The sequence below is a fragment of the Vreelandella piezotolerans genome, from assembly GCF_012427705.1.
Lineage (GTDB): Bacteria > Pseudomonadota > Gammaproteobacteria > Pseudomonadales > Halomonadaceae > Vreelandella > Vreelandella piezotolerans.
In genome coordinates, this window is record NZ_CP048602.1 from 3,216,586 (window position 1) to 3,274,256 (window position 57,671).

Genomic DNA, 57,671 nt, shown 5'->3' on the forward strand with positions numbered 1-57,671 from the left:
CGACGGTAACCTTCCGCCTCGGCGAGCCTAGGCAGGCGACGAAAATCGATCTCGGCCATCACGCCACTGGCACTACACATTTCACTGAGATGACCCGCCAAACCAAACCCGGTCACGTCCGTCATGGCATTGACGCCCTTCACTTGAGCGAGCGCGACCCCGATGGCGTTGGGTTTGAGCATGGTTTCCCGAGCGAGACCATGGTGCCCAGCTTCCAGCAGTCCGCGCTTTTCGGCCGTGGTGAGCATGCCGACACCGAGCGGTTTGGTCAGAAACAGCAGATCGCCGGGTTTGGCTTGGCTGTTGAGTTTCAAATGGTCGAGATCGACCAGGCCGTTTACCGCTAAACCAAACATTGGCTCTGGGGCATCGATGGAGTGTCCACCGGCCAGGGCAATGCCCAGCTCGCGGCAGACCGCTTGGGCACCTGCGACCACATCGCCGGCAATGTCTGGGCCCAGCTTATCCAGCGGCCAACCCAAAATGCCCAGCGCCATGACGGGAGTACCTCCCATGGCGTATACATCGCTAATGGCGTTGGTTGCGGCGATACGACCAAAATCGAACGGGTCATCGACGATGGGCATGAAAAAGTCGGTGGTCGCAATCATGCCGCGACCATCGCCCAGATCATAGACGGCGGCATCTTCACGACCTTGATTGCCTACGATCAGCCGCTGGTGCCCCGCCGCAGGCCCGGCTTTGGCGAGAATGCCATCGAGTACGTCCGGAGCGATCTTGCAGCCGCAGCCCGCTCCGTGGCTATATTGGGTCAAGCGAATCGAACTCATCATCCCTCTCCTTTTTGGTTAAGCATAGCCGAAGTTACAGCGCTTCCAGGGCATCGCTCAATTTATCCACGGGAATCACTTCCATGCCTTTGGGGGCCTGCTTGGGTGCATTGGCGCGCGGGACGATGGCGCGAAGAAAACCGTGCTTGGCCGCTTCTGCAATACGCTCCTGGCCGCTGGGGACCGGGCGTATCTCACCGGAAAGTCCTACCTCACCAAACACCACCAGCTCCTTGGGAAGCGCGCGGTTCTGCAGGCTGGACACCACGGCCAGCAGTACGGCAAGATCCGCACTGGTTTCCAGCACCTTGACACCACCTACCACATTCAGGAAAACGTCCTGATCCCCGGTAAACAGCCCACCATGGCGATTCAATACAGCCAGCAGCATGGCCAGGCGATTCTGATCGACCCCGACGGCCACACGACGCGGGTTGCCCAGAGCAGACTCATCGACGAGGGCTTGCACTTCGACCAGGATCGGCCGGGTTCCTTCCCACACCACCATGACGAGGCTGCCCGGCGCCTGCTGTTCCTGACGCGAGAGGAAGATGGCACTGGGGTTCTTGACCTCCTTGAGGCCTTGTTCAAGCATGGCGAAAACGCCCAGCTCGTTGACGGCACCAAAACGGTTCTTCTGGCCGCGTAGGGTGCGAAAGCGGGAGTCGGCGCCGCCTTCCAGCAGTAGCGAGGCGTCGATCATATGTTCGAGCACTTTGGGACCCGCCAGCGTGCCATCCTTGGTGACGTGCCCCACCAGCAGCAGCACGGTATGGGTCTGCTTGGCAAAGCGAGTCAGTGCAGCGGCGGACTCGCGCACCTGGGCAACGCCGCCAGGGGCCGAGCTAATATCCTCCAAATGCATGGTTTGAATGGAGTCGATGACCAATATTTCCGGCTTCTCTCGCTCTGCCACCGCTAGAATGGTCTCGACACTGGTCTCTGCCAACATCTTCAAGCCATTGGTGGGTAACTGCAGGCGGTGGGCGCGCATGGCCACCTGGGACAGCGACTCTTCTCCCGTGACATAGAGAATACGCCGCTGCTGGGCAAGCTTGCAGGCGGTTTGTAGCAACAGCGTCGATTTACCGGCTCCCGGGTTACCGCCCAGCAGCACGGCAGACCCTGGCACTAAACCACCGCCGAGTACGCGGTCGAACTCGGCGAAGGTCGAGGTCAGCCTGGGAACTTCGCTTAAATCGACATTGCTGAGATCCACCACGTCGCGCGACAGATCGCCTGCGTAACCAGCTCGCCCGCTGGATGCGGTGCCGCTACCGGGACGAGCGCTTGCCAGTTTGACCTCTGTGAGCGTGTTCCACTCTTGGCAGCTGGTACATTGACCTTGCCATTTACGATACTCTGCACCGCATTCAGTGCAGACAAAGGCACTTTTCGCTTTTGCCACCGCCTGTTCGCTCCTTTTCTTGTGTCACGTAAAGGGCTAAAAGAGTGCTCAGAAATGCAAAAGGCGGCCAGTGGCCGCCTTCGAGCGTCGTATAGGGCTTATTGACGCTGTAACTGCAACATCTCGCCATTTTCGAAACGGCGGCGCTCAGGGTCGATCAGCTCCAGAGTACGCTCATCGATGCGCTGGAAGTAGTAGATCTGACCGTCGCCGTTCGGCGTAAGCTCGTAGACCGTTGCGTCGGGGTCAGAGGGCGTGCCGGTCAACACTTCCCAGTTACCGGCGTAGTTCTCGTCTGGCGGTGTCTGGGGATGGTTACGGTAGGTAGCATCCAGAGTGAACGTACGCTCTTCCGGAGCACTCATCTCTTCACCAACCAGCGTAACATCCAGGTCAATGCCGTCACAGTTACGGCAAGGCAGGGTGCCTTGATAGTTAGCCTGCGATGCTGTCATCCCTGCATCGTCGCGCTGATCCGTTGGGCCAGCTGCACAGCCCGCCAACAGTGCCAACATAGCCGAACCGGCTAGCAAACTCCTGAATTGCATTGGGTGTCTCCTTATGGTGTTGGACATACATTTCTTTCGCGCGCTTATGACAGCATAACCGCTACAAGGTGCGACGCCCACCCCCACGCAGACAGTTATCGCATGCCACAGGGAAGGCTTGCGCTCTTGCGGCCATCAGGCGACCATGGTGCGATTACCGCTAGGATAATCAGGTTACGCTCATGAGCCAATATTGGAGCCCTGCCATTAGGGATCTGACGCCTTACGTGCCGGGTGAACAACCCCGCGAACGTGTCATCAAACTCAATACCAACGAAAATCCTTACCCGCCCGCGCCTGGCGTGAGCGAGGCGCTGCGCCAGTATGCGATCGATCATTTGCGTCTTTACCCTGATCCAACCTCGCTGTCGTTGCGGGAAACCTTGGCAAAGACCTATGGCGTTAGCGTAGCAGAAACCTTCGTAGGGAACGGCTCCGACGAGGTGTTGGCCTTCGCTTTTCAGGCGTTTTTTTGCCAAGGCGCTCCGTTGGATGTTCCCTCGATCACCTACAGCTTCTATCCCGTCTATGCCAATTTGTATGGCGTCGAGTTACGTAAGCACTCACTCAACGACCAGTGGGAAGTCGACTTGGACGCTTTGGCGAGCGCCTCTGAGCGTGCTGGGGTAATTTTTGCCAACCCTAATGCGCCAACCGGACATGCCCACCCGCTCGCCAGTATCGAAGCCCTGCTGAAGCGCGTGACGGATCGGGTGGTGTTGGTCGACGAAGCTTACGTCGATTTTGGCGCTGAGAGCGCGGTGGCTCTTATCGAGCGTTATCCCAACCTGCTAGTCACCGGTACGTTTTCGAAGTCGCGCAGCTTGGCCGGGCTTCGCCTCGGCTACGCGATTGGTTCTCCCGAGCTGATCGAAGGCTTACAACGAGTGAAGGACTCGTTCAACTCCTATCCGGTCGACAGCCTAGCCAGCGTCGTAGGTATCGAGGCACTAAAGGATACCCAACACTTCGACGCCTGCCGAAACAACGTGATCACCACCCGGGAGCGCACACGTCAGCGTTTGGAAGCCCTTGGTTTCGAAGTGCTTCCCTCTAAAGCCAACTTCCTGCTGGCCCAGCACCCGGACGTTGCCGGAGCGCAGCTGTTTGCAGGGCTTCGTGAGCGAGGTATTTTGGTACGCCACTTCAATACCGATCTGCTCAACAACTTCCTGCGCATCTCCATCGGCACCGATGACGAGATGGATAGCTTTATCGAAGCGCTAGAGTCCCTATGCGGTCAATAGCTCTACTTAGCTTCCCGCAATGCTGAAGCACCTGATGCTTGAACACCAAAACCCAGCCACTTGGCTGGGTTTTTAGTAAGCAGTGTACATTCTCTGTTGGGTACTGCGTCCACACGGCAGAAAGCCCCGCACACGGTGTGTACGGGGCTTATCGAGCGCGCAACAAAGAACCCAGCCGGTTGGCTGGGTTCTTTGCGGTATAAGTGCCTGATTATGTTCGGGCCGGCCACCCGGCGGGCGGCGCTCCGCGACTTTACTCGTCTCATCCTGAGACTCGCCCTTCGGGCCCGCTGAAGCGGTTCCCGTTCGTTCCCGACAAACGGGTCCAGGGAGAGACCCCTTAACGACAAAACCCCGACCAGATGGCCGGGGTTTCGTAATAAGTGCCTGACGATGACCTACTCTCGCATGGGGAGACCCCACACTACCATCGGCGCTAAGCGGTTTCACTTCTGAGTTCGGCATGGGATCAGGTGGTTCACGCGTGCTATGGTCGTCAGGCGTAACGGGTCATGCATATCATGCTGAGTGCGTCGTTGACGCGGTAAGTGATCGTCTCTTGTCCGCCAGCGTCTTGGCGGGCGGATGCGTATCCGGTTTTTCGAGTGGCTGTCCACTCGGTCGTTATCACGGCGACCAGACCCCTTGGGTGTTATAGGGTCAAGCCTCACGGGCCATTAGTACACGTTAGCTCAACGCCTTGCAGCGCTTCCACACCGTGCCTATCCACCAGCTGGTCTCGCTGGGCCCTTTAGGAGGCTCTAGGCCTCGGGGATGTCTCATCTTGAAGGGGGCTTCCCGCTTAGATGCTTTCAGCGGTTATCCCGTCCGACCATAGCTACCCGGCAATGCCACTGGCGTGACAACCGGAACACCAGAGGGTCGTCCACTCCGGTCCTCTCGTACTAGGAGCAGCTCTTCTCAAACATCCAACGCCCACGGCAGATAGGGACCGAACTGTCTCACGACGTTCTAAACCCAGCTCGCGTACCACTTTAAATGGCGAACAGCCATACCCTTGGGACCGACTTCAGCCCCAGGATGTGATGAGCCGACATCGAGGTGCCAAACACCGCCGTCGATGTGAACTCTTGGGCGGTATCAGCCTGTTATCCCCGGAGTACCTTTTATCCGTTGAGCGATGGCCCTTCCATACAGAACCACCGGATCACTAGAACCTGCTTTCGCACCTGCTCGACGTGTCTGTCTCGCAGTCAAGCACCCTTATGCTCTTGCACTCATTGCACGATGTCCGACCGTGCTGAGGGTACCTTCGTGCTCCTCCGTTACGCTTTGGGAGGAGACCGCCCCAGTCAAACTACCCACCACACACTGTCCTCGATCCGGATCACGGACCTGAGTGAGAACGCCAATGATGCCAGGCTGGTATTTCAAGGTTGGCTCCACCCGAACTGGCGTCCGGGTTTCAAAGCCTCCCAGCTATCCTACACAGGCAACATCAGCGTCCAGTGTGAAGCTATAGTAAAGGTTCACGGGGTCTTTCCGTCTAGCCGCGGGTACACCGCATCTTCACGGCGATTTCAATTTCACTGAGTCTCGGGTGGAGACAGCGTGGCCATCATTACGCCATTCGTGCAGGTCGGAACTTACCCGACAAGGAATTTCGCTACCTTAGGACCGTTATAGTTACGGCCGCCGTTTACCGGGGCTTCGATCAAGAGCGTCGGCCGAGGCCTAACACCATCACTTAACCTTCCGGCACCGGGCAGGCGTCACACCCTATACGTCCGCTTGCGCGTTAGCAGAGTGCTGTGTTTTTACTAAACAGTTGCAGCCACCTGGTATCTTCGACCGGTTCGGGCTGAAGGAGCAAGTCCTCTCACCCTACGCCGGCGTGCCTTCTCCCGAAGTTACGGCACCATTTTGCCTAGTTCCTTCACCCGAGTTCTCTCAAGCGCCTTGGGATTCTCACCCTGACCACCTGTGTCGGTTTGGGGTACGGTCGCACATGATCTGAAGCTTAGAGGCTTTTCCTGGAAGCGTGGCATCAATGACTTCGACACCGTAGTGTCTTCGTTTCGTGTCTCGGCCTTGAGCGCCCGGATTTACCTAAGCGCTCAGCCTACTCACTTTCACCAGGACAACCAACGCCTGGCTCACCTAGCCTTCTCCGTCCCCCCATCGCAATCATGTCCGGTACGGGAATATTGACCCGTTTCCCATCGACTACGCCTTTCGGCCTCGCCTTAGGGGCCGACTCACTCTGCTCCGATTAGCGTCGAACAGAAACCCTTGGTCTTCCGGCGAGGGAGTTTTTCACTCCCTTTATCGTTACTCATGTCAGCATTCGCACTCGTGATACCTCCAGCATGCTTCTCAACACACCTTCATCGGCTTACACGACGCTCCTCTACCGCTCACACATCGTGTGAACCCGTAGCTTCGGTACCTGGTTTAGCCCCGTTACATCTTCCGCGCAGGCCGACTCGACTAGTGAGCTATTACGCTTTCTTTAAAGGATGGCTGCTTCTAAGCCAACCTCCTAGCTGTCTGAGCCTTCCCACATCGTTTCCCACTTAACCAGGATTTGGGGACCTTAGCTGACGGTCTGGGTTGTTTCCCTTTTCACGACGGACGTTAGCACCCGCCGTGTGTCTCCCACGCTGGCACTCACCGGTATTCGGAGTTTGCCTCGGGTTGGTAAGTCGGGATGACCCCCTAGCCGAAACAGTGCTCTACCCCCGGCGGTGATACGTGAGGCGCTACCTAAATAGCTTTCGAGGAGAACCAGCTATCTCCGAGCTTGATTAGCCTTTCACTCCGATCCACAAGTCATCCAAATCTTTTTCAACAGATCCTGGTTCGGGCCTCCAGTTGATGTTACTCAACCTTCACCCTGCTCATGGATAGATCGCTCGGTTTCGGGTCTATATCCAGCGACTGTGTCGCCCAGTTAAGACTCGGTTTCCCTACGGCTCCCCTATACGGTTAACCTCGCCACTGAATATAAGTCGCTGACCCATTATACAAAAGGTACGCAGTCACGGAACAAGTCCGCTCCTACTGCTTGTACGCACACGGTTTCAGGATCTATTTCACTCCCCTCTCCGGGGTTCTTTTCGCCTTTCCCTCACGGTACTGGTTCACTATCGGTCAGCCAGGAGTATTTAGCCTTGGAGGATGGTCCCCCCGTCTTCAGTCAAGGTTTCTCGTGCCCCGACCTACTCGATTTCACGTGATCAGATTTTCGACTACGGGGCTATCACCCGCTATGGCCAGACTTCCCAGTCTGTTCGCCTAATCATTCACACGCTTAAGGGCTGGTCCCCGTTCGCTCGCCGCTACTAGGGGAATCTCGGTTGATTTCTTTTCCTCAGGGTACTTAGATGTTTCAGTTCCCCTGGTTCGCCTCTTACGCCTATGGATTCAGCGCAAGATACTCATCTTGTGATGAGTGGGTTTCCCCATTCAGAGATGTCCGGGTCACAGGTCGTTTGCCACCTCACCGAACCTTATCGCAGGCTACCACGTCTTTCATCGCCTCTGGCTGCCTAGGCATCCACCGTGTGCGCTTCATTGCTTGACCCTATAACCCGAAGGAGTCTGGTGTCTCGCAATGACAACGATTGCCGGATACGCTTGAGACGTATCACTTAACAATTACGTATGAACGTTATAAAACGTTCATGTCAGCATGATATACATTGTTAAAGAGCGACTGTTCAGTGAACAGTGATAAAGCGACATGAATAATGTCAGACTTATCAGTGGTCACGAAACAACAAACGGTGTCGAGGATGGTGGAGCCAAGCGGGATCGAACCGCTGACCTCCTGCGTGCAAGGCAGGCGCTCTCCCAGCTGAGCTATGGCCCCATCTTGTAGCACTTTACTTCCACAAATTTCTGTAAGACAAGGCAAAATGCGACGACGTATAGCCTGCTATACGAGGAACATTTTAACGCCGTATTACAGGAATTTGGTGGGTCTGGGCAGACTTGAACTGCCGACCTCACCCTTATCAGGGGTGCGCTCTAACCAACTGAGCTACAGACCCGTGCTTCTAACGACCTCTCGTTACTGCATCGGCTGGCCGACCTCACCCTCCTTTCCATTTAAGGTCAGGGGGTGCGCTCTAACCAACCGAGCTACAGACCCGGTCATTTCGCTGTATGCTTGAACTCGTTGCCCAAACAAAGCGGAAATAGCTACCGTTTGCTCTACTATCTGATCAGGTAATTCATTGTGAGCGCTTACCGCGAGGGTGAGTCATCGGTTAAGGAGGTGATCCAGCCGCAGGTTCCCCTACGGCTACCTTGTTACGACTTCACCCCAGTCATGAACCACACCGTGGTGATCGCCCTCTTGCGTTAGGCTAACCACTTCTGGTGCAGTCCACTCCCATGGTGTGACGGGCGGTGTGTACAAGGCCCGGGAACGTATTCACCGTAGCATTCTGATCTACGATTACTAGCGATTCCGACTTCACGGAGTCGAGTTGCAGACTCCGATCCGGACTGAGATCGGCTTTTCGGGATTGGCTCACTCTCGCGAGTTGGCAACCCTTTGTACCGACCATTGTAGCACGTGTGTAGCCCTACTCGTAAGGGCCATGATGACTTGACGTCGTCCCCACCTTCCTCCGGTTTGTCACCGGCAGTCTCCTTAGAGTTCCCGCCATTACGCGCTGGCAAATAAGGACAAGGGTTGCGCTCGTTACGGGACTTAACCCAACATTTCACAACACGAGCTGACGACAGCCATGCAGCACCTGTCTCTGCGTTCCCGAAGGCACTAAGGTATCTCTACCGAATTCGCAGGATGTCAAGAGTAGGTAAGGTTCTTCGCGTTGCATCGAATTAAACCACATGCTCCACCGCTTGTGCGGGCCCCCGTCAATTCATTTGAGTTTTAACCTTGCGGCCGTACTCCCCAGGCGGTCGACTTATCGCGTTAACTTCGCCACAAAGTGCGCTAGGCACCCAACGGCTGGTCGACATCGTTTACGGCGTGGACTACCAGGGTATCTAATCCTGTTTGCTACCCACGCTTTCGCACCTCAGTGTCAGTGTCAGTCCAGAAGGCCGCCTTCGCCACTGGTATTCCTCCCGATCTCTACGCATTTCACCGCTACACCGGGAATTCTACCTTCCTCTCCTGCACTCTAGCTTGACAGTTCCGGATGCCGTTCCCAGGTTGAGCCCGGGGCTTTCACAACCGGCTTATCAAGCCACCTACGCGCGCTTTACGCCCAGTAATTCCGATTAACGCTTGCACCCTCCGTATTACCGCGGCTGCTGGCACGGAGTTAGCCGGTGCTTCTTCTGCGAGTGATGTCTTTCCTAGCGGGTATTAACCGCTAGGCGTTCTTCCTCGCTGAAAGTGCTTTACAACCCGAGGGCCTTCTTCACACACGCGGCATGGCTGGATCAGGGTTCCCCCCATTGTCCAATATTCCCCACTGCTGCCTCCCGTAGGAGTTCGGGCCGTGTCTCAGTCCCGATGTGGCTGATCATCCTCTCAGACCAGCTACGGATCGTGGCCTTGGTGAGCCGTTACCTCACCAACTAGCTAATCCGACATAGGCTCATCCGATAGCGGGAGCCGAAGCCCCCTTTCTCCCGTAGGACGTATGCGGTATTAGCCTGGGTTTCCCCAGGTTATCCCCCACTATCGGGCAGATTCCTATGCATTACTCACCCGTCCGCCGCTCGTCAGCATCCAGCAAGCTGGATCTGTTACCGCTCGACTTGCATGTGTTAGGCCTGCCGCCAGCGTTCAATCTGAGCCATGATCAAACTCTTCAGTTTAAGATCGATGCGGTTCTTGCCTGTCGCCGAAGCAACAGAAGCGAACCAAACTTGGCTCAAGGGTCAAACGAATTCATTCATTAGGCCGAAGCCTGTTTGACGAGTCGCTTGCCTTGATAATGGGTGATTTGTCACCCTCATCGGCAAGCGCCCACATGAATTACCTGATCAAATTGTTAAAGAGCAACTTTCGTAATGTCGCTGCGGCGGGCTCGATGACCTGACCCGTGCTGCCTCAGCGAGGAAGGCGTATTCTACGCATTCCGTGGCGTTTGTCAACCGCTGTTTTCAGCGGGCGAAGCGAGCGATCTGACCAACCTACCACAGAACTCTAACTTCCTGACAAACAAGAGGTTTTTCAACCTCATCACCGCTGGTAACGCTGAGCGTCCCCGGCAGCGGATGCGTACTTTACGGATTCGATGCCGGGTTGGCAAGGGCTAATGTGAAAAAGTTTTCAAAATGTTCAGCGTTTGGGTTTTGCCTTACGCATGACGGCCAAGATGGGGCCCGAACACACGTAAGCCGCAAACAGCAGCAGCAGCATGACCGACGGCTCGACGGAGATCATTACGAACCCCAGTACGACCGCCAACAGTACCACGAAAGGCACGGGCTTCTTGAAGTCCAAGTCCTTGAAGCTGTAGTAACGGATGTTACTCACCATCAAGATCCCTGCAGCTCCAACGACAACGAGCATCAGCAGCTTGAAGCCAAAGGCATCGGCATCGAAGCTGTGAAACGTCCATACGCTAGCGGCCACTAACGCCGCCGCCGATGGGCTAGGCAAGCCGATGAACCATTTTTTATCGACACTGCCGATTTGCACGTTGAAACGCGCCAAGCGCAGCGCAGCGCAGGCGACATAAAGAAAAGCGACCACCCAACCTGTTTTTCCAATATCTTGGAGAATCCAGGTGAAGGCGACCAATGCCGGCGCCATACCGAACGAGATCATATCGGCCAAACTGTCGTACTCTGCCCCGAACTCACTCTGGGTATTGGTCATACGCGCCACGCGACCATCCAGACCGTCCAGCACCATAGCAATGAAAATGGCGACGGCTGCCGAGGTGAACTCACCGTTGATACCGGCCACGACGGCAAAAAAACCGGAAAAGAGCGCAGAAGTCGTGAACAGGTTGGGCAGTAGATAGATCCCTTTACGGCGAATCTTTTTACCATCTTCGACGGCTTCTTCCACGACCTCGGTTTCTCGCAAAAACGCGGCGGCAAGATCTTCATTGCCGACGTCTTCGTCTTTGGCAGACGAAGACGGAAGGGTGTCATCGGCAGCCGACGTCTCGGAAGGCTGCGTGCTGCCGTGCTTTTGGTCGCGAGCATCCTGGGTCATAAGCATCATCCATTTGAAGTGAATTCACACGAAAAGGGTTCTCTTCTCATTCTACACGGTGACGCCCAGGCGACCAGCCAATTGCCCTAGACAACGAAAAACGCCCCGAAGCAGCGCTTCGGGGCGTGGATAACGCTATGCGTCGTTTAATTCTTGGACTTATCGACGAGCTGGTTAGCAGCAATCCACGGCATCATGCCGCGCAGCTTGGCACCGACCTGCTCGATCTCGTGTTCCGCATTCAGGCGACGACGAGCCGTCATGGACGGATAGTTGGTGTTGCCTTCCTGAATGAACATTTTGGCGTATTCACCGGTTTGGATACGCTTAAGAGCATTACGCATCGCCGCGCGAGACTCATCGTTGATGACCTCAGGCCCCGTCACGTACTCACCATACTCGGCATTGTTGGAGATGGAGTAATTCATGTTGGCGATGCCGCCTTCGTACATCAGGTCGACGATGAGCTTGAGCTCATGCAGACATTCGAAGTAAGCCATTTCCGGGGCATAACCGGCTTCGGTCAGCGTCTCGAAGCCCGCTTTTACCAGTTCGACCGCACCGCCACACAGGACCGCTTGTTCACCGAACAGGTCGGTTTCGGTCTCGTCTTTGAAGGTCGTTTCGATGATACCGCTACGGCCACCGCCGACACCGGCCGCATAGGAGAGTGCCAGTTCTTTGGCGCTGCCTGACGCGTCTTGGTGAATAGCGATCAGATCCGGAATACCACCGCCCTTGACGAACTCAGAGCGAACGGTGTGGCCCGGCGCTTTCGGCGCGATCATGATCACGTCGAGGTCTTTGCGCGGCTCGATCTGGTTGTAGTGAATGTTGAAGCCGTGGGCGAACGCCAGGGTTGCGCCTTCTTTCAGGTTCGGCTCGACTTCCTGCTCGTAAATCGCCTTTTGGTTTTCGTCCGGCGCCAGAATCATGACGAGGTCAGCGGTTTTACACGCTTCCGGTACGCTGGCGACTTTCAAGCCAGCCGCTTCGGCTTTTGCTGCAGACGAGGAGCCTTTGCGCAGGGCAACGGTGACGTCGACGCCCGACTCTTTCAGGTTGTTAGCATGCGCATGACCTTGCGAGCCATAACCCACGATGGTGACTTTCTTAGCCTGAATGAGAGAAAGGTCACAATCTTTATCGTAATAAACGTGCATGGCGAAACTCCAGAAGTCGATGAAACCAAAAGTTTTTATTGCGTAAGTGTCAGCGTTGATGGCCACCCGTGCCGTCTTTTGCAGCACTAGGATTTGGCGTTGAGGCCACTCTACGCCAGCGCAGCTATTGCGTAAAACGCTATGTTTGCAACATACTATTTCATATTATGAAATATCGTTCAGTCCAAAGGCTCTCATGGATTTCCGCTTACTCAGGCATGTCACCATCCTGGCCGATACGCTGCATTTTGGCCGCGCTAGCGAGCTTTGCCATATCAGCCCCTCGACGCTGAGCCGCTCCATCCAACAGGTGGAGAGCGAGCTCGGTACGCGCCTGTTTGAACGGGACAACCGCCATGTAACGCTCACTCCTCAAGGCATCACCTTCCAACGCTATGCCAAGGAGACGCTCGAGCAGTGGGAAACGCAAAAGCGCACACTGGCGGCGACGACGGAGCAGCTCAGCGGCGAGATCAGCATTTACTGCTCCGTCACCGCAAGCTATAGCTTCCTCTATGAACTGCTCAGCGATGTGCGCACCCGCCACCCCGGCATAGAGCTCAAGCTGCATACCGGCGACCCCGCCGATGCGATGTCCCGGGTACTGGAAGGCGCTGATGACATGGCGATCACGCCGCGACCGCGCATCCCGCCCAGCGCACTGGCCTTCAAGTCGCTGACCCGCTCACCGCTGCTATTCATTGCGCCTACCGACGCGCATGCGTGGCTGCCACCGCAGCCGGACAGCTCCACCGCCGAGCAGTGGCAGCACGTGCCGATGATCTTGTCAGAAGCCGGTCTCTCTAGGGAGTACGCCAACACGTGGTTCAAGGCCATGGGCATTACCCCACGGATTTATGCCCAGGTCGCGGGGCACGAAGCCATCGTCAGCATGGTCGGGCTTGGGTTTGGTGTGGGCGTGGTGCCCAAGATCGTTTTGGACAATAGCCCACTGGCAGAGCGCGTGCAGATACTCAATGTCAAACCCGAGCTCCCCCACTACGACGTTGGCCTCTGCGTACTGAACCGGCGGCTCAAAAATCCGATGATCGACGCGTTTTGGGCGGCGGTGATCCCACGCTGATGCGCCCCTTACGCACGAAAAAGCCGCCCGGCGAAGGGCGGCTTTGAACGTTGCAGCGTTGAGTCGCGATTTAAAGCGACAGGACTTTATCGCCCCGTGCAATACCCGACACCCCGGTACGTGCTACTTCGAGAATGCCCACGGGTGCCATAGCCTGCAGGAAAGCGTCCAGTTTCGACGCGTCGCCAGTGATCTGTACGGTGTACAGGCTGGGCGTGACGTCGACGATCTGCGCGCGAAAGATATCCACCGTGCGCTTGACTTCATCGCGGGCGGCACCGAGTGCTTTCACCTTCACCAGCATCAGCTCGCGCTCGATGTGGTTGCCTTCGGTGAGGTCCACCAGCTTCACCACATCGATCAACTTGTTGAGGTGCTTGGTGATCTGCTCGATCACTCGGTCGTCGCCCACCGTGGTGACCGTCAGGCGTGACAGTGACGGATCTTCCGTCGGCGCTACGTTCAACGTTTCGATGTTGAAGTTACGCTGGGAGAAAAGCCCGACCACACGCGACAGCGCACCCGGTTCGTTTTCCATCAGAATCGAGATGATATGACGCATCAGGTACGCTCCGTTTTGGACAGCAGCATGTCACGCATAGCACCCAACGGTACCTGCATCGGATAGACGTGCTCATGGGGATCGACCTTGACGTCCAGGAAGACCAGCTCATGCTTGTCGGCAAAGGCACGTTCCAGCGCCGGTTCCAACTCGTCTAGCGTCGTAACGGTGATCGCGGTGAACCCGTACGCCTCTATCAGCATATGAAAGTCGGGTAGCGACTCCATGTAGGAGTGCGCATGGCGGGACTTGTAGTTCAAATCTTGCCACTGGCGCACCATGCCGAGCGATGCGTTATTCAGGTTGACGATCTTGACGCCCACGCCGTACTGCTTACAGGTGGAGAGTTCCTGCATCATCATCTGGAAACTGCCTTCGCCGGTAACGCACACCACATCGTCGTCCGGGAAGTTTTGCTTGATCCCCATGGCCGCCGGGAAGCCAAAGCCCATGGTTCCCAAGCCACCGGAGGTAATCAGGCGGTTGGGCTTATCAAACTTGTAATACTGCGCGGCAAACATCTGATGCTGACCTACGTCGGTGGTGACGTAGGCTTCGCCACGGGTGACGCGGCACAGCGCCTCGATAACTTCTTGCGGCTTCAGCGCCTCGCCAGCCTTGGAAGGCTCGTAGAGCTTACCTTCACGCTCGGCCCGCCAGCCGTCAATCTTCTGCCACCAGTCGGTCAACGCGTCAGGATGCGCAATGGCATTGCCCTGCACTAGGCTAATCATTTCGTTGATGACGCTGGAGGCCGGGCCGACGATCGGCACGTCAGCACGCACGGTCTTGGAGACCGAACTGGGATCGACGTCGACGTGAATGATTTTCGCCGTCGGGCAGAACTTCGACGTATTGTTGGTTACCCGGTCATCAAAACGCGCGCCAATGGCAATGATCAAATCGGCGTGGTGCATGGCCATGTTGGACTCGTAGGAGCCGTGCATCCCCAGCCACCCCAAACACTGGCGGTCACTTTGCGGATACGCGCCGATGCCCATCAGCGTGGTGGTAATGGGGAAACCCAGCTGCTTCACCAAATCGGTCAAGCCTTCGCTGGCCTTGCCGGTCACCACGCCACCGCCGGTGTAGAATACGGGGCGCTTGGCCTTCAGCATCATTTCGACGGCTTTTTTGATCTGTCCCGTATGGCCACGGGTCACCGGGTTATACGAGCGCAGCTTGACCTTTTTCGGGTACACGTACTCGTAGCGCTCGGTAGGAGCGGTCATGTCCTTAGGAATGTCGACGACCACCGGGCCAGGACGGCCGGTCGATGCCAAATAGAAGGCTTTTTTCAGCACTTCCGGGATCTCGGACGGATGACGAATCGAGAAGCTGTGCTTCACGATGGGGCGCGTGACGCCGACGATATCGGTTTCCTGGAAGGCGTCGTCACCGATCAGGTGGCTCATGACCTGCCCACACAGCACCACCATGGGAATGGAGTCCATGTAGGCGGTCGCAATGCCCGTCACCGCGTTGGTCGCGCCGGGGCCCGAGGTCACCAGCACCACGCCGGGCTTGCCGGAGGCACGGGCATAGCCATCGGCCGCGTGGGTGGCCGCCTGTTCGTGACGTACGAGAATGTGCTTCACTTTGTCTTGGCGGAACAGCGCGTCATAAATATGCAGCGCCGCACCACCGGGATAACCATAAATGTACTCGACGCCCTCATCTTGCAAGAAGCGGGCGATCATATCTGCGCCGGAAAGCAGTTCCACTGTGTTTCTCCCCTGGAGGTCTCGAGTGCGATCCGCAGGGCATCCTGCGGGGTCGAGTGCGGCGGTATGCCGCTGCCGGCCCATGCCGGCACCTGATGCCAAACCCTGGCAATATGGCCCGGTTAGGGCCTGCACTCTCATCGGGAACGCTCATTGATGGCAACCATAAAGAGCGTCTCCCTTACACGGCGGTTTACCGTGTCGGGGCGTTGGCCAGGTCAGGCGGTTAGCCCAAGCCCGGAAGTCCTTCGGCGGGTAAAGGCGTGAGCCTACCCTTCGCGCGGGGATGAGGGGTTGCCCGTTGGTTCCGCGCCCGCAAATCAGGAACCCACAAGATTCCATTAGCACCCTTAGCCTGTCAACCTCAGAACCGACCAAACGCAACAAAGGTCGCAGTCAGCGCAAAAAAATGCCCCGTCCGCGACGCTGACGGGGCATTTGCCCTATTTAATTGCGCAATATCCGCACGACATTGCGCTAAATCCGACTCTTCGAGAAGGTAAGATTAGTTAAACACCAACTTTCCTTCTTCTGCACTGATGTGAATGGTTGTGCCGGGAAGATACTTGCCTGCGAGCAGATCCTGCGCCAGCGGATTTTCGATACGGCTCTGAATAGCACGCTTGAGTGGCCGTGCCCCAAACACAGGGTCGAAGCCCACCACCGCGAGTTGCGCCATGGCATCGTCGCTCAATTCCAGACGCAGATCGTGCTCCGCAAGCCGTGCCTTCAAGCGCTCCAATTGAATGCCAGCGATGGCCTGAATCTGCTCCTGACCAAGGGCGTGGAACACCACCACCTCATCGATCCGGTTGATCAGCTCAGGGCGAAAATGGTTACCCACGACCTCCATCACCGCATTTTTCATCAGCTCATAGTCGTTATCATCCCCGCCCATGCGCTGGATGATGTCCGAGCCCATGTTGGAGGTCATGACGATCACCGTGTTGCGGAAGTCCACCGTGCGCCCCTGGCCATCGGTCAAACGTCCATCTTCCAGCACTTGCAGCAGAATGTTGAACACATCCGGGTGTGCTTTTTCCACCTCGTCCAGTAGCAGCACCGAGTAAGGCTTGCGGCGAACGGCCTCGGTCAAGTAGCCGCCCTCTTCGTACCCCACGTAGCCGGGAGGCGCACCGATCAGGCGGGCCACGGAATGCTTCTCCATGAATTCCGACATGTCGATGCGCACCATGGCTTCTTCGGTGTCGAACAAGAAGTTGGCCAACGACTTGCACAGCTCGGTCTTGCCCACACCGGTTGGACCGAGAAACAGGAATGAGCCGTTGGGGCGGTTGGGGTCGGCAAGACCCGCCCGGGAACGGCGCACTGCGTTGGCGACGGCCTCGACCGCCTCGTTCTGGCCGATGACGCGCTCGTGGAGGGCCTCTTCCATGCGCAGCAGTTTATCCCGCTCGCCTTCCAGCATTTTGGATACGGGAATGCCCGTCCAGCGCGAGACCACCTCTGCGATTTCCTCTTCCGTGACGTTGGAGCGCAACAGCTGATGGCTGGCAGTATCGGCTTCGCCTTCTCCTGCTTCGCTGATCTTTTTCTCCAGCTCGGGAATCTTGCCGTACTGGATTTCCGACATGCGGCCCAAATCACCCTGACGACGCGCCTGCTCAAGATCGATACGCGCTTGCTCGAGCTCCGCTTTGAACTGCGCGGCGCCTTGAATGCTGGCTTTTTCCGCCTTCCAGATCTCATCCAGGTCAGCGTAGTCACGCTCTAACTCGTGGATCTGCTGATTGAGCGCCTCCAAGCGTTTTTTGGTCGCTTCGTCGGTCTCTTTCTTGAGCGCCTCCCGCTCCATTTTGAGCTGAATGAGACGACGGTCTAGACGGTCCATCTCTTCAGGCTTGGAGTCCAGCTCCATACGAATCCGCGAGGCGGCTTCATCGATCAGGTCGATGGCCTTGTCCGGCAACTGGCGGTCGGTGATATAGCGCGTCGAGAGCTTGGCCGCCGCGATGATCGCAGAGTCGGTAATATCAACGCCATGGTGCACCTCGTAGCGCTCTTTAAGGCCCCGCAAAATAGCAATGGTATCGGCCTCGGTAGGCTCGTCCACCAGCACTTTTTGGAAACGGCGTTCCAGGGCGGCGTCTTTCTCGATGTACTTGCGATACTCATCCAGCGTCGTCGCCCCCACGCAATGCAATTCGCCCCGTGCCAGCGCTGGTTTGAGCATATTGCCCGCGTCCATGGCGCCATCGGCCTTTCCAGCGCCCACCATGGTATGCAACTCATCGATGAACAGGATCACTCGTCCCTCTTCTTGGGAGAGCTCTTTCAACACGGCTTTCAGGCGCTCTTCGAACTCACCGCGAAACTTGGCTCCGGCGAGCAGCGCGCCCATATCCAACGACAGCACGCGCTTCTCTTTCAAACCTTCGGGTACTTCACCGTTGACGATGCGCTGGGCCAAGCCCTCGACGATGGCGGTTTTACCTACACCAGGTTCGCCAATCAGCACCGGGTTGTTTTTGGTGCGACGCTGCAACACCTGAATCGTACGGCGGATTTCGTCGTCGCGACCGATCACAGGGTCGAGCTTGCCGTCCAGCGCGCGCTGGGTGAGGTCCAACGTGTACTTGTTGAGCGCCTCCCGCTGCTCTTCGGCATTGGGGTCATCTACCCTAGCACCACCACGCAGGCTGTCGATCGCCGCCTCTAACGTTTTACGGCTGAGTCCAGCCTCTTTCATCAGCTTGGTGATGGCACTGTTCATCTCCAGCGCAGCCAGCAGCACGAGCTCGGAGGCGATGAATTGATCGCCGCGCTTTTGCGCTTCGCGGTCGGTGAGATTGATCAGTTTGACGAAGTCACGCGATGGCTGCACTTCGCCATCGAATTGGCTGACTTTGGGTAGGTCATCCACTAGGCGCTGCAGACCGTCGCGCAGGCGTGAACTGCTGCCGTCGGCTTTCTCGATCAGCGCTTTGATGCCGGTATCTTTGGTATCGATCAGCGCCAGCAGCAGATGCGCGGGATCTAACTGGTTGTGGCCTTGGCCCACGGCGAGGGACTGCGCCTCGGCAATGGCGGCCTGTAATTTGGCGGTGAATTTATCGAATCGCATGGTGTGCCTCCTGGGGATGCCGTGCGTTTGGACCCACGGCGCTGCCCATTGACCTGTCGTTGAACGTGCTAAAGACGATTAGCTTGACAAGTAAGATGGCGTCATATCCACGCATTTCAAGTGGCGATTAATTGATCCAGATCACACTCGCCATGCGACCAGTGTTGCCGCTGTCACGGCGATAGGAGTAAAAGCGCGATTCGCAGGCAGTGCAGAAGTGTCCGCCGCTAATGTGGTGAATGCCCAGTGCTTCCAGGCGAAAACGGGCCAGCCTATACAGATCGGCCATATAGTGGCCTAGCCGGTACGGGCTGTGGTCGAACGCGTCGGCCGTGTCTGGATGTACAGCCACGAAAGCGCCGTACACTTCGGGTCCCACCTCGAACTGCGCATTCGAGATGGCCGGCCCCAACCACACCAGGATATCGTCGGGGTCGCAATTCATGGCGGCGATGGTGGCTTCCAACACGCCACCGGCCAGCCCACGCCAGCCCGCATGCGCAACCGCCACCTGCGTTCCTTGACGATTGCAAAACAGCACTGGCAAACAGTCGGCGGTGAGAACGACACAGGCGTACTCGCGGCTGTTGGCAAGCGCAGCATCGGCGTCGGGTGCATCGCTTTGGTACTCCTGCTGCACCCGCGCGCCGTGGGTTTGATTAAGCCACAGTAGCGGGCGTTCATCGCCGATCTCTTTGTGTAGCAACCGTCGGCACAGTGCAACATGGTCGGCATTGTCCCCAACGTGAGCGGCCGGATTGAACGCCGCAAAGTCATTCTGGCTCGGCCCCGTTTCACGCGTGGTCACAAAAGCTCGCACGTTGGCGGGCGCCGGCCAGTCCGGCAGCAGAAGCGTCGGGCGCAGATCTATGGCATCGCTCATCGCATGGTCTCGCTATCGTCGCGCAGGTAGTCCAACAACATTAGTAGATCATCGGGTAGATCGGCTTGAAAAGTAAGGGTTTCACCACTAACGGGGTGCACGAAGCTGAGCTTTCGGGCATGCAGCGCCTGACGGGGGAACTCGCGCAAAATCTCTTTCAACGGCCCAGCGGCCCCCGGCGGGAGCTTGGCACGGCCGCTATAGAGTGGGTCGCCAATCAAAGGATAGCGAGCGTGGGCCATGTGCACGCGAATCTGATGAGTGCGGCCGGTTTCTAGCTGGCAGCGCACGTGGGTATGGGCGCGAAAACGCTCGACCACGCGAAAATGCGTCACGGCGGGCTTGCCGGACGCCGTCACGGCCTGGCGCTTGCGGTCTTTCGGGTGCCTGCCAATCGGCGCATCGATGGTGCTACCCGCCACGGGCTTACCGATCACGATGGCATCGTACTGACGCGACACGGTACGGGCTTGCAACTGCTCGACTAGCGCTGTTTGCGCGGGCAAGGTCTTAGCGACCATCATCAGGCCGGTCGTGTCTTTATCCAAGCGGTGGACGATGCCTGCCCGGGGCACTTCGGCCAACGCCGGGTGATGATGCAGCAGGGCATTGAGCAAGGTGCCATCCGGGTTGCCCGCCGCCGGGTGCACGACCATGCCCGCCGCCTTATTGATGACGATGACGTCCTCGTCTTCGTAGACGATGTCCAGCGCGATGTCCTGGGGCTCGAAACGCGTGTCCTCCTCGATGGTCGCATTGAGCGTGAGCACTTCGTGGCCATGCAGTTTGGCTTTCGGCTTGACCTTGACCCCATCGACGGTGAGTTCACCGGCGTTGATCCACGCTTTCAAACGCTCGCGGGAGTAATCACTGAACAACTCCGCCGCTGCTTGGTCCAAGCGCGCGCCAGCTAACGTTGCGGGCACCCGCTGCGTGGCTTCAACAATACGAGACATGAATGACCTCTCTAAGACGCTAACCGCCCAATCGAACCACCTGAGATGCGCGACTTACCGCTACGACGTGTCGCTAAGCCTGCGTTTTGCGTCTAGGTGTTTTATAGTGGGCTCACTGCGACCTATTCTACCATTTCTACTTATGGCCATCGTCGCTTTTCGGTGATTGAGGCTTGTTTGCAACGAGGATGATGATGCGCGTTTTTTCCGCTGCCCACCGCTTTGGCGCCCTAGCCTTGAGCCTTGCCCTTCTCGCAGGCTGCGCCAGCAACGACACGACCCCGGAAGAGGAAGACGAGTTTGCGGGGGTCCAAGAGCGCGAGCTATATGAGCTGGCACGCACCGCGCTCGATAGCAACCGCTTCCCGATTGCTATCGAGCGCCTTGAAGCGTTGGATACCCGTTATCCGTTTGGCCCTCACGCCGAACAGGCTCAGCTCGAACTGATTTACGCCTACTACGAAAACAGTAACTGGGAAGAGGCGCGGGCGGCTGCCAGCCGCTTCATTCGCTTACATCCCGATCATCCTCAGGTCGACTATGCCTATTACCTCCGCGGGCTAGCCGCTTGGCAGGCGGGCCGCTTCAGCCTCGAGCGCCTGCGCCTGATCGACATCTCCAAGCGTGATCTGGGGGCCTCGCGCGATGCTTACAACGATTTCCGCGAACTGATTCAGCGCTTCCCACAGAGCCAGTACGCCCCGGATGCCCAGCAACGTATCGTCTACCTGCGTGAGCTCTTAGCACGCCATGAGCTGCACGTGGCCGACTACTACCTCCGCCGCGGCGCTTTTCTAGCCGCCGTCGAGCGAGGCCGCTGGGTGATCGAAAACTACCCGGAATCCAACGCGACTCGCGATGCGCTGGCGACGATGGTCGAGGGCTACCAGGGGCTAGGGATGGAAGATCGCGCGAGCGAGGTTCTCACCGTGCTGCGTGAAAATGCACCGGGTCATGAGCAACTTCGAGGTGGTCGTTTCGTGCCAAAGCATGACAACAGCGACTGACACCATTTGCCATTTGCTTTTCACTTACAAAAAACCACGCTTAGGCGTGGTTTTTTTGTACAAGAAAATAATTGTTTAATAACAAAACCTTAATCAAATGATAGACAAAATATCATTACAAATATTGTACATCACTAGCACTGAGCATTATGATTCTCCTGCAAACACATAATAAAGCGCCTCCACGGCGCCTAGGAGACCCTGGATGACCTCCCTAATGAAACGCTTGTCTGGAACGACAATCAGCACCCGGCTAGCCGTTGGCTTCTCTATTCTGTTGGCTCTCTTGGTGCTACTGACCATAGCGGGCATTCTTCAAGTCAATCAAATCGACCGTGATTTGACCGTCATCAACGATGTCCAAGGTGAAAAGCAAGGATTTGCCGTCGACATGCGGGGCAGCGTCCATGACCGCGCGATTGCCCTGCGCGATATCGTAATTACCGCTGGTAGCGGGCGTTTGGCCGAGTTGGAAGGCGATATACGCCAGCTAGAGGAGGCTTACCAAACAGCCACCGTCGGCATGGCACAAATCAATCAAACCTCCACGGCCTCTCCGGAAGAACAACAGATTCTCGCGAGCATTCGTGAACAAGCCGAAACGACGACCCGCTTGACCGAACAAGTCATCGCTGCTCGTGAAGTAGGCAACGACCAGCAAGCCGAAACCCTTTTGTTGGAGCAAGCAGGTCCGGCTTATACCGAATGGCTCAATCGCATCAATCAGTTTATTGACCTTCAGACACAGAATAGCGCCGCTACCACCGCATCTGCCCGCGCGACGGCTTCTGGTTTCCAGCTACAAATGCTCGGATTGACGCTCTTTGCCCTACTGATTGGCGGCCTGATTGCGGTCTTCCTATCACGTCAACTGCTGCGAGAACTCGGCGCTGAGCCCTATGAAGTGAAAGCCTTTGCTCAGGCCATTGGTCGTGGCGAACTCGCCACTCAAGGTCGGCTGAAACAAGGCGATACCCGCAGCATCATGGCCTCGCAGGTCGCCATGGCGAAGCATCTGCAGGAGATCGTGGCGCAGGTGCGCGCGTCAGCAGAAGCGGTTGCCTCGAACAGCGAACAGATTGCAGAAGGCAATAACGATCTTGCCTCACGTACGGAAGAGCAAGCCAGCGCTTTGGCAGAGACGGCCTCAGCTATGGAAGAGCTTAATAGTACGGTAAAGCAAAACGCCGATAATTCCGAGCAGGCCAGCCAAGAAGCCGCTAGCGCCTCGATAACGGCGAAGCGCGGTGGGGACGCAGTTCACCAAGTGGTCGCCACCATGAACGATCTGAATAAAAGCTCACAAGAAATAGCAGGTATCATTTCGACCATCGACTCGATCGCTTTCCAAACCAATATCCTGGCCTTGAACGCGTCGGTCGAGGCGGCGCGGGCAGGCGAACATGGGCGTGGCTTTGCCGTCGTCGCTGAAGAAGTGCGTAAGCTGGCTCAGCGCAGTGCCGACGCCGCACGCGAGATCAACAACCTCATTAGCAGCAATCTAGAGCGCGTCAATCATGGCAACGAGCGCGCTGAAGAGGCGAGCAAATCCACTGAAGAGATCGTCGAAGCCATCCAGCGCGTGACCACTATCATGCAAGAGATCAGCAACGCCAGCGCCGAACAGAGTGCCGGGGTTCAGGAAGTAGGCCAGGCGGTCACCGAAATGGACCAAGTTACGCAGCAGAACGCATCACTGGTGAATGAGAGCGCGACCGCTGCCAACAACTTACGTCAGAATGCCCACCAGTTGTTAAACGCCATGGGGGCGTTCAAACTCCCTGAGTCGGCGATGGCGCCGGCCGCTCAACATCGCGCCAACCCATCCTCGACGGCAAGCAGCTATGCTCGTCCCAAGGCCCCGTCGCTACCCACCACACGCTCCAGCGCCCCTGCCGAGCTTGAATGGGAAAGCTTCTAAATAAAACGTCTTATCTGCCGTTCATTTTTAGAGAGGCCGTGGCATGTCCGCCACGGCCCACTGCCTTTCCCAGAGGTGACGATGAAACCCTCGCAGAGCTTGTTCATGGTGTTTCTGCTCCCCATCCTGATGGTGATTCTGCCGGTTGCACTGTTGCTGGGACTGGCCACCTACATGATCAAAGAGCAGTCGCTGCAAAACTACCGGCTTCAATCCAATGATCTGGAAACCCTCGTACAAATGGCGACCTTCGATCGCCAGTTGGGCGATCTTCATCAGCGGATGAGTGAGGTTTTCAGCCGGGCGGAAGCGACCGACCTCGGCACCATGCAGCGCTACGCGGAGTACGGTCGCATCAACCAAGAGCTATCGCGTATTGGGGAAAGCGTCGATCGGCTGTCCAGCTCGCCGCTGATTTTGGACTTGAGCCAGGAAAGCGCAGCTACCCTGCAGCGCGCCTTTTATGAATACCGTCGCTTCGTCAACATGGCCAACGAGGCCGCCACCCTGAATCAGGGGGATCCCGTTTTTTATTTGCAAGAAGCCCAACGTCATTTCACGACGTTCAACCTCTTTTCTCAGCAAATTTTCGAGGCGCTTACCCATCGCGCCAGTGACCGACACCGAGAGTCTTACGCCGATCTCAACCAGTCGCGCAACTCCACGCTATGGCTGGGCTTGGGTCTATTTGCTCTGCTGATCAGTGCCGCTTTTTTGGCCGCATGGCGCATCAACCAGCGGCTCGTCACGGTGGGCGATGCCATTTTGGCGCTGTCCGACAATCGCCGAGCGCTGCCCGACTTGCAAGCGATCGAACGGTTGAGCCAACAACACAGCGGCCCGTTAAAGCGTATTGCGCTTTCACTCCTTTCTTTTCGCGATACCGAGCAGCAGAGACGAGAAGCAGAGCGCCAAGTGCATCAATTGGCTTACTACGACACGCTCACCGACCTGCCCAACTGGCGACTGATGAAAGAGCATCTACAGCACTCGTTGGAGACCAACAGTCAAACCAACACTTACGGCGCGCTGGTGTATTTGGACGTGGACGAGTTCAAACGTATCAACGATGTCATCGGCCATCGGGCGGGAGACGACCTGCTCATACAGATGGCGACGCGTCTTAAAACCTTGGAGCAGCAGGGCTGCAAGATGGGCCGCCTGAGTGGCGATGAGTTCGTACTGATTGTGGATGGTTTGGATGCCGATAAGTTGAAAGCCGCCGAAAAAGCCGAGTTCTTGGCGCAGCAGATTCAGCACGCGCTGACCCAGCCTTACTGCTTGGATGGGCATCACCAGTATCTTAACGTCAGTCAAGGGCTCGTGCTCTTCAAGGGCGTCGATGATAGCGTCGATCAGCTTTTTCAATACGCTAATTCAGCCGTTCACCTCGCCAAGCGTGATGACCAGAATACGATCCGCTTTTATGACCCAGCCGTTCAAGCCCAGTTAGAAACGCGCACCGAGCTAGAGCGCGACCTGCGCCTCGCCATCGAGCGGGAAGAGTTCGTGCTGGTCTATCAAATGCAAGTAGATAGCCAAGGGCGTGCCATCGGTGCCGAAGCACTCATCCGTTGGCAGCACCCCATACAAGGCTTCGTATCGCCGGGCACATTCATTCCTCTGGCAGAGGAGACGGGGCTCATCATTCCCATGGGCACCTGGGTACTGCATGCCGCCTGCGAACAGCTCGCCCTGTGGGAAGCGGCTGCGCATACCAAAGACCTAGTGCTGGCCGTGAACGTCAGTGCAAAACAGTTTCAGCAGCCACACTTCGTCGAGGAAGTGGCCAAGGCATTGGAACTTAGCGGTGCGTCGCCTCACAAGCTGAAACTCGAGCTCACCGAGAGCACGGTCATCGGTCAGGTGGAAGATACCATCGCCCGCATGCACCGGCTCAAGGCACTCGGCATCAGCTTTGCCATGGACGATTTTGGCACCGGCTACTCTTCATTGCAGTATTTGAAGCGTTTGCCGCTGGACCAAATCAAAATCGATCAATCCTTCGTGCGCGACCTTCATCAGGACGCAGATGACATGGCCATCGTCGAGACGATCATTGCCATGGGGCGCTCGCTGGGCCTTAACGTCATTGCCGAGGGCGTAGAGACCATGGAGCACTGGCGATATTTGAACGAACACCAGTGCCACGCTTACCAGGGTTATTACTTCTGCAGGCCGGTGACGCCAGAAGAGATGGCCAAACAGTGCTTAGCCCCGCCCCCGGTGCTCACGTAAGCCGCAGATGCCCCATCTGAGGGCTTACGTCAATCGCCCGGCTGCCAGCCATTGACGATAGGGTAGCGGCGATCTCGCCCGAAGCCCCGCGGGGTCACTCGCACGCCTACCGGCGCCTGGCGGCGCTTGTACTCACAGCGATCCACCAGTTTGACGACCTTGTAGACATCCTCTTCCTCGAAGCCTGCAGCAATGATCGCCTCGGCACTCATGTCTCCCTCGATGTAGCGGACCAGAATGGCATCCAACACATCGTAGTCTGGGAGCGAATCGCTATCCTGCTGGTCGGGCGCAAGTTCGGCGCTGGGTGGACGCTCGATCACGCGCTCGGGAATGGCCGGCGACTGGGTATTGCGCCAGCGCGCCAGGCGGTATACCCAGGTTTTATAGACATCTTTGATGGCGTTGTAGCCCCCCACCATATCGCCATACAGCGTGGCATAGCCGACAGCCATTTCGCTCTTGTTGCCCGTGGTCAGCACCATCAGGCCTTTCTTGTTGGAGATCGCCATGAGCAGCACGCCACGGCAACGCGACTGAAGGTTCTCTTCGGTAGTATCGCGCTCGGTGCCTGCAAAACTCTCGGCCAGCGTCCCCATGAAGGCTTCGACCATGGGCTCTATGGGCATCACGTCATAATGAACGCCCAGCAGGGTCGCCTGTTCGGCCGCATCCTGCTTGGATATATCCGCAGTGTAATGGTAAGGCATCATGACCGCTTGTACCCGCTGCGGTCCCAGCGCATCCACCGCAATGGCCAGCGAGAGCGCCGAATCGATGCCGCCAGAAAGCCCCAGCACCACGCCTTTGAAACCGCTCTTGTTGACGTAGTCACGCAGGCCGGTCACCAGCGCGCAGTAAAGGCTTTCCTCGGGTTCCACATCTGGCTCGATTTCGCCAGCCTGGGGTTCCCAGACGTTCGCACTAGTTTGCAGGAGCTGAATGGGCATTAGCCCCGCCTGCCAGTAGGGCGCCAGTACCTTGAGTTGACCGTTGGCATCGACACAGCTAGAGCCACCGTCGAACACCAACTCGTCCTGGCCACCGATGGTATTGACGTACACGACGGGCAATTGCACGTCTTGGGCGCGCTGTTCTAGCAAGCGCAGCCGTTCGGCGGGCTTGTCTTGATGATAGGGCGAGGCGTTCAAACTGATCAATACTTCAGCCCCCGCCTCGCGCGCGGCCTTCACGGGCACACCTTCCCACAAGTCTTCGCAAATCAGTAGACCTAACTTGGCCCCTTTATGCTCGTACACCAGCGGCTCGGTGCCCGGCGTGAAGTAGCGCTGTTCATCGAACACTTGGTAATTGGGCAGCGCTTGTTTGGCGTACTCCGCCTCCCATTGGCCGTTGTAGAGCACCCCCGCCAAGTTGTAACACTTGCCTTCACGCACGCCGGGGTAACCAATGATGACCAGCACGTCGCGGGAGATTTTTTCCGCCATCGTGGCGCGCGCCTCACGCAAGCGGGTTTCCATGGAGGGACGCAACAGTAAATCTTCCGGCGGGTAGCCGGATAAAAACAGTTCAGGAAAGACGACGATATCCGCCCCATGCTCGATCCTCGCTTCACGCACCGCTTCGATGGCACGCGCGGCGTTGCCGGGAATATCGCCGACCAGCGGGTCGAGTTGGGCCATTACCAGCGTTAAGTCTTGCATGGGCGTCAAAATCTCTTGAGAATCTTCAGAATACGGTGGCATCTACCTAGTCGCTGCATTGTCCCGCAAGGCGTGCTCAGTGGCAAAGGTCATTGTTACGAATGCCATGTCGTCGCCTTTTCCCACCAGGGGAGCCATTGAGGATGAACCTATTGATCATTCGGCTAATTATCTTTGCCGCGCTGTTTTATGTAGGCCTGAAGCTTTACGGACTCTATCGCCAACGCAAGCTGGCCCATCAGCAGCAGGCACCGTCGCGCCACGAAGGCGGCAACATGGTGCGCTGCCGCTGGTGCGACGTTCACGTGCCAGAGAACGAGGCGCTACGTGACGTCGAGCAGTGGTTCTGCTGTAGCGCTCACCGTGACCGCTTCCTACAAGAGCAGGAAGACAATCGTCGCTAGCGATCATGGCCACGCCAAGCGCTCGGCCGTTGGCTGGTAAGGTGTTGGGTCCAGCAAGGGTTTGCGCCCCAGCACTTGATCGACCAGTAGATGCGTCGAAGCAGGCGCCAGCACCAAGCCATTCCGATAATGCCCGGCATTGACAAACACATTGGGAAACTCGGGCAGCGCGCCAATGAACGGTATACCTTCCGGCGAGCCGGGGCGCAGCCCCGCCCAATGGTACGCAACAGGGCAATCGGCTAACGCAGGGATAATGTTTTCCGCACTCCGCTTGAGCGATGCCAACGCCTCTTCATCGGTGGTTTTATCGAAGCCCGCCTCTTCCAAGGTAGACCCCACGAGCAGCAAACCATCGCTACGTGGAATCACGTAGCGACCATCCTTGAGCACTACGCGCTGGACTAAACCTGGCGGCGCTTGATAAGCGATCATTTGTCCTTTGACGGGCCGAACCGGCAATCGCACGTTCAGCCCGTCAAGCACGCTTGCGCTCCAGGCCCCGCCACATACGATGAACTGCTCTGCTAGCTGGTCACCTCGGCTCGTCGCAACCCCCACTACGCGGCCTTGACGCTGCAGAAAACCTTCGACACGACACGCCTCGATCAGCGTCACGTGAGACAGGGCAGCCAAACGAGCGCGCAGCGCCTGGCCCAAGCGCGGGTTGCGCACGCTGCCTAGTGTGGGCATCCAGAGCGCACTGCCTTCGGGAGTAGCAGCTTCAGGCTCTTTATGATGAACGAAAGCGGCGGTGACTCGCTCTAGCGGCTTGCCGAGTTGTCGCGCCCAGTGCAAGGCCGCCTCGTCATCGTCCACATTCAAGTAGAGCAAGCCCTTTTGCCGATACTCCGGGTCGATACCGGTCTCTTCCAACAAGCGCAGGGCTAGCGTGGGATAGGCGCCCTCTGACCAGCGCGACAGCTGAGACACCGGCTCACCATAACGCCAGGGATAGAGCGGCGAAACGATCCCGCCGCCTGCCCAGGATGCCTCTTTTCCGCAAGTTCCGCGCTCGATGAGCGTGACCCGCTGACCAGCGTCCGCTAGCTGAAGTGCCGTCATCATTCCGATCACGCCACCTCCTAAAATTAAGAGATTGCTCACAACGTTTGTCCGTTTTGGCTTACATAAAAAGTGCGCGGTGCCCCCTAGGATCAACAAGATCACGCAACGTTAACCAGCGCAACGAGCATCGCGCTCGTCGACAGGAGGTCAAGCGATGAAATGCGGTGGCACGCACGGGCAGCACTCGTCCTATCAGCGGGGGTTTACACTCATCGAGATGTTGGTGGCGATGCTGTTGATGACCGCCATGATAGCGTGGCTGACACCAAGCGTTCAGGCACTGAGTCACCACAGCCTTCTCAATAGCGAAGTAAGCCGCCTGCGCTCTGCGTTTGCCCTGGCCAGACATACGGCCATTTCACAACGTACGAAGGTGACCGTGTGTCCGGCAAGCGCAAACCTCACCACCTGTGCGTCGACGTGGGGCGACGCACTGGTCGTCATAAAGGGAGACGTCGAGGACGGCTTTCAACCGGACGATATCCTGCGCGTCTTTCCCGGGCAGGCGGCGTCTTACACCACCTATAGCCGCGGCTGGCGACACGTTCGATATAACGTGCTGGGCCATACCAGTGGCTACAACGGCAGCTTCGCGATATGCGCCACACAAGCAGAAGGAAAACGGTTGGTACTCAGCCAGTTAGGCAGGTTACGCGTGGATGAGGCACCTATCGACTGCTAAGATCGCCAACAGGTGCTCTCCTCCAGAATGCAGCTACATTAAGCAATGCCATCCAGATAGCGTTCGGCATCCAGGGCTGCCATACAGCCGCTGCCTGCCGAGGTGATCGCCTGGCGATAGATATGGTCCATCACGTCGCCACAGGCAAATACGCCCGGCACGCTCGTAGCCGTTGCATTGCCTTCACTGCCCGATGTCACTTTGATATAGCCACCGTTCATCTCCAACTGCCCTTCGAAGATGCCCGTATTGGGACTATGGCCGATGGCAATGAATAGCCCCGGCGCGTGAATCTCTTTCGTGCTGCCATCCTTGGTGGACTTGACTCTTACGCCGGTCACGCCGGTGTTATCCCCTAACACCTCCTCGACTTCGTAGAACCACTCCAGGGCAATTTTACCCGCCTCGGCTTTCTCAAAGAGCTTGTCTTGCAGGATTTTTTCCGCGCGCAGGGTATCGCGGCGATGCACCAGCGTGACCTTGGAAGCGATGTTAGACAAGTAGAGTGCTTCTTCGACCGCCGTATTGCCCCCCCCAACGACGACGACCTCTTGATTGCGGTAGAAAAAACCATCGCACGTCGCACAGGCCGACACGCCCTGCCCCATGAACTGTTGCTCGGTGGGTAAGCCCAGATAGCGTGCACTGGCACCGGTGGCGATGATCAGCGCATCACAGGTATAGGTGCCACTATCGCCTTTTAGGGTATAGGGTTTTTCAGCTAAGCTGACTTCATTGATATGATCGAACAGCACCTCGGTGTTGAAACGCTCGGCATGCTGCTTCATGCGCTCCATCAACGCCGGCCCCTGGACACCGTCGGCATCACCAGGCCAGTTATCCACGTCGGTCGTGGTGGTCAATTGGCCACCTGCCTGCATCCCGGTAATGAGCAGGGGCTTGAGGTTGGCACGCGCGGCATACACCGCCGCAGTGTAGCCTGCTGGGCCAGACCCAAGAATAATCAAACGTTCATGACGTGTTTCCATGACACCACCTTTGTCACAATTGAGCAGATAACGTTGCAAGAGAGTCTGCCTGAAATGGCGTCAAGTACAAGCGATTACAAGGGCTCGCCTAAGCTATTAGGCGAAGACGGCTTGAAAGCGCACCGTGAAACACCCATGTCTGATTAATCAGCCATACTGATATTACGTCAGTCGTCGTTAAACCCCACGATGAGACCGCCATAGCCAACATCGCCATACCCAGATAAACAGTGACCGTCGCGCAACGCCAAGCAATCAGAGGAGAATGGAATGAGCAAGATACCCAACACGCTTCATACCTTGACGGCAGGAAGCCAAGAGTATCACTACTACAGCCTGCCCACGGCGGCTGAGACGCTAGGCAATATCGACCGACTGCCCAAGACGCTCAAAATCCTGCTCGAAAATCAGCTGCGTTTTGCAGACGATGAGAGCGTCGAGCGGGACGATATGCAGGCGCTGGTGGACTGGCAAAAAGAGGGCAAATCCAGCCGTGAAATTGGCTACCGGCCGGCGCGGGTATTGATGCAAGACTTTACCGGTGTGCCTGGCGTGGTCGACCTCGCCTCCATGCGCGCGGCGGTGGAAAAGCTGGGCGAAGACCCTGCCCGCATCAACCCACTCTCTCCAGTGGACTTGGTGATCGACCACTCGGTGATGGTCGATAAGTTCGGTCATCCGACGGCGTTTCAAGAAAACGTCGATATCGAGATGCAGCGAAACGGCGAGCGCTACGAATTCCTACGTTGGGGCCAGAAAGCCTTCGACAACTTCAGCGTCGTGCCACCCGGCACCGGGATTTGCCACCAAGTGAACCTGGAGTACCTAGGCCGCACGGTGTGGACCAAAGAGGAAGATGGCAAGACCGTTGCCTACCCCGACACGCTCGTAGGAACCGACTCTCACACCACCATGATCAACGGCCTGGGTGTGCTGGGCTGGGGGGTGGGCGGCATCGAAGCGGAGGCCGCCATGCTGGGCCAACCGGTCTCCATGCTCATTCCGGAAGTGATTGGCTTCAAACTGACCGGCAAACTGCGGGAAGGTATTACTGCCACGGACCTCGTTCTCACCGTGACTGAAATGCTGCGCAAAAAAGGCGTGGTCGGTAAGTTCGTCGAATTTTATGGCGACGGCTTAAAAGACCTGCCGCTAGCGGACCGCGCCACCATTGCCAATATGGCCCCTGAGTATGGCGCCACCTGTGGCTTCTTCCCGGTGGATGACGAAACGCTCAACTACCTACGCCTAACCGGCCGTGAAGATAGCCAGATTGCCCTGGTCGAGGCTTACAGCAAGGCCCAGGGCCTGTGGCGTGAGCCGGGCGATGAGCCGATTTTCACGGACACGCTCAGCCTGGACATGAACGAGGTAGAGGCCAGCCTAGCGGGCCCCAAACGCCCGCAGGACCGTGTTGCACTCAAAGATATGGTCAGTGCGTTTGGCAAGGTCATGGAAGAAGACGGCAAGGCGCTGCCCAGCACCGAAAAGGGCAAGCTAGCCTCTGAAGGCGGCCAGACCGCCGTGGGCATCGACCGCAGCTACGAACACGACTTCAAACACAGTGATAGCCAGACCGTCACGATGGGCGAGCAGGACTTCAGCCTGGACCCCGGTGCCGTGGTCATTGCGGCGATTACGTCGTGCACGAACACCTCGAACCCCAGCGTGATGATGGCAGCAGGCTTGTTGGCGCGTAACGCCCGTGAGAAGGGCTTGACCACCAAACCTTGGGTGAAAACATCGCTCGCGCCCGGCTCCAAAGTCGTCACCGACTATCTCGCCGCGGCCAGCCTCGACGATGACCTGGATGCGCTGGGCTTCAACCTCGTGGGCTACGGCTGTACCACCTGTATCGGCAACTCAGGCCCCCTGCCAGAAGAGATCGAAAAAGCCATCAACAATGGCGACCTCACCGTGGCATCGGTGCTGTCGGGCAACCGCAACTTCGAAGGCCGCGTTCATCCCCTGGTCAAAACCAACTGGCTGGCATCGCCGCCCCTGGTCGTTGCCTATGCACTAGCGGGCAACGTGCAGTGCAACTTGACCACCGACCCGCTCGGCCAGGACAGCGACGGCAACCCGGTGTATCTGAAAGACATCTGGCCTTCGCAGGCCGATATCGCCAGCGCCGTCGAGAAGGTGAACACCGAGATGTTCCGCAAGGAGTACGGTGCCGTCTTCGAAGGCGATGAGACGTGGAAAGCCATCAAAGTGCCGGAGGGTAAGGTCTACGAGTGGCCGGAATCGACCTATATTCAGCACCCGCCCTTCTTTGAAGGCATGCAGCGGGAGCCAGACACCATCGAGGACGTGAAAAATGCGCGTGTCCTGGCGATGCTTGGCGACTCCGTCACTACCGACCACATCTCTCCAGCGGGCTCCATCAAGCCCGACAGCCCCGCCGGCCGCTACCTACAAGAGCACGGCGTGAAGCCGGTTGACTTCAACTCCTACGGCTCGCGCCGGGGCAACCATGAAGTCATGATGCGCGGCACCTTCGCCAACGTGCGGATCAAAAACGAAATGCTCGACGGCGTGGTAGGCGGCGAAACGCGCCATGTGCCGAGTGGTGAACAGATGGCCATCTACGATGCCGCCATGAAATACAAAGAGGAAGGCACGCCGTTAGTGGTCATTGCCGGTAAAGAGTATGGCACCGGCTCCTCGCGTGACTGGGCAGCCAAAGGCACCCGACTGCTGGGCGTGCGTGCTGTGATCGCCGAGTCCTTCGAACGCATCCACCGCTCTAACCTGATCGGCATGGGCGTGGTACCGCTGCAATTCCCGGAAGGCGAAAGTCGTGAGAGCCTGGGATTAACGGGGGATGAAGAGATCTCGATTGCGGGGTTGAGCGATTTGAGCCCCGGCGGTAACGTTCAGGTCGTGATTAAAAATAGTGACGGCGAACGTACCGTTGATGCCAAGTGCCGAATTGATACCGTCAATGAGCTGGCGTACTACCGTCACGGTGGTATCCTTCACTACGTGCTGCGCAAGATGATCGGCGCAGCCTAAAGGTACGACCTACCAATGCTTGCATCGCCCCCACCTCGGTGGGGGCTTTTTTTTGATCGGGTGCCGAGATTAGAAGGCGCGGCGGCGATAGAAACGATACTCCGGCGACCAGCACGCAGACTCGATACGCTCGCGCAGCGCGGTACCGCTGGTTTTCAACGCGACGCCGTTTTGCTGCGCCTGTGCCGCCACCTCGAAGGCTATCGATTTGCTAATGTCACGGATGCGCGACAGCGGCGGCAGCAGCGCGCCTTTACCCTCTTTCACCAGCGGTGCTTCACGCGCCAGCGCCCTTGAGGCACTCATCAGCATCTCATCGGTGACCCGGTTGGCATTCGCGGCAATCACACCCAAGCCAATGCCGGGGAAGATATAAGCATTGTTGCACTGGGCAATCGGATAGGTGCGGCCGTTATACACTACGGGGGCAAACGGGCTACCGGTCGCGACCAACGCTTGGCCATCGGTCCAACGAATCACGTCTTCTGGTACCGCTTCAGCCTGCGAGGTAGGGTTGGAGAGCGGCATGATGACCGGATGCTCGCAGCCTGCGTGCATGGTCCGAACGACTTGCTCGGTGAAGATACCGCGCTGACCGCAGACACCAATCAGAATCGTTGGCTTGATGTTGGCAATGGTCTCTTCAAGCCCTTGGCCATTCCACTCGGCGACCAGGGCAGGGTCGTGAGCTAAGCGACGCTGAAAATCCCGCTGCCACGACTGATCCGTGGTCATGAGCCCTTCACGGTCGACGATGAATATACGTGCCCGTGCTTCGGATTCGGTCAGACCTTCGGCTTCCATGGCCACGACCACCTGCTCGGCAATACCGCAGCCCGCAGAGCCACCGCCCACGAATACCACACGCTGCTGGGCAATCGTCTCTTCACGGGCTTGGCAAGCCGCCATGAGCGTACCGACCACCACAGACGCCGTCCCCTGCACATCATCGTTAAAGCAGCACAGTTCGTTACGATAGCGCTCTAGCAGCGGTACGGCGTTAGCCTGAGCGAAGTCCTCAAACTGCAGTAGCACGTTCGGCCAGCGACGCTTCACGGCACAAATGAACTCCGCCATGAAGGCATCGTACTCTTCCTGACTCACCCGCTCATGACGCCAGCCCATGTACATCGGGTCATCCAGCAGCGCCTTATTGTTCGTTCCTACATCGATCATGATGGGCAGCGTATAGGCCGGACTAATCCCGCCACAGGCGGTGTAGAGCGCGAGCTTCCCAATCGGAATACCCATGCCGCCGATGCCCTGGTCCCCCAGGCCCAAAATACGCTCGCCATCGGTGACGACGATCACTTTGACGTTATCTTTGGTAGCACTGCGCAGAATGTCATCCATATGCTCGCGATCGGGGTAGCTAATGAATAGCCCCCGGTGGTTGCGATAAATATTGGAAAACTCCTGACACGCCTGCCCCACCGTCGGCGTATAGATAATCGGCAGCATTTCCTCCAGGTGCTCTGACACCAGCCGGAAATAGAGCGTTTCGTTATCGTCTTGAATGGCGCGTAGATGGATATGGCGTTCGAGATCGCTATGGCACTGCTGGTACTGACGGTACACACGCTCCAGTTGGTCGTCGATGGTTTCGACTTTTTGGGGTAGTAGCCCTATCAAGTTAAACGCCAACCGCTCCTCTTGAGTAAACGCGCTGCCTTTGTTCAATAGCGGCATTTCAAGTAAAGAAGGACCGGCGTAAGGAATGTATAAGGGGCGTTTACTCGTCGTAGACATAGGCACTCTCTTTTTATGTCAATTGCTGTTGCAATGCAGCAACGCTGGGCGTTGGCGGCGTTTGAGCGTAATGTAACATGCTAGTACGACAAAGGTGGAAGAGACATAAATAAAGGGCATAAAAAAAACGCCTCGGCATTGCCGAGACGTTTTCTAGACGCCACTAACGTGAGCCTTCTAACAGCTTTTGGCGACGGGTCGACGTCCCGCTTCCCCATCAAAGAAGAACGGGCGCAGCTTAACACCCGCCATGTTCCCGGCGAACGCCGCCACCATCCATACCCAGCCGTGGAGGCTGCCAGAGGCAATACCGCTAAAGTAAGCTCCGATGTTACAGCCAAAGGCCAAGCGGGCGCCGTAACCCAGCATGATTCCACCGATCACTGCTGCCAGTACCGATTTCAGTGGAATTCGGAAGTTGGGTGCAAAACGCCCTGCCAAGCTCGCGGCGGCCAAGGCGCCAAGCATAATGCCGACGTTCATCACCGTGGTGATATCGCTCCATACGCTGGCTTCCAGCGCGGCGGCATTGCCAGGCGATTGCCAATAGCCCCACTGGCTCACATCGCCACCTACCAGTTCAAAGCTCTTGGCGCCCCATAGCGCAAACGCGGAGGTGATCCCCCACGGACGCCCCGCCAATGCCAGCGTGGCAAAATTCAGCAGTGCCAGCGCCACCGCGCCGGCTACCAGCGGCCAAGGGCCCGACAACCAACGCTTACTACCCGGTTTATCCACTACCGGGGCCTGCTCCAAATGGCCATGGTGGCGCTTTTCCATCATCACTGTGAACGCAGCAATCGCGGCAAACAGCACCAAGCTGATGCCGATGCCTCCCCCTACACCGGCGACATTGACCAGCGATACCGGTTGGAAAGCAGGCAGGCTTTGCCACCACGCAAAGTGAGCGGTGCCAATCACCGAGCCGACAATGAAGAACACCAGGGTAATCAGCATGCGCGCGTTACCACCGCCTGCGGTGAAGAGCGTGCCAGAGGCACAGCCGCCGCCTAGCTGCATACCTACCCCGAACAGAAAGGCACCGACCAGCACTGACAGACCAATGGGGGCAACGAAGCCACTCACCTCGGTACCAAACAGGCTGCCCGCGCCGAGCGCGGGGAAGAACAGCACCACCGCAATCGCCAGCATGACCATTTGCGCCCGCAGCCCACGACCACGGCGTTCGGTAATGAAGACCCGCCACGCGGCCGTAAAGCCAAACGCCGCATGGTAAAGCACCATGCCCAGCAGCCCGCCCACGATCATCAGCAAGCCGATGTTAGCGCTGAACACCACGCCAATGACCAGCGAACTCAGCACAATGGCCGCCGTCGCTAAAAGAGGCACGCGATAATCGATCGGTGCCGACGTTGAGGTCGTTGCCATAATTCACCTATAAGTAACGCCAAAAGCGCCTGCAATAGCGAGGCGCTTGGCTAATTTTGACAATAGTTATAAGCCTAACGTTGAGCTGTAAAGGTCGGAAATTCTTTATTCAAAGGTACATATTCTAAAAAAGAATATAAAGTCAGACAGCAGGTCTTAACGGATTCACAACGTCAAATGCAAAAGGACGATTTCGCTGGCACACGGATATTCACTACTACTCACTCATACCGCTCAGACGACATTAACGCCAACCGGACGGGTCTGATCTTTTTCGCTTCGGAGGAAGAGGACACCATCGCCCACACCGCTGGGATCATGACTATCACGACAACTCCGATAGGCACTAGGCCCAAGAAACTGCCAATACCCACCAAAAAAGCGGCTAAAGCAGCGATAGTGACCCACGTGCTGCCTTTCCCTGTCACCTTATCGACATGAGTGAGATGAGCGGTCAAATCGGCCAGTTGGTCCCGATCGAGTGAAGCTTCATGGTGGCATTGTGGGCAAGTTAACGAGTCCCCCTCCTTAAGCGTGGTGACCTGCTTGCCCTTGGCAGCCCATGAATAGCCACACTGGCCGCAGGTCACGATGGCCAGTGTATCCATAGGCCAGTGCTCCTGTTTCGTCGCGTTATTCATTACGTCATCCTTGTCGTTAACCATGGGGTAATAATTATGCCTGCTCCGCCTTCGTCCTAAATGGAAATGAAGGATAGGGGGCTTGTGCGGTAGCTGGGGCCGCTACACCAAACCGCTTTTCGATATCGCCCATCTCCACAAACTTCTCGCCGCGCTGATAGGCAGCACACAAGTGTTCGCTCAGGTCGTTCACGGCTTGGGAGGGCTTGGCCCACTGGGACTTAGGTAGGGGCTTCGACCACTCCGCCAACCAGTCGCTGGGCACGGCCTTGGGCAAAATATGCTTCATGCGGTACTCGGTGTACCAGTGGGCAAAGCGGGCATGCTCCCACAAGCGCTTACGTCGAAAGCGCCGCCAGCGGGCCACGTCGTTGGTGCGCTCGCATTCTGCTTTTTCGCGGGCCACGTAGGCGTCGTACCACTCCACGCCCCACTCTCGGGCGGCGGAAGTGGTGGCATCGATGCCCTCTTCCATAAAGCGGCGGATGTACTCCCACTGGGCCAGGGCCCCCGGCAAACCGCCCACGCCAACGATGATGCCTGCTCCAGGCAGGGTGTAGCCAGGGCGCTCGGGGTCCGGCGGTAGCAGCGCGAAGTTCCAGCCAAAACCGGTGATGGCCCCCGGCCCCAAGCTGGGGTTGAACCCACACACCGCCACTACGTCCTCCCAAGGCACCAGTACCGTACGGCGCTCGCGCTTGCAGAGTCGGCAGATGAGATCGTAGATAGAGGGATAAACGAAGAGAAAAGCCATGGACCCTATATGAAGTAGCGTTAAGCCCATGGGAAAATTTTCTCGGGCACCGCGCAGCCACTCGCCTATTTCAATGATGCCCATGCCCCCCGGAATGGCTGAGGCGATCCCCACGATAGAAACCATCCAGAGATTATGAGGAGCAGGCAACCAAAAACGCCCTGGGGGTTCAACCACAAACGCCACTTCACGACGCTGGCGGTTCAAACGAATAGGCGGCATGCGTTTTAGTACTAAATTCACCGCAACGACACCCGCGAAAAACGTCAAAAGAACAACGAAATAGAGCCCTCCCCCCCATGCGACGGCTAACTGCGGATCAGGAGGGAAACCACCGATGCCTATCCATACAATCAGGAAGAAAGCCATCATAGCTACGACGCCTACGCTCAGCATATGCCCCGCCGTCATCATGGTATCTGGGTCGGCGCCCTGACGAATATCCATGGTGGCTTCATCATGGCGCACATCGATATGGGCCACATCCACGGCGTACTCACTATTGACCGGCAGCGGCAAGGGGCTGAGGCAGTACTGCTCCCCCCCCGGCACGGCTTTCCCGTTCGCCCGCGCGCATGGGCGGCAACGCTTTGTTAGGAGTCGTTTTAAACATGCTTCATCCTTGTTCAGGGTGCCCAGGGGGTCAGCGGCATGCTGGGCCAGGTACCTATTTCAACGCTCTGAAGCCGAAGGCCCGATCGCTGGCGACGAATGGTGGCGCAGCGTAGAGGCTAGGGAAGGCAGGCTGCCTTCCCTGGGTATAAGTAGAGGTAGGTCGCATGCACCGTCTGCGGCGATATTCGTCTCTCTACTAATAGGTTAGTGCCGTGTTCGTTTAGCCAATACTTATCAGGCTTCCAGCCCCTGCCTTTTGTAGGCTACCGAAAACACCACTTCAAGCGGCAGCGCCGGGTCGTGTGCACGTATGCGGCGCACTTCCTCGGAGAGCTTGGTCAGTTCCTCACTTGGTTTAGCCCACTGCTCTTCCGGCAAGGGTTGCGACCACGCCACCATATCCGCAGGCAGTAAATTAGGCCGCGTTTTGCTCAGACGCTTATTATCCCATTCCGTTAAGTAACCCGGCAGGTTCCAGAGCTGGATGATGTCGATGGCGTACCAAAAGCTCCAGTACAGCCAACCGATCTCCCCGTTGGCTCGGCGCTGATTGATATGGCGACGTGCGCGTTGCGCAGCGTGTGCACGCCTTCCCAGGGTGGGTCGTCTTTACTTCTCATTACCTGAGGATCTTGCACTTCGGCAAGTGAATGGACCTCGTACTCCATGTAGGCACGGATGGCTTCCCAGTGGCTGATGGCCAGGGGTTTTGCCATGGTCATGAATTCCTGTTTGAGCCACAAGCCGGTCTCTGGATGCGCGTAGCCAAACCCCATACCGAACTGCTGCTGGACGCCGTATTGGGTCGCACCACGGGCCTCTACCACCCACGCCATCAGTGATTCCCAGGGAACGATCACCGTTCCTTGCCCGCCCTCCAGCACAAAACAGACTTCGCGGCGTTGGCGGTGAAAGCGAACGGGGGGGTATCCCGCAGAAGTCTAAGCCCTGTCCAGTGGCCCCAATACATGGCCAAAAAAACAGCCCCCCTGCAAGTCCTGCCCAAAAACCAAACTTGTAGACATCCCACATAAAACCGAAAGATGTACCAGGCATCATTATCCAAGCCAAACTAGGAATAAAGAGAGCTAATAAAAGCAATAAAGTGAACGTCCCACCAGTCAGTAATTGCCAGCCAAAAGCATCCATATACCCGCCACCCACATCCAGCCAGACGTCATTCAAGTTGCTAATGGTGCCGTTCAAATCCAGCGCCTCATGCGTCGTCGGTAGAGGGCTTGGGGCCAAGTAGGTAATACGGCCACCAGGGATGGCATGAGCATCCCCCGCCTTATGAGGCTGGGCCGTATCGGGCTGAGGCAAGTCTGGTGCCTTCTGACTCATAATGGATATCCTGTTTACAGTAATATAAAAAACTCAAGCTTCAATGAGCTGCCAACGACCAGGATTACCGCGCCGCGCAAAAGAGGAAGGCATGTAGCGCTTACCACTACCGACTCCACCACGGGGGTCAATATAGATATATGCCTCGCTTGCTTGGGATCCACCTTCACCACCCAGTTGCACGGCCCCCCGTTCACTTTGTCGAGTGGGGCTTTGTTCATAACTGCTGGCAGGTGTCCAGAACCCGCCTCGGGCATTTTCAGATAGCTTGACGGTTTCACCCGCCTGCACAGCGGGAAAGGCGATTTGTACCCAGCAGCCCTGATACGCTCGTGATATTTTCTCCCTCCGCAATGCTCTCATGAGATTAACCGAGAACTGATGCAGGATTGACAGCAGGGTCATCACGCGCTTGAACGGGGCCTTATTACTATCTTTTTATATCAGCCCCTTCGCTTCAAAATGTAATACCTCCGGCTCGCGAAAAGCCGAGTTTTATGGTATGTCAATGTTTCCTTCTTCATATTTAGCATCAGGCAGGTGCTCCTTGAAGAACTGAATGCGGTCATCCAGTTCTTCGGGAAGGCAGTAGAGAAGATGCGTTCTCGGTCGATAGCTAGAATTACGCTTGAAAGGCTTCCACTGATACGTCAACGCAATCATGCTTCGTTTTCGCCAGACCTTGATATGCTCCGTTTTTGTCCAGTCAATCTCTTCATGTCGACTTCCTCGGGCCATTTCCTGGTAGCCTTTTGATGATCCCATCATCCAGGCCGCGAAGCCCATTGCCAGCGGCCCTAGGCTAGTAATAAGTAGCGAGGGGTCCATGAGAATCAGCACCAGAACGATCGGCATCAAAATAATAGCGGACCATTTTAAAAATGGTTTTACTGCATCCATTTGTGGTTTCCAGGAGCACACTTCAGCATTTTTCTCTGTAAACCGGTAAACGAGGATAGAGGTCTGGTGGGTCATGCTCATAGTGATCAGTAAAAACAATAAAAACATCCCCCCCCCTATTAAAAACTTAGACAATAAACTCCAGCCTCCAAAGGACATTAAATACGCCGACCCCAAACAAACAAAAAACAAAACAGAAAACAAAATATTGGCAACAAATATATTGTAATTACGCGCACGAATTCGCCAACTCATGACGTCAGGCTCATCCGCATGCTTCCATGGTATCTGAGAGACATAGTCCTGTTTGGGTTGTACAAACCACATATCAATATCCTTACTCTTCTAAACTCATGGGTACCGTGATGTCAAAGCGGGCGGGCAGGCTGATACCTTGGCCTTCTTCGCTATTGGGCTCGATCTCTTTTTTGCCTCGGGCGGCATTCGGCTTGTAAAAGGTAAAGCCCAAGCTGCTTTCTGATGATGCAAGCAGCGTCTCTGCATAATTCACTGTCAGTACAAACGGCTCCCGCTCAGCCTGTTCACTGGCGGGAATCCAAGCTTGCCATACGCGTACATCGCCAGTGTCATAGCCAGCGTCGGCGGGTAGCACGGCCCCCCGTTCACTTTGTTGAGTGGGGCTTTGTTCATAACTGCTGGCAGGTGCCCAGAACCCGCCTCGAGCATTTTCGGATAGCTTGACGGTTTCACCCGCCAGCACAGCGGGAAAGGCGATTTGTACCCAGCAGCCCTGATACGTACGGCTCATTTTGCCCGTCCCGTAATAGCTCATGTTGGATGTGTCAAACTCCAGATCAGTGACACTGGTGAGCTTCACAGTGGGCTGAAGCAGAATTTCCATAAGAGCCTGCCACTCTCGCTGATGTCCCTCATCACCGGCTTCCCATGCCAACTCTCCGTCGCCCCACGTACTGGTATATAGCCATCCGCGCACCCCTTCACGGTTATAGCGTGCGGCAAAGTGTGATGAGATTAGATGAATGACACCCGCAGCAAACAGGGCTATCGCAACTTTAGGCCCTAATATCCAGGAAAAGGCAAACCAGCGACCTAAGATAGCACCACCAAGCTGGATAACGGCTGTAGTAGCCATAGCTCCTCCAGCGAGCATTTTTGTGAGAAGCGCCAGATGCTCTTGACCACTTGTTGCCTTCCCTAAATCACGGTAGCTTTGATAAGTGTCCAAACCAGCAGTAATTGCCCCAATAGCCGACAAACCTGCCATACGAGTGGCCAACCTCGCGGCGATACGTGAGGCCGCCTGCCTGCCATTGCTTTGCCACTCACCGATAGAAACATCCGTTAGACGTATCATGTTGCCGTTAAACCGAAAAGATCTTTTCGCTGCACGGTTCCAAAACGGCATGACCCACAAACTCATGACGGCCACCGTCGCGGCCCCCGTGGTCGCGGCCAGTTGGCGCATGCCTTCCTCATCCACACCTTCCTTTTGGGCGGTGTGAGCGGCATCGATGAAGTTGTAGAGGTTCAACCCAGCGATCAATAGCGCCATACCACCGCCTAACTGCTCTACGCGGTTTGCCATGTGGCGACGTGCGGCACTGGCCCCACTGGTCAATTTCACACGGTGTTGTTCACGCAGTTCGTAATAGCCCGCACTGGTGAGGTTGCTGGCTCGGGTCTGGTTGCCTGCAGCGCTTTGATCGACAGACCCACCTCCAGCTCCCTCGTTAACCGTGACACGTTTGGGTTCGTTGAAGGCGTGTTCGTAACGTTGTTGCTCTAATGCCTCCAGTCGTTGACTACTGGCGGTGCGCTGTTGGGCACTCTGGCCTTCGCGGCGGCTGCGTAACTCTTCCGTGCGAATTTCGCCAGTGAGTCGCCATGCCTGCTCCCGCCATTCGCGATGCCTGGCTTCGTAATCGAGATCGATCGTAATGTCAGTAGCAGCTACGTCCGGGTGGACCATGACCACCATCATGGAGTGCACCAAGGCTCTGGCGGCTTTCTCCATGGACATTTGCCCCTTGGCGCTCAATGAGGGCAGAAACTGGTAACCGATGGTTTCCCAAAGCTTTCTGGAGGCGCTGCTGACCTCGCTGCGAAGGGTATCGAACGCCTCCTGGACATGCGGGGCAAGCGCTTGATAGGCCGGGTGGCGTTGTACTGCTTCCAGCGAGAGCACGCCCAGCGCGGCATTGGCTTGGCTGAACACCCCTGTCGCCGTAACACCACTATCGGCGGGCTGACCATCCTCGGTGCCTTGCGCAATGAAGTGACGCGCAATGGTGTCGAGGGCTTCGGCAAGGGCCGGGTCGAAGTTGCTCATCGCCACGCTGATCAATGAATCACGGTTGTGAAACGTATCATCCAGCCATGCACGGCCGGCCTGCGTGGCACCTAGCACTTCGACGGCCATGCACCCCCATTCGTGCATCGCTCGGTTTTGCTCGGCATCGACGGTATCGAAACACAGCGATTGGGCTGAGAGGGGAAGCCGTTCGAGCCACACCGTAAAATCGGCCAGGCTGTTGTCGATATGGGTTTGCAAGCGTTCGATCTGTGGCGCTTTTTCGGCCAGAAACGCAATGGCCTCCTCCAGCCTGACATCCAAACGTGGCAGTTCTTTTCCATGCCACTCTTCATAGAGCGGGCTATGGCGGCCTGGTGGCGTCGGCATGCCCAGCGCGATCAACTCCTCACGCAGTTGCGTGATGCGCTGCTCTCTACGAAGCAGGGTATGATCTGACCCATTGGTGACATTTTTCATGGCATCGAGCAATTCACCGGTCTTGAGCATGATGTCTCGATAACGCTCAGGATCCTGGCGAACGTCGTCACTGATCAGATCGTCAATATCGATCAGACATAGCGCTTTGACGACTTGAGCGATTTCAAGTTGATGGCCGTGCTCTTCCAGAAAGGCTTCTAACTCAAGCTGCCGCCCCACCAAGGCCATCGTTAGGTCATCAACGATACCCAAATCGTCATCCAGGGCGACGAACAAGGCTTCGTCATGGTTGTCCACGGCGGCCAGCACGCTGTCCTGGGTGATCTCGGGTTTTACGGCCAAGAGCGGGTAGACAACACTCTCCTCATCACCATCACCATCACTGGCATCCGCCGTCTCGGCTCTCTCAATGGTCGAGACGGTGGTGCTGGTAAAACCACCCACCGCACCATTGGGCGTGATATCCGCCACGTGCTCTGCCAACTGGGTCAAGGGGCCCACGTGGGCCGAGAGAGAAGTGCCATCGGCGGTGTCACTGATCGCCGACATCAGGTTCACGGAGCGCATGGTTCGTTGGCGCGCCTCGGCGTTTTCCAGCATGTGCTCGCGAATACGCTCGGTCCACTGCACCGGGGAGTAGGCCAGGGCGATGGCGTTGCACGTCGAATAGGTCAGGTGCGGCTCACCATTGAACGTGGCCCCTTCCACGACATACTCGTCGATCCGCTGCTCGCCATCTTCCTCGACCCATACGTACAGCCACCCGTCACGCAGCTGCCTCAGCGTGTAGCCACGGGTGTGGATAGCCGGGTAACCAGGGCCTTGCCACTGTTCAGACAAGGGGTGAGGGTGGGGAGCCCCCGCCTGTTCAGGCGCTTCATCGATGGCATAGCGCACGGGAAACAGGGTGACATCCAGCAGTAAAGGACACACACCGCCGCCAATCGGCGTTTCATCGAAGGCGGCATTGCGTGCCTGAGCATCCGTGTTATCCATGAGTGTCCTCGTCGTTCAAGAGTGATGCCGGGGCTCGGCCATGTGGCGTGGCTTCCGGACTTCGGCACCAGGCATCCAATGCATACAGTTGCTCTTGCCTTGAGCGCGGCTTCGGCTCGGGCAGTTGCGCCCACCAGCGGGCATAGAGCCCATACGGCTCGGTCATGAAGTGCTCACCCCACTCCAGGCTCAAGCTCAGCCAAATCGCCAACTGCCGTTCTGTATGAGCCCCCCACGCAATGGCATCGTCCAGGCGATCATCGAGCCATTGCCCGCGCTCCGCCGACGGCAACTGACACCACGACGCCAGCGCGTGCTGGTTGAAATGATCCGCCAATCGCTCTTTGAGCAGCCATCGATCGACGGCATCCAGCGCGGCGAGCTGCGCGCTTCCCATGGGAGGAAAAGAGCGCTGCCACCCAGTTTCCAGGGAGGCCTGGCCAGCACAGAACGTCTGCCAGCTCACGGTACGAGGCGCGGCCCAGAGAGGCGCCCAGTCCGCCACCCACCAAGTGTCGAGGGGCCCCATCAGCTCAGCTGGCAAGGTATCGCCATAACTGCTCAGCCAGTGACGGGTGACCAGGGGGTCCGCAAAGCGAAGCAACTGCTCGTGCCCTTCCACACTGAACGTCACGAACTGGGCCAGGTGGTGGCTCAACTCCCTCATACTGGCGTGACTACTCAAGAACGACAGCGCCCGATATAGCTCGGCATCGTCGTTGTCGCACACGTCACCTAACAGGCCATCCCCCTTAAGATGCACCAGAATAGGCCCCTGCTCGGCCAGCGATGACCAGCGGGTCATCAGGTAGAGTGGTTCGATATCTCGAAGGTCATCACGGCGATATAAGCGCTGAAGCGCATTGGGGAAGCGTACGCCGTCTACCAATGCATGCGTCACTCTCTGGGGGCGTTCCATCTAGCGATTTCCCTGGCTCGAATCTTCGCAAATCTCGCAGCGGGCCGGTGCCTTGAGCAGCGTTTTAAGCTGGGCCGGGCGGTTAATGGGCGCAACCGGCTGATGGCTTTCTGCCTCTGCCTCCTCGGGCAGCCTCGGCCCCTGCGCCGCTTGTCCACTCCCCGAACCCGGGCTGCCGCCGGAATTGATCTTGACCTGGGGGCCCACCAGGGTAACGCCGCTGGGGTCGATCTTGAGGAAACTGCCGCCTGCCTTTAGGGTGATTTCCGCACCGGCTTCGATCACCACCTTCATGCCCGCTTTGTGGTGAACCTCCTGCCCGGCTTCTAACAACTGCGCCTGGCCGATCTTTTCATGGCGGGTGCCGTCTACGGTGAGGTGGTCATCGCCGTCTACCTTGCCGTAGCGATGGCCGTGCACCGTGTGGTGGTCGTCATTGTCGATCTCGCTGATGCGGTCGTTGTGCACCTTAAGGTGGCTGTCGTGGCGGATCTCTTCGGTGCGGTCGTTGAGGGTGAGCAGCTCCAGGTCTTTCTGGGCGTGTAGCCAGATCTGCTCTTCGCTCGCTTCGTCTTCGAAGCGCAGTTCGTTGAAGCCTTCTGCCTTGTGGCTTTGGGTGCGGATGACGGTACGGGTTTTGTGTTCCGGCAGCGGATACGGGGCGGTGTTCACTGCGTGATAGGTACGCCCAGTGACCAACGGCTGGTCCGGGTCGCCTTCCAGGAAGGAGACGATGACTTCGTGACCTATCCGCGGAATAGCGATGCTGCCGTAGCCGCCGCCCGCCCAGCCTTGGGCGACGCGGACCCAGCAGCTGGCGGTGTCGTCTGGTTCCGCGTAGCGGTCCCAGGGGAACTGCACCTTGACCCGGCCGTGTTCGTCGCAGTGAATCTCTTCGCCCTCCGGGCCCACCACGAAGGCGACTTGCGGGCCATCGACCCGGGGCTTGGGATTGGGCGTGGCCCGCCACGGGGTGTCGCCGGGGATCAGCGTGACCTGATTGTGGTAACGGGTCATGCCACTGGCGTCACTGTGGGTCATGCCATCCTCTTCCAGCGCCTGTGGCTGCTCGCCGACGTGATGGACGTCAATGGCCTGCCAGTCGCGGTTGAGGCTGTCGGTGTCGTGGTCGGTGAGGGTAAAGCGGACGCCGGGGGCGAGTTCGGGCAAGTCGCTGTCAGCGCTGGCCGTGATGGCTTCCCGGCGGAGCTGTTCCAGGCGGATACGGCTGAAGGGCTTGCCGGAGGCGTCCTGCTTGTAGCGGCCGGGGTAGTCGTAGTGTTCGTAGTCGTCCCGCTGGCCGTGGCGTTCTACCTCGCGGCCCAAGTGCTCGTGTAGCTGGGCGTAGGCGGGGTTTTTAAAGCTGTAGTCCTTCAACGTCGCCGTGGCGGCGGCTACCCGAGCAGTCTGGCTGAGCTTGCGCACATGGCGCGCAGGCGCGGTGCCACCTGCACGGCTGTGGTAAGAGCGCTCACCGACGTTGGTCAATACCTTGGGGTCATCGGCGAAGATCAAGCGGTGGGCGCCCCCGTCTCTCTCTTCAAATTCATGAAAGAAGAACAAGCCTTCTTCCGCGGCGAGGCGCTCGATAAAGGCGAGGTCGGTTTCCCGGTACTGCACGCAGTACTCGCGCTCGGCTAACTCGCGAGTCACGGCAAAGCTCACATCGGTAATGCCCCGCTCGTCGCACAGGGTATTGATGATGGTCAGCGGGTCGACCTTTTGGAAGATGCGCGAGTTGTGGCGCAGCGAGAGCCGCCATAGGACGGGGCGTAGCACCAGTGAGTAAAACGTGCGGCGGTGGCCGCGGTCGCCGCGGCCAAATTCGCTGATGATGCCGTGTACCCGGCGCAGCGGCTCGCCATCTTGCCAGATGGTGAGGCTCGCTTCGCGGTCCAGCAGGTTGGCGGCATCCAGGCTGCCGTCACGGCTGGCCAGGTTCAGCGTCAGTTCGAAGGGCTGGGAGAGGGCTTCACGATGGGTGAAGTCGATCACGGCCACGTCGACAACGCCGGGTAGCGTAAGTGTAAATTTTAGAGACATGTTTTCACCCTTGATTGGCTACGCTATCGCAATTACTTGCTCCACTTAGATCTTTTTTCTCGAGCTTATAAAACCAACCATCTAGAAATAACCATAATTGATGATCCACCACTTCGAATACATACCCTTCATTTGGGGCTGAAGCGTTATAAGCTCGAAACGTTACAACCGTCTCTCGTTCCACGCCATGACCGTAAAAACTCCCAAACCTTTGCTGATAATTGGGAACCTCACCCTCTTCGGTCATAATAGGATGCTTAGCAATTCTATAGAGAGGTCTTTCATACACTTCCTCGCCCCAGAGCGAAAACTCATCCTCACTAATCAGCACGATCTCATGCTGCCTGCTCAATGCCTGCTCACGGGTTGTCAAACCACCACGATACCTTTCTACATCTGTTACACAGTAAGTACCGTAAAAATCCTGATCAGATATTTCCTCTGAAGCAGCCACATGAAGAAAAACTGACGCAAAAAAAAAGCTGGCAGTTAAAACAGCCTTATAAAAATTCACCATCTTTCATATACTCCTCTTGAAAACATTTCCCACTCGGCATTTCGTCGATTAATCAGTCCTTGACTAATCTGTCCTTGTGTTTTATTCCACGCTTTCCAAGCATCCTCAAGAGAATGATAAGGAGTGTCAGACTGGGGATCATTAATCAGTTTGACTACTGACGATGAGCTAAAACCACCTACACCAATATTGTAGGCAAGCATCACAGCCGCATCGAATTCATGAGTTTCAAGCGGGACATCAATGGAACTTTTTACAATTTCAATGAAGGGTTTTAAGTCATCTTGAAATAATTGTTCAGCTTGACTTTCGGTAACGCCAGACTGATAAATCGACCATTCTTGCCGTGAAATCAGATGTCCATAACCTATTGTTGCTCCAGGAACCCACTGATCAATATTCGCTCCATTTTGATCGTCGTAAGGAGTCAAGCGAAGTTGTTCAACACTTTTTAGCCAAGCTGCGCCCGCATGACTCAAAGTAACGGATTCCACTCCACCTGAAGCATTATGCTCACTTGCATCCAACTCTTCAGCAGGGAAAGTATTAACCACACTGACATTTGGATGGCTAACAAAACCACCTACTATATCCCCACCTTCTCCTGTGCCAGAGCCAATAACAACGCCGCCGCAATCCACCGCGTGGCCTGTCAGCGCGGCGGGTTTGCCGTCGATCAGTATGGAGCCTGAGCCCTGGGCAATCGTGCGCGGGTGGGGTGGATGGTTGGGCTTGTCATGGGGTTCCAGCGGGTCGCCGACGCGGGCGACCGGTTTGCCATCCATGATGACCGTGCCGCTCCCGGCGGTGACGGGGGTGGGCGGGAACCCGTCATGATCGGTGCCCATGTCACCCACGAGTACGAACTTTTGACCCATCGTTGGTTCTCCTTTTCCTGTGTCACGCTATCCGACGATCATTCATCCCATTTGGCGGGTGCTTCGTAGGTGGCCACCTCGAACGCATCGACGTATTGACGCGTGAAGCCTGCGGCTTCGAGGCTATCCACGGCCGAGTAGCAGGTCAGCGGCAGGCGTATCTGCAGCGGCACGCCGCTCAAGCTCCGCCTGACGGCCCTGAGTAAGCGCGTTCCATGGCCGCTTCCTTTCCACTCTTTGCTAATGTAGAAAAAACGGAGCTGCCAGGCGGCTTCGTCATCCGGGCGGCAAGCCAATACCATACCCAGTGGCGGCCCCTCGCCATGGCGAAGGGCCAGCAAGCGCCCTTGCCAGCGGGCCACTTGCCCCTCTTCGCGCTGAAGCCAAAGGCCTTGGTGAACGGTGAACTCCAAGGCCCGCCGCAAGGTCTCCAATGCGCTGTCATCGCGTAGCAGCCACGGCGAGTGTCCTTTGGCATCGGCTTGGTAAACGGCCTCGATAAAGCGATCGATGTCCTCTGGTCGCGCTTCTTCCAGAGGGCGCGAGCGTTTACCCCCATGTCGTGCTGGCCGTTTGGGGGAAGGTTGCGCGCTGAACAGCTGCTTAAGTTTGGTCAGCATCATCCCTCCGCTCTGCATAGAGCGCCGAGGGCAGCTGGAAACCAGAAGCCAACGGGCGAGTAAACGGATTGGGGGCGCTATCGGCGAACAGGCGATAGCGCATGCTGCCGCCATCGACGTTGAACCGCAGTTCCAGCTCACGCTCGCTGACGCTGGTGATATCCGCTTGTTCAAGCAAGCGGAACCAGGCCCAGGCACCCTCCTGGCTAATGCTGCGCGGCGAACGGTTCACTTCACTGGGTACCATGGTGATGCGGCTTTCCGTGCCGCTACGCAGTGCATTGGGCCAAATCATCGATACCCGCTGGCTGGCACTATGCGCGTATTCAATGAGCTGACCATCGACACTGATCACGCTGCGCCGCTTGTCGGGACTTAAGCTGACAGGTTCTAGGGCAAACTCCACGTCAAGCGCGCCGTCGCGGCTAAAGTAGGCGCGACGAATCTGCTCGGCCTGTTGAACAGCAGTGTAGAGGCTGTCGCGCAGCAGGGAGTTTCCTTCTGCATCGACCAAGTACTCCGGCGCGCCTTCGATGAAGGGCTTGAGGCTGTCCTGGTAGAACGCGTCTAGGGTGCCGTTAGGCGCAAAGAACGCTTCGAAATCACTGAGCGCGACTTCCCGATTTGCACTGGGCGACAGCGGGTAGCGGCCTGCCAATCGCTCTTGATAGGGAGCCACCACTTCGTCCAGCCACTGGCTCTCAAGATGGCGGGTTGCGCTCACCATCATCAGTTCCCAGCTTTGGTCGGCCAAGTTATGCAGCATGCGGCCAACCGGCTCGGGCGTGTTGTCGGCTATCCGTTGTAAGTTGTAGATAGGGTCGTTACCACGCAGCGAGAGGCGGTCACGAACGGTGATGAAGGCTGCCCGTCCTGAGTCGTTCGCCTCCTCTATATCCATCAGGTAATCACGCAGTGCGGTGACGGCTGATTTGATCTCCTCCAGCGACGAGGGATTGTCGTTACGCGCCTGACTGAGCTGATTGATCGGCGTGAAAGGCTGCTCGATGGCCAGCGCCAGCTGGTAGCGCTGGGACTGTCTCAGTGCTTCTCGCGCCTGTTCATCGTCCACGGGAAGCTCAGGGTACAGGCTGGTATTGCGGGCCACTGCATCCAACAGCCGGTCCAGCGGACGCTGCGCGCCGACGAGCGCATCGGCCACGACGATGGCTTGACGAATATCGGGCAGCGGCACCAGCTGCGTGTCGCGCAGGGCATCACGCCAACTGACGTGATAATCCGCTACGTAGTGCTCTCGTAGAGCCGCTTGCAACTGCTGACGGTCGGCGGCGCTAAAGTCGATGTCGTCGCGTTGGCCGAGTACCCAGGCGTCGATCAGCGCCAGCTCGGTGGCACGGTCTAGCTCTTGCAAAAAGTAGTTCTCGAAGCCACTGCGCGTCACTAGGTGCGGTAATCGAACGTGCTCGGGATTGTCATTGCGCGACATGAACACCGTATCGAACAGCGTACCCACGCTGCGGCGTAGGTCCAGCGGTTCACCTCGGCGGCTGCCTGCCGCCTTGAGCGCTGCATAAACACGCTCATCGATGGGCTGGCGTGCCAACTCCTCTTGCGCCGCCGCAATGCTCCCTTGAAGCGGCGCCATGGCCTGTTCGGCGCGGGGGCTGCCTGTCGCGATGCGCCCTTGTAAGTCACTATGCGCCATGGCGTAGTCTAGGTGAGTGAGCAGCCGCTGCTGCACGTCGCCCTGTTGGGGAAAGAAGCTCTGCCAGCGCTGTGCCATATAGCGCTCGACGCGCTCGGGCTGACGACCGCTGGCATCCGACATCATGCGCAGCACACGCAGCAGCGCCAGCTTGGCATTGCTTCCCGGCTCGGCCCGGTTCATGTCATCCATGATACCGATCATCAAAGCGGGCAAGAACTGGTGCTCGAGCATCGCTAGGTAGGCTCGCTCGACCTGCGCGCCGATGATATGCCCTTGATACAAGCCCATGTCTGCCAGGTAGGGCGTATGGGTTTGGTAGCCCTCGAAGGTTTCCAGCGCGTAGCGCAACCGATCGAGGGGCTCCAATAACTCATACCCGGAAGGGTCATCACTTTGAAACGCTTCTGGCTGGGTCGCTAAGAAGGTCTCGGCACGCTCTTCCACGGCCGCCAGCGAGACCCTGTTTTTCTGGTAGAAATGCGCCCAGCCGCCGACTAAACCGACGCCCATCACCAAACAGGCAACGAGGCTGAGCGTGCGCATACGCTGGCGGCGCTGGGCCACCCGAGCATTATCACCGGCCAACCCTGCTTCGGGGTAAATGATCTTTTCGAAGAGCTCTTCGGTAAAGTACAGCGCACTGCGGGTAGCACGATGCGCGGGCTGCACGCTATCGTCCATGCCGTAACGGCGCGCCGCTGCATCCACGAAGGGGTCTTCCGGTACGCCCTGCTGATACACCGAGGTAAAGTAGGTGCCGCGCACCATGGCGGCGGTCGAAAAGCGGTCGCTGGAGAGCGCTTCGGTCAAGAAGCCCTGCAGCACGTCACGTAGCCCTGCTAATTGGCGAACAAAACGGAAGACCGATTCGCGCTCTTCGCGGTCGCGACACTCGGAGAGCATCGTGGGTAACAGCTGGTTCAAGCGCGACAACATCGCGTCGTAATCCGCCTCGAACTCGGCTTCCCACTGGCCTGGCGTATGCATAGAGGCAGGGGTGAAGGTGAAGCCGAGTGGCGCTTTGCGAGCGGTGCGCGAGTAGTGGCGGAAGAAATCATCGAACCCGTGCAGCAAATCCATCTTACTGAACGTGACGTAAACGGGCAGCCGCGTGCCGTGGCGCTCCATCAGCTCGCGTAACCGGCTGCGCAGCAGCGCCGCGTAGGCTTTACGAACGGCGACCTGGGCATGGCTCAAACGAGCAAGATCCAGTACGAGCACCACACCATCCAACGGTCGCTGGGCTCGGTTGCGCTCGAGCCATCCCACGAAGTGGTCCCAAAGGCGGCTCTGCAGCGCTTGCGGCTCGCCCTCCTCCATCGCACCTTGGGTCAATAGCTCGCCATCGGGATCGATCAACACCGCTTGATCGCCAATCCACCAATCGAAGCCTAGCTGGCCCTGCTTGCTGCTCTGTCCCGAGGCCTTCATCACATGGGTAAGCGCAAAGTTTTGTCCAGACCGGTTGATCAGGCTGGTCTTACCCGCGTTTTCCACGCCCATGACGAGGTACCAGGGCAAGCGATACCGACTGTTAGCACCGCCGCCCAAACTCTCGGTAAGTTCACTCAGCACGCGATTGAGCGACGCTTCTTGCCGCTCGACTTGGCTCATGATGGGGTCTTGCTGACGCGCCTCCTCTAACTGACGCTGCTCGTCCAATTCTCGCAGGCGGCGCGCCAGGCGAACGCCCCACACAATGGCGGCTACCGTCACCACCGCCAGCGTGGCCAACAAGCGATTGGTGAGCGGTGCCAACGGCATCGTGCCGCGCACTTCCCAGCTCGGCCCCCACCACCAGATAGCGACGACGAGCGCGATCAGCAGTACCGACCACAGCAGCGTAGAGAGTCTGAGCAAGCCTTTCGCTTTGTTACCGTGCGCATTGGCTTGGTTGTGCGCTGACTGTGCCCGCGATAACCCCGGCACCCAGCGACTTAGTTTCGACATGAAAGTTGACCACATGAGCCTTTATCCCTCGTCCCTTCTGATGATGTCCGTTGTTAGTGCGTCTCTTGAATCGCCGCTTTCAGGCGTGACACCAAGCCCGGTTCCCACTGCTCTAATGCAAGGGCCGTCACGAGTTGGTGCAGCGTTTGGTAGTGTTGCTGAGCGAGGCTTTCCAAACCCGCCTCTTGCAGCAGCTCCGCACTGGCCAACCGCCAGTAGGCGCTGTCGCGCGGAGATCGCGCTCGGCTAAGGCCTTGATCCAAAATTTTGAGCGCCGTGCCTACATCGCCGTTTTCCATGGTTTCCCGGGCTTCTTCCAAGCCCGACTGCCAGGCATTGTTTCCACTCCCAGCGCCATCGCTACTCACTGGGCTACTCTGAACCCATCGCGCCGTCTCCCCATCGAGAAACGCCACGCCGTTGTTGAACGTCAACGCGTCAATCCCCGGCAGCCGCTCGACGAAGCGCTGCGTCTCGTCACGAATCGCTTCGGCACAGCGTAGGTGCCCGAGCTGTTTCGCCAAGCCAGCGCTCATGCGATGGCCCTCGAGCCAATAGGGGCTGAGCGCCAAACTATTTTCAATCCGCTGCCAAAGTGCATGATCGCCGCCTTTTGCCAGCGCTTCGCGGTAATCGGCGATCCTATCGGCAGACACGGGAGCCAGCTCGGTCTTGCCGTTCTCTTTTGCGGCCGGGAGTGCTTGAATGGTGTTCCACACCGCATAGCGACGCAGACGATACGCCAGCGGCTCACCGATGGATTGCTCTCCGAGAAACTCCGCCATTTTGAGCAGCGCTTGACGGTTGGCGCGCTCATTCCCCGCTTCCAGACGCAGCTCGGGGGCTTTATGGGCAGAAGATGCCGCCGGTGCTGCGCCTGCCGACGGACGCGGTTCCGTGGAAGAGGACTCCGCACTTGGCGGTGCCGATGGCTCAGTGGGTACCCGCTGTTTTGCGGGGCGCAGCGCCAGCAGTTGACGACTGAACTCCTCCAGCGACTCGCTCGGCAGTGATTTCTCAGCCACTTGGTGCTGCAGCTCTTGCAGCGATGCTTGGCAAGCCTCGAACTCATCATCGGCGTTTTGGAAATCCACCCCCGCCAACAATTTGACGCTGCGCTGCATGAACTGCTGAAACAGCCGCGGGCGAAGCTTTTCGCCCCGTTTCCCTGTAAAAGGATACGCATGCTCCCACCAGGGTTGGGCAATGCTGCGTGCCAGCAGCCGCAGCGAAAGGGCAAACCGAACGCCATTGCCGTCGTGCTGTAGGCAGTGAATCAGGTGGCCCAACACTTTTAGGTCTTTACCTCGTTCACTCAACATGCGAATGGCCAAGCTTTCCGAGGTTTCCCACTCGACGTGAGCGTGCTGCAGTGATCCCACTTTCATCATCTCTTCATCGAGCGCGAGATAATCGTGACTATCCTCCACCGGATCACCCACCAGCGCGCCCTCTGCGTTTGCAGAAAGCGGTGCCAGGATGGGCTCCAGGTGAGATTCTGACGTAATGCGCATCGTTCGATGCTCCTTTACCAGCGGCACGCATTGCGCAGTGGTTGAATAGATTCTCGCAGCCCCGTCACGTTGAACCGCAAACCGTCTAGAGCGCCCACATCGCTGCGCAGGGTCAGCTCATTGGCGCTCAGCAGTTGCTGAAGCGTTTCGATGGCGGGAAGCCCCCGGCCGCCACTCAGCACTTGTCCGCCATCGCGCACGCGCCACTGCTGTTGCACGGAACCGCCCTCCCCTGAGAGTCGAAGGTCTACCCGGGCATCAGTCAAAGGGCTGGGGAGGTGCAGTTGAAAGCGAGTAATGAGTTTTTCGCAGGCCATGACCAAAACCGGGCGAGGTGGCGTCGTTCCCAAGGCAGGCGCGCTCATCAACACGTCATTGCCCGAGACTTGGACGATGAGACCGACATTCTCTTCTTCACGCGCCGCTTCTTGCTGCTCGATGTCGTACCACAGTTCGGGCATGTCGACGCTGTTCGACGTGCCCTCTCCGACTTGGAACACCGCGTCGTAGCAGTGCAAGCGTTCCAGCCGGGAGGGCTCTTCGCCGCAGTCGCGGGCTTGACGGAGCAAATCTGTCTCGGGCTCTGCATGGAGACGAGGGGGGATCAACACACTGATCAAAAGCAGGCCAGCCAACAGCCACCAATGTTTAAGCAGCATCGTGTTCATTTACCATCCAACTCCAGTTGCTGGCACTTATGCGCCAGCGTTCGCTTTGGTAGCCCCAAGCTTTCCGCTGCACGTGCACGGTTTCCTCCAAAACGCCGTAAACGCTGACGAATGATCGAGGTCTCCACCTCACGTAGCGCTTGGCGCAGGTCGTCGACTTCGTCCGAGAGAGGGAACTCATTGGGCATGACCTCCTCTAGGGAGGTAAGCGTTGCCACGTCCTGATGCTCCCCAGGCAGAACATCGACGTCGATATCAGCGCCTGCGGGCGTCATGGCGCAGGCGTAGTCAACGATATTTTTGAGCTCTCGCACGTTGCCTGGGTACTCTCGACGCTTCAGTAAACGCAGGGCAGCTGGCGTAATACCGATGTCGTCGCGCTCTTCGCGCTGACAAAACGCGGTAATGAAGGCCTGAGCCAGTAGCGCAATATCGTCCCGTCGCTCGCTAAGCGGCGGTACATTGATGGGAAACTGGCCCAAACGGTAGTAAAGGTCCGCTCGAAAGCGCTGCTGCTTGATCTGCTCTTTAAGCGGTTGATGCGTCGCTGCCACCAAGCGTAAATCGGCGCAGCGCTCTTCACTGGCACCCAACGGCCGATACCGACCGCTCTCCAGTACGCGCAGTAGCTTCGCCTGTAGCGCTAACGGCATATCGCCAATTTCATCGAGAAACAGCGTGCCGCCGTCGGCTTGACTGATCAGACCTTCACGAGCCTTGTCAGCACCAGAAAAAGCCCCCTTGGCATGGCCAAACAGCTCTGACTCCAGCAGTGCTTCGGGAATGGCGGCACAATTGATGGCCAAAAACGGGGCCTTCGAGCGCGTCGAGAATTGATGAATGGCGCGCGCCACGCGATCTTTACCGGTGCCCGTTTGCCCTTGCAGCAAAACGGCAAGCTGTGTCTCTGCGGCGCGAATGATGTGCTGGCGCAGGGAGCTCATCACGGCCGACTGACCCAACAGGTCATCGGCGAGCCGGTCGGCCAAGGTTTGACGTCGAGCACCGTCGTTCAGTTTGGCCAACGATGCCTGCAGTGCTTGGGAGCGATGACGCTCTCCTTGCTCCCGCGTCAATCGCGACCACAATCGGCAAAGCAGCGCTTCGAACGCGCCCATTTCCGGCGTATTTTCCAAAGCCGTGAGCGTCTCTCGCTGGCCGACTAGCAAAAGTGCGCCCAGCCACTCCCGCGCGCCGTCCAGCGCACGTAGCGGCAGCACGTTGAGCTGCAAAGCGCCGCTCAACGCCGACAGCTGGGCCTGAAAGCCAGGATGGTCGAGCCGGATGCGCGCGTCTGCCACGCTCAGCGCTAATGGTTTATTGCTGCGAATGACATGGGCATAGGGATGGCTGAAATCGGCACAGTCGAACTGCAGGTCGTCACTGTCCCGCCCCAGCCAGCGCCCGCTCCCCTCCACGTAGAGACACTCGGCTAGCGTCAAGCCCAAGTGCCGTTGCAGTAGTTTGGCCGCCTGCTGGCGTAACCCACTGGGAGAGCTGCTCTCGACCAACGTGAGGGCAAACGGCATACCTGCTAGCTCGACGGGCAGCCGTGAGGGGAAAGCAGTAGGGTAAGCAGCAGGCAGCGTCATGGGGTCACCCTACCTCCGCCGTGAAGGTGCCTTGCTCTCGGTCGATACCAAGTAAGACGCGCGTGACGGCTTCACGATTGGCCATACGCGCTAACAGCGCTCGCGACAGCGGCGGCAACAGCTCGCCATCGATCACCGACTCCAGCATGCGCGCGCCGTTTTCACTCCGCGTTGCGCGCTCGCAGATGGCATCCGTCAGGGCATCGTCGAGGGTGATCTCTGCGTCGCGGTGGCGCGCCTGAATACGTTTGGTCAGTGTCGCCAGCTTGGCATGGACGATAATGCGCAGCGTCTCGCCCGCCAGGGGCAGATAAGGAACGGTTTCCATACGCGCCAGCAGGGCGGGCTTGAAGAAGTCGGCGAGAACGGGGTAGAGCGCGGCGTCCAGCGCCTTGGCATCATCGCCATGGGCGACGATGGCTTCGTAGCCCAAATTCGACGTCAGGAAAAACACGACGTTCTTACAATCGATCAGCCGCCCCTCGCCGTCGGCCAGCTCGCCCTTGTCGAACGCTTGGTAAAACAGGTTGAGCACGTCCGGGTGGGCTTTCTCGACCTCGTCCAACAACACCACCGAGTAGGGCCGCTGGCGGATCGCCTCCGTCAAGAGCCCGCCCTCGCCAAAACCGACATAG

General features: G+C 57.6%; 38 protein-coding genes, 2 tRNA genes and 3 rRNA genes (2 of these 43 only partly in view). 8 read left to right on the forward strand and 35 right to left on the reverse strand.

Annotated elements, in window-relative coordinates; genetic code table 11:
- The 3 genes from selD to GYM47_RS14790 form a co-directional block, all read right to left on the reverse strand.
- Positions 1-794 carry the 5' portion of a selenide, water dikinase SelD gene (gene selD / locus GYM47_RS14780; RefSeq protein WP_422822500.1) on the reverse strand. The gene continues 247 nt to the left of window position 1, outside the view, so the window shows 794 of its 1,041 coding nt (coding positions 1-794); its start codon is at positions 792-794; its stop codon lies beyond the left edge, outside the window.
- A 31-nt stretch (positions 795-825) separates the two neighbouring features.
- Positions 826-2,199, reverse strand: coding sequence for a DNA repair protein RadA (gene radA, locus GYM47_RS14785; RefSeq protein ID WP_139526265.1), 1,374 nt, complete (start codon positions 2,197-2,199; stop codon positions 826-828).
- A gap of 98 nt (positions 2,200-2,297) precedes the next feature.
- Positions 2,298-2,747 carry a copper resistance protein NlpE N-terminal domain-containing protein gene (locus tag GYM47_RS14790; RefSeq protein WP_139526264.1) on the reverse strand — a complete coding sequence of 150 codons (450 nt, stop codon included), beginning with the start codon at positions 2,745-2,747 and terminating at the stop codon, positions 2,298-2,300.
- A gap of 182 nt (positions 2,748-2,929) precedes the next feature.
- Here GYM47_RS14790 and hisC point away from each other — a divergent pair, with 182 nt between their 5' ends.
- Positions 2,930-3,994 carry a histidinol-phosphate transaminase gene (hisC, locus tag GYM47_RS14795; RefSeq protein ID WP_153844185.1) on the forward strand — a complete coding sequence of 355 codons (1,065 nt, stop codon included), beginning with the start codon at positions 2,930-2,932 and terminating at the stop codon, positions 3,992-3,994.
- Positions 3,995-4,379: 385 nt separating this feature from the next.
- Here hisC and rrf read toward each other — a convergent pair.
- The 7 genes from rrf to ilvC all read right to left on the reverse strand — a co-directional run bounded on the left by rrf (position 4,380) and on the right by ilvC (position 12,280).
- Positions 4,380-4,495 (reverse strand): 5S ribosomal RNA (gene rrf, locus GYM47_RS14800).
- A gap of 155 nt (positions 4,496-4,650) precedes the next feature.
- A 23S ribosomal RNA gene (locus tag GYM47_RS14805) occupies positions 4,651-7,541 on the reverse strand.
- Positions 7,542-7,753: 212 nt separating this feature from the next.
- Positions 7,754-7,829 (reverse strand) — tRNA-Ala (locus tag GYM47_RS14810).
- Positions 7,830-7,933: 104 nt separating this feature from the next.
- A tRNA-Ile gene (locus GYM47_RS14815) sits at positions 7,934-8,010 on the reverse strand.
- Positions 8,011-8,230: 220 nt separating this feature from the next.
- Positions 8,231-9,763 (reverse strand): 16S ribosomal RNA (locus GYM47_RS14820).
- The 16S, 23S and 5S rRNA genes sit together here with 2 tRNA genes alongside, the layout of an rRNA operon.
- 466 nt (positions 9,764-10,229) lie before the next feature.
- Positions 10,230-11,117 (reverse strand): CDP-diacylglycerol--serine O-phosphatidyltransferase, encoded by an 888-nt coding sequence (gene pssA, locus GYM47_RS14825; protein ID WP_139525680.1) that lies wholly within the window; start codon positions 11,115-11,117, stop codon positions 10,230-10,232.
- Between the two features lie 146 nt (positions 11,118-11,263).
- A complete protein-coding gene (gene ilvC, locus GYM47_RS14830; protein WP_153843120.1) occupies positions 11,264-12,280 on the reverse strand; it encodes a ketol-acid reductoisomerase in 1,017 nt (338 codons plus the stop codon).
- A gap of 196 nt (positions 12,281-12,476) precedes the next feature.
- On the opposite strand from ilvC, the gene ilvY reads away from it, so the two are divergent.
- Positions 12,477-13,364 (forward strand): HTH-type transcriptional activator IlvY, encoded by an 888-nt coding sequence (gene ilvY, locus GYM47_RS14835; protein ID WP_153843119.1) that lies wholly within the window; start codon positions 12,477-12,479, stop codon positions 13,362-13,364.
- Positions 13,365-13,434: 70 nt separating this feature from the next.
- Here ilvY and ilvN read toward each other — a convergent pair whose 3' ends face one another.
- From ilvN to rluD, 5 genes are all read right to left on the reverse strand, one after another.
- The gene (gene ilvN, locus GYM47_RS14840) at positions 13,435-13,926 is read right to left on the reverse strand and encodes an acetolactate synthase small subunit (protein ID WP_030074339.1); all 492 of its coding nucleotides are present in this window, start codon (positions 13,924-13,926) and stop codon (positions 13,435-13,437) included.
- Positions 13,926-15,650, reverse strand: a complete 1,725-nt coding sequence (locus GYM47_RS14845) for an acetolactate synthase 3 large subunit (protein WP_139525682.1) — start codon at positions 15,648-15,650, stop codon at positions 13,926-13,928. The genes ilvN and GYM47_RS14845 overlap by 1 nt, the downstream gene beginning before the upstream one ends.
- Before the next feature lie 505 nt (positions 15,651-16,155).
- Complete coding sequence (gene clpB, locus GYM47_RS14850) at positions 16,156-18,735, reverse strand: ATP-dependent chaperone ClpB (RefSeq protein WP_139525683.1); 2,580 nt, start codon at positions 18,733-18,735, stop codon at positions 16,156-16,158.
- Between the two features lie 127 nt (positions 18,736-18,862).
- Positions 18,863-19,618, reverse strand: coding sequence for a peptidoglycan editing factor PgeF (gene pgeF / locus GYM47_RS14855; RefSeq protein ID WP_153843118.1), 756 nt, complete (start codon positions 19,616-19,618; stop codon positions 18,863-18,865).
- Entirely contained in the window at positions 19,615-20,574 is a 960-nt protein-coding gene (gene rluD / locus GYM47_RS14860) for a 23S rRNA pseudouridine(1911/1915/1917) synthase RluD (RefSeq protein ID WP_139525685.1), read from the reverse strand. Before rluD ends, pgeF begins: the two co-directional genes overlap by 4 nt.
- A gap of 194 nt (positions 20,575-20,768) precedes the next feature.
- Between rluD and GYM47_RS14865 the strand changes: the two genes are divergently transcribed.
- From GYM47_RS14865 to GYM47_RS14875, 3 genes are all read left to right on the forward strand, one after another.
- Positions 20,769-21,581, forward strand: coding sequence for an outer membrane protein assembly factor BamD (locus tag GYM47_RS14865; protein ID WP_139525686.1), 813 nt, complete (start codon positions 20,769-20,771; stop codon positions 21,579-21,581).
- A gap of 205 nt (positions 21,582-21,786) precedes the next feature.
- Positions 21,787-23,502: a methyl-accepting chemotaxis protein gene (locus GYM47_RS14870; RefSeq protein ID WP_153843117.1), complete on the forward strand. Its 1,716-nt coding sequence runs from the start codon at positions 21,787-21,789 to the stop codon at positions 23,500-23,502.
- Positions 23,503-23,583: 81 nt separating this feature from the next.
- Entirely contained in the window at positions 23,584-25,740 is a 2,157-nt protein-coding gene (locus GYM47_RS14875) for a putative bifunctional diguanylate cyclase/phosphodiesterase (protein ID WP_139525688.1), read from the forward strand.
- Between the two features lie 29 nt (positions 25,741-25,769).
- Here the strand turns inward: GYM47_RS14875 and GYM47_RS14880 are convergent, their stop codons facing one another.
- Entirely contained in the window at positions 25,770-27,404 is a 1,635-nt protein-coding gene (locus tag GYM47_RS14880) for an NAD+ synthase (protein WP_139526212.1), read from the reverse strand.
- Positions 27,405-27,547: 143 nt separating this feature from the next.
- On the opposite strand from GYM47_RS14880, the gene GYM47_RS14885 reads away from it, so the two are divergent.
- Entirely contained in the window at positions 27,548-27,808 is a 261-nt protein-coding gene (locus tag GYM47_RS14885; RefSeq protein WP_139525689.1) for a PP0621 family protein, read from the forward strand.
- 3 nt (positions 27,809-27,811) lie between these two features.
- Here the strand turns inward: GYM47_RS14885 and thiO are convergent, their stop codons facing one another.
- A complete protein-coding gene (gene thiO, locus GYM47_RS14890; RefSeq protein WP_153843116.1) occupies positions 27,812-28,915 on the reverse strand; it encodes a glycine oxidase ThiO in 1,104 nt (367 codons plus the stop codon).
- 115 nt (positions 28,916-29,030) lie between these two features.
- Between thiO and GYM47_RS14895 the strand changes: the two genes are divergently transcribed.
- On the forward strand, positions 29,031-29,558 hold the full coding sequence (locus GYM47_RS14895) for a GspH/FimT family pseudopilin (protein ID WP_153843115.1): 528 nt from the start codon (positions 29,031-29,033) through the stop codon (positions 29,556-29,558).
- A 38-nt stretch (positions 29,559-29,596) separates the two neighbouring features.
- Here GYM47_RS14895 and trxB read toward each other — a convergent pair whose 3' ends face one another.
- Positions 29,597-30,547, reverse strand: a complete 951-nt coding sequence (trxB, locus tag GYM47_RS14900) for a thioredoxin-disulfide reductase (RefSeq protein WP_139525692.1) — start codon at positions 30,545-30,547, stop codon at positions 29,597-29,599.
- A gap of 270 nt (positions 30,548-30,817) precedes the next feature.
- On the opposite strand from trxB, the gene acnA reads away from it, so the two are divergent.
- A complete protein-coding gene (acnA, locus tag GYM47_RS14905) occupies positions 30,818-33,565 on the forward strand; it encodes an aconitate hydratase AcnA (RefSeq protein ID WP_139525693.1) in 2,748 nt (915 codons plus the stop codon).
- A gap of 69 nt (positions 33,566-33,634) precedes the next feature.
- Here the strand turns inward: acnA and GYM47_RS14910 are convergent, their stop codons facing one another.
- The 17 genes from GYM47_RS14910 to tssH form a co-directional block, all read right to left on the reverse strand.
- Entirely contained in the window at positions 33,635-35,314 is a 1,680-nt protein-coding gene (locus GYM47_RS14910) for an NAD-dependent malic enzyme (protein WP_139525694.1), read from the reverse strand.
- A gap of 177 nt (positions 35,315-35,491) precedes the next feature.
- Positions 35,492-36,703, reverse strand: coding sequence for a YeeE/YedE family protein (locus GYM47_RS14915; protein ID WP_153843114.1), 1,212 nt, complete (start codon positions 36,701-36,703; stop codon positions 35,492-35,494).
- Between the two features lie 221 nt (positions 36,704-36,924).
- Positions 36,925-37,344, reverse strand: coding sequence for a G protein-coupled receptor family protein (locus GYM47_RS14920; RefSeq protein WP_153843113.1), 420 nt, complete (start codon positions 37,342-37,344; stop codon positions 36,925-36,927).
- A 34-nt stretch (positions 37,345-37,378) separates the two neighbouring features.
- Complete coding sequence (locus GYM47_RS14925) at positions 37,379-38,650, reverse strand: hypothetical protein (protein ID WP_231125593.1); 1,272 nt, start codon at positions 38,648-38,650, stop codon at positions 37,379-37,381.
- A gap of 518 nt (positions 38,651-39,168) precedes the next feature.
- The gene (locus GYM47_RS18420; protein WP_231125592.1) at positions 39,169-39,549 is read right to left on the reverse strand and encodes a hypothetical protein; all 381 of its coding nucleotides are present in this window, start codon (positions 39,547-39,549) and stop codon (positions 39,169-39,171) included.
- Between the two features lie 1,003 nt (positions 39,550-40,552).
- Positions 40,553-41,284, reverse strand: a complete 732-nt coding sequence (locus GYM47_RS14935; protein ID WP_153843112.1) for a hypothetical protein — start codon at positions 41,282-41,284, stop codon at positions 40,553-40,555.
- Positions 41,285-41,294: 10 nt separating this feature from the next.
- A complete protein-coding gene (locus GYM47_RS14940; RefSeq protein WP_153843111.1) occupies positions 41,295-44,666 on the reverse strand; it encodes a T6SS effector BTH_I2691 family protein in 3,372 nt (1,123 codons plus the stop codon).
- Positions 44,659-45,585, reverse strand: a complete 927-nt coding sequence (locus GYM47_RS14945) for a DUF4123 domain-containing protein (protein ID WP_153843110.1) — start codon at positions 45,583-45,585, stop codon at positions 44,659-44,661. Before GYM47_RS14945 ends, GYM47_RS14940 begins: the two co-directional genes overlap by 8 nt.
- A complete protein-coding gene (locus GYM47_RS14950; protein WP_168444472.1) occupies positions 45,586-47,628 on the reverse strand; it encodes a type VI secretion system Vgr family protein in 2,043 nt (680 codons plus the stop codon). It lies immediately after the preceding gene.
- 4 nt (positions 47,629-47,632) lie between these two features.
- Complete coding sequence (locus tag GYM47_RS14955) at positions 47,633-48,145, reverse strand: hypothetical protein (protein WP_153843109.1); 513 nt, start codon at positions 48,143-48,145, stop codon at positions 47,633-47,635.
- Positions 48,139-49,023 (reverse strand): type VI secretion system PAAR protein, encoded by an 885-nt coding sequence (locus GYM47_RS18305; protein WP_196781560.1) that lies wholly within the window; start codon positions 49,021-49,023, stop codon positions 48,139-48,141. Before GYM47_RS18305 ends, GYM47_RS14955 begins: the two co-directional genes overlap by 7 nt.
- Before the next feature lie 38 nt (positions 49,024-49,061).
- Positions 49,062-49,643, reverse strand: coding sequence for a GNAT family N-acetyltransferase (locus tag GYM47_RS14970; protein ID WP_153843108.1), 582 nt, complete (start codon positions 49,641-49,643; stop codon positions 49,062-49,064).
- Positions 49,627-53,262 carry a type VI secretion system membrane subunit TssM gene (tssM, locus tag GYM47_RS14975; RefSeq protein ID WP_231125591.1) on the reverse strand — a complete coding sequence of 1,212 codons (3,636 nt, stop codon included), beginning with the start codon at positions 53,260-53,262 and terminating at the stop codon, positions 49,627-49,629. The genes GYM47_RS14970 and tssM overlap by 17 nt, the downstream gene beginning before the upstream one ends.
- A gap of 53 nt (positions 53,263-53,315) precedes the next feature.
- Complete coding sequence (gene tssA, locus GYM47_RS14980) at positions 53,316-54,776, reverse strand: type VI secretion system protein TssA (protein WP_153843106.1); 1,461 nt, start codon at positions 54,774-54,776, stop codon at positions 53,316-53,318.
- 14 nt (positions 54,777-54,790) lie between these two features.
- Entirely contained in the window at positions 54,791-55,444 is a 654-nt protein-coding gene (gene vasI / locus GYM47_RS14985) for a type VI secretion system-associated protein VasI (RefSeq protein ID WP_153843105.1), read from the reverse strand.
- Complete coding sequence (locus GYM47_RS14990; protein ID WP_153843104.1) at positions 55,441-57,036, reverse strand: sigma-54 interaction domain-containing protein; 1,596 nt, start codon at positions 57,034-57,036, stop codon at positions 55,441-55,443. Before GYM47_RS14990 ends, vasI begins: the two co-directional genes overlap by 4 nt.
- A gap of 4 nt (positions 57,037-57,040) precedes the next feature.
- On the reverse strand, positions 57,041-57,671 hold the 3' portion of the coding sequence (gene tssH / locus GYM47_RS14995) for a type VI secretion system ATPase TssH (protein WP_153843103.1). It continues 1,979 nt past the right edge of the window; the window shows 631 of its 2,610 coding nt (coding positions 1,980-2,610); the start codon falls outside the window, past its right edge; its stop codon occupies positions 57,041-57,043.

Bases quoted from the DNA above. Each gene is read 5' to 3' on its own strand.
- GYM47_RS14790 (WP_139526264.1), bottom strand. From the start codon at position 2,747: ATGCAATTCAGGAGTTTGCTAGCCGGTTCGGCTATGTTGGCACTGTTG.
- hisC (WP_153844185.1), top strand. From the start codon at position 2,930: ATGAGCCAATATTGGAGCCCTGCCATTAGGGATCTGACGCCTTACGTG.
- pssA (WP_139525680.1), bottom strand. From the start codon at position 11,117: ATGACCCAGGATGCTCGCGACCAAAAGCACGGCAGCACGCAGCCTTCC.
- ilvC (WP_153843120.1), bottom strand. From the start codon at position 12,280: ATGCACGTTTATTACGATAAAGATTGTGACCTTTCTCTCATTCAGGCT.
- ilvY (WP_153843119.1), top strand. From the start codon at position 12,477: ATGGATTTCCGCTTACTCAGGCATGTCACCATCCTGGCCGATACGCTG.
- ilvN (WP_030074339.1), bottom strand. From the start codon at position 13,926: ATGCGTCATATCATCTCGATTCTGATGGAAAACGAACCGGGTGCGCTG.
- clpB (WP_139525683.1), bottom strand. From the start codon at position 18,735: ATGCGATTCGATAAATTCACCGCCAAATTACAGGCCGCCATTGCCGAG.
- pgeF (WP_153843118.1), bottom strand. From the start codon at position 19,618: ATGAGCGATGCCATAGATCTGCGCCCGACGCTTCTGCTGCCGGACTGG.
- rluD (WP_139525685.1), bottom strand. From the start codon at position 20,574: ATGTCTCGTATTGTTGAAGCCACGCAGCGGGTGCCCGCAACGTTAGCT.
- GYM47_RS14865 (WP_139525686.1), top strand. From the start codon at position 20,769: ATGCGCGTTTTTTCCGCTGCCCACCGCTTTGGCGCCCTAGCCTTGAGC.
- GYM47_RS14870 (WP_153843117.1), top strand. From the start codon at position 21,787: ATGACCTCCCTAATGAAACGCTTGTCTGGAACGACAATCAGCACCCGG.
- GYM47_RS14875 (WP_139525688.1), top strand. From the start codon at position 23,584: ATGAAACCCTCGCAGAGCTTGTTCATGGTGTTTCTGCTCCCCATCCTG.
- GYM47_RS14880 (WP_139526212.1), bottom strand. From the start codon at position 27,404: ATGCAAGACTTAACGCTGGTAATGGCCCAACTCGACCCGCTGGTCGGC.
- GYM47_RS14885 (WP_139525689.1), top strand. From the start codon at position 27,548: ATGAACCTATTGATCATTCGGCTAATTATCTTTGCCGCGCTGTTTTAT.
- GYM47_RS14895 (WP_153843115.1), top strand. From the start codon at position 29,031: ATGAAATGCGGTGGCACGCACGGGCAGCACTCGTCCTATCAGCGGGGG.
- trxB (WP_139525692.1), bottom strand. From the start codon at position 30,547: ATGGAAACACGTCATGAACGTTTGATTATTCTTGGGTCTGGCCCAGCA.
- acnA (WP_139525693.1), top strand. From the start codon at position 30,818: ATGAGCAAGATACCCAACACGCTTCATACCTTGACGGCAGGAAGCCAA.
- GYM47_RS14910 (WP_139525694.1), bottom strand. From the start codon at position 35,314: ATGTCTACGACGAGTAAACGCCCCTTATACATTCCTTACGCCGGTCCT.
- GYM47_RS14915 (WP_153843114.1), bottom strand. From the start codon at position 36,703: ATGGCAACGACCTCAACGTCGGCACCGATCGATTATCGCGTGCCTCTT.
- GYM47_RS14920 (WP_153843113.1), bottom strand. From the start codon at position 37,344: ATGAATAACGCGACGAAACAGGAGCACTGGCCTATGGATACACTGGCC.
- GYM47_RS18420 (WP_231125592.1), bottom strand. From the start codon at position 39,549: ATGGCGTGGGTGGTAGAGGCCCGTGGTGCGACCCAATACGGCGTCCAG.
- GYM47_RS14935 (WP_153843112.1), bottom strand. From the start codon at position 41,284: ATGTGGTTTGTACAACCCAAACAGGACTATGTCTCTCAGATACCATGG.
- GYM47_RS14940 (WP_153843111.1), bottom strand. From the start codon at position 44,666: ATGGATAACACGGATGCTCAGGCACGCAATGCCGCCTTCGATGAAACG.
- GYM47_RS14945 (WP_153843110.1), bottom strand. From the start codon at position 45,585: ATGGAACGCCCCCAGAGAGTGACGCATGCATTGGTAGACGGCGTACGC.
- GYM47_RS14950 (WP_168444472.1), bottom strand. From the start codon at position 47,628: ATGTCTCTAAAATTTACACTTACGCTACCCGGCGTTGTCGACGTGGCC.
- GYM47_RS14955 (WP_153843109.1), bottom strand. From the start codon at position 48,145: ATGGTGAATTTTTATAAGGCTGTTTTAACTGCCAGCTTTTTTTTTGCG.
- GYM47_RS18305 (WP_196781560.1), bottom strand. From the start codon at position 49,023: ATGGGTCAAAAGTTCGTACTCGTGGGTGACATGGGCACCGATCATGAC.
- GYM47_RS14970 (WP_153843108.1), bottom strand. From the start codon at position 49,643: ATGCTGACCAAACTTAAGCAGCTGTTCAGCGCGCAACCTTCCCCCAAA.
- tssM (WP_231125591.1), bottom strand. From the start codon at position 53,262: ATGTCGAAACTAAGTCGCTGGGTGCCGGGGTTATCGCGGGCACAGTCA.
- tssA (WP_153843106.1), bottom strand. From the start codon at position 54,776: ATGCGCATTACGTCAGAATCTCACCTGGAGCCCATCCTGGCACCGCTT.
- vasI (WP_153843105.1), bottom strand. From the start codon at position 55,444: ATGAACACGATGCTGCTTAAACATTGGTGGCTGTTGGCTGGCCTGCTT.
- GYM47_RS14990 (WP_153843104.1), bottom strand. From the start codon at position 57,036: ATGACGCTGCCTGCTGCTTACCCTACTGCTTTCCCCTCACGGCTGCCC.